A 55975-nucleotide genomic window follows, 5' to 3' on the forward strand; every position below is an offset into this window, starting at 1 on the left:
CACACGCGGTCGTGCTGGTCATGGGGTTCCACGACCGGTTGCGCTTGGCCCACGGTGGTGGGCCTGGGGCCGGTGAGGGCCTTCGGCTTGCGCCGCCGACGTGACCGTTCGCCGGCGCGGGTGTGCGTACGCGCGCTGGGTTGCGGCGGGACGGACGGCTGCCGGCCGTTCGCGGGAGCGGACGGCCTTGCCTGGAGTGTGCGCGGCGGGCGGGACGTCGGATCGTCGCGGGCGGGGCCGGGGGTGCCGTGCGCACGCGTCAGAAGCCGTAGCCGGCGAAGCCAGGCGGTGGTGGCCTCGCCGGTGGCGCCGTCCCGCGCCGTACAAGATCCACAATACCCCACGCGCGGACCCCGTGAAACGGCGGAATCCCCGCTCCAGCAAGGGTTTCGGACTCCGCGACGCCACGGTTTCGGACGGCTGCTGTCGGCGCGGCGACGATCTGCACGGTAGCCGCTCGGCGTCCGGCGTGCGGCAACGCGAAGGGGGAAGTGAGGGCGATTTGATCAGCAGTAGGTAGTTTTACCGTCGCGGAGAGTGATGAAGTGGACTTTGTGATGAGAGAAACTGCCTTTGACGTTGCTTAGGGGGCGATGACCAGCTAGTTTCCCTTCCCGTCCGAGTACATCGACAGAAATTCGAGGTGACCCGGCGTGGCTCTTCCTCCCCTGACCCCTGAGCAGCGCGCCGCAGCCCTGGAGAAGGCTGCCAAGGCCCGTAAAGAGCGTGCCGAGGTCAAGAACCGGCTCAAGCATGGCGCGGTTTCTCTGGCTGAGGTGCTCAAGGATGGGCAGACCGACGACGTCATCGGCAAGATGAAGGTGTCGGCGCTTCTGGAGTCGCTCCCTGGCGTGGGCAAGGTCCGCGCCAAGCAGCTCATGGAGCGGCTTGCCATCGCCGAGTCCCGCCGTGTGCGGGGTCTCGGCGCGAACCAGAGGGCCTCCCTCGAGCGCGAGTTCGGTGGCAACGAGAGCTAATCTCGGTTCCACACGAAAACGCGGGTTCAAACGGGGGGTAGGAAGTGACCGACAGGTCCCGGTCCGGCAGTGTTAGGGCCTACGAGGCAGTCGGGCCTGGAACAAAGGTCGGCGACTTCCTCCCCTCGAGCGAGCGACGGCTGACGGTCCTGTCCGGACCGTCAGGCGTCGGCAAGTCCACGGTCGTCGCCGAGCTCCGGCGGGCACACCCCGAGGTGTGGCTGTCGGTCTCGGTGACCACCAGGCGACCCCGGCCCGGCGAGGTGAACGGGGTCCACTACTACTTCGTAGACGGCGCCGAGTTCGACCGGCTGGTGCAGGCCGGAGAGCTGCTCGAGTGGGCGGAGTTCGCGGGCAACAGGTACGGCACGCCACGCGAGCCGGTCCAGGAGAAGCTCGCCGCGGGCGTCCCCACGCTCCTGGAGATCGACCTCGAAGGCGCCAGGCAGGTGCGGCAGACCATGCCCGACGCCCTGCTGGTGTTCCTGGCTCCCCCCAGCTGGGAGGAGCTGGAGAAGCGGCTGCGCGGACGCGGAACCGAGCCCGAGGACGTCATCGCGCGCCGTCTGGCCGCCGGGCGTGTCGAGATGGCGGCCGAGAAAGAGTTCGACCTCTCGCTGGTGAACACGAGCGTCCAAGAAGTGTGCGTCCGGCTGATAGCCTTGATGACTGACCCTCAGGGGGTCACGACAACCACCAACCGAGAGGTCTGACAATCGTGGCAGGAATCGCCCCCGCCGCAGAGGGCATCACCAACCCTTCGATCGACTCGCTGCTCGACATCGTCGACAGCAAGTACTCGCTGGTGATCATGGGTGCCAAGCGGGCCCGCCAGATCAACGCCTACTACTCCCAGCTCGGCGAGGGCCTGCTGGAGTACGTCGGGCCGCTGGTCGAGACGCACGCCCAGGAGAAGCCGCTGTCCATCGCGCTGCGCGAGGTCTCCGAGGGCCTGCTCAACGCCGAGCCCATCGAAGGCGCGGTCTGACCCCTTCGATGAAGGTCGTCCTGGGTGTCAGCGGCGGCATCGCCGCCTACAAGGCGTGTGAGCTGCTGCGCCTGTTCACCGAGTCCGGGCACGAGGTGCGGGTCGTCCCGACCCGCGACGCGCTGCGGTTCGTGGGCGAGCCCACCTGGGCCGCCCTGTCGGGCAACCCGGTGACGACCGAGGTGTGGGAGAACGTGCACGAGGTGCCCCACGTGCGCATCGGCCAGCAGGCCGAGCTCGTCGTGGTGGCGCCCGCGACGGCCGACGTCCTCGCCAGGGCCGCCCACGGGCTCGCCGGCGACCTGCTCACCAACACCTTGCTGACCGCGCGCTGCCCGGTGGTGTTCGCACCCGCGATGCACACGGAGATGTGGCAGCACGCGGCGACCCGCGCGAACGTCGCGACCCTGCGCGAGCGCGGCGCCGTCGTCCTCGACCCCGCCGTCGGCCGCCTCACCGGCGCCGACACCGGCCCCGGGCGGCTGCCCGACCCCGCCGAGATCTTCGCGGTGTGCCGGAGGGTGCTGCGAGGGAGCCCGCGCGACCTTGCCGGGCGCAGGGTGGTCGTCTCCGCAGGCGGCACCCGCGAGGCCATCGACCCGGTCCGGTTCATCGGGAACCGGTCGTCCGGGCTGCAGGGGTACGCCCTGGCTCGCACGGCCGTGGCCCGGGGGGCCGAGGTGACCCTCGTGGCCGCCAACGTCGAACTGCCCGATCCGGCCGGGGCCAAGGTGGTGCGGGTGGAGTCCACGGCGGAGCTGCGTGAGGCGGTGCTGGCCGCGTCCGCCGACGCCGATGTCGTGGTCATGGCGGCGGCCGTGGCCGACTTCCGGCCCGCGACCTCGCGCGACTCCAAGATCAAGAAGACGGATGGGGAGCCTGAGCCCATCCATCTGGCCAAGAATCCGGACATCCTCGCCGAGCTCGGCGAGCGCCGCAGGGCCGCCCGAGCCGGGGCGTCCGCGAAGGCTGAAGCGGGCCCGCGAGCCGGGGTGTCCGCGAGGGCAGAGGTGGGCGCGCAGGCCGGAGTGGACGCGGGCGCTGGGGTGCGCCCGCAGGCCGGAGCGTCCGCTGAGGGTGACGCGCTGCCGCAGGGCGAGGCGCGGGTGGCCGCCGGGCCTCGGGTCATCGTCGGGTTCGCGGCCGAGACCGACGACGTGCTCGCCAACGGCCAGGCCAAGCTCGCCCGCAAGGGGTGCGACCTGCTCGTCGTCAACCAGGTCGGGCGCGGGCTCGCGTTCGGCACGCCCGACAACGCGGCCACCGTGCTCGTCGCGGGAGGGGAGCCGGTCGAGGTGCCGCGCGGCCCCAAGGAGAACGTCGCCGACGCCGTCTGGAACCTGGTCGCCGACCGCCTCGTCTGACCGTCCTGGACGATCACTCCGACAGCTTCGTCTGATCGGCCCGGAGGATCACGCTGGTTGCCTCGTCTGGCCGCCCTGAACGCCCGTCTGCCGCGAGTCCTCCCGTCCAGGCGTGACCCTCTTGGACGGCGCTTTCAGCCTGCTGCTCCGGTTTCCAGGACGCCCATGATCGGCGCCGTCTGGGGGCTCTCCCGCTGTGAGCGAACGCGGGACACGCCGTCTGGCGGCTCACGAGCGGCCGTGCGCGGCTCTGGGCGTGTCGTGGTCACGCGGTGCCGCGCCGCGGGTCGTTCTCGTCACTCTGCGTCGGCCGATCCGCCGGATCCTGCTCCGTCCCCCGGTCGGCTGATCGTTTTGAGGTGAGTCATACCAGATCGACTGTTGCGACACGCCCGGATGCCTGCTGATACTGGGCTCGAAGGGGGACGGAATGCCGGTGAGTTCCGCTGTCAGGGATCGTTGCAGGACGCTGCTCGGGGGCCAGGGGGAGATCAGGTACGTCTTCCCCGCGGTGTCCGTGGGGCCGCCGGGGGCCGCGAACTTCCTGGTCGTGGTGACCGACAGGGCCATCTCGGTCCTCGCCACCAGGACGCTCAGGAGCGACCGCCCGGTCTCGGTGCACGTGACGTTCCCGCGCCACACCAGGCTCGGGCCGATCATGCCGGGCCCGGTCATCGAGTTGGGGGTGATGGCGTTCGAGTTCGACGAGGAGTACGCCGCCGTCGTCGCGGCCGCCGACGCGGAGATCTTCGCGCCGGAGACCCTGCCTCCCGATCCACTTCCCGATCTTTGAGAACGGATCTTTAATAAAGTCGGATAGCGGATGGTTTCGCGACTTGGCGGCCGGTAGGGCTAGACTTCGGCGAGGCCCTGGCGTGTCCTGCCCGCCCGAGCCGCACATCCGTCAGCAGCCGCTGCATGAGGAGCCACTGAGTTGTCACGTCGCCTGTTCACCTCCGAGTCGGTCACAGAAGGCCACCCGGACAAGATCGCCGACCAGATCAGTGACGCGATTCTCGACACCATGCTCAAGGACGACCCCAAGAGCCGGGTCGCCGTCGAGACGATGATCACTACCGGCCAGGTCCACGTCGCAGGCGAGGTCACGACCGAGACCTACGTCGACATCCCCGGCGTCATCCGCGAGAAGATCCTTGAGATCGGCTACGACGCCTCGCACAAGGGCTTCGACGGCGCCTCGTGCGGCGTGTCGGTGTCCATCGGCGCCCAGTCGCCCGACATCGCCCAGGGCGTCGACGACGCCTACGAGCACCGTGTCGGCGGCGACATCGACGAGCTCGACCGCCAGGGCGCCGGTGACCAGGGCCTGATGTTCGGCTACGCCTGCCGTGAGACCCCCGAGCTGATGCCGCTGCCGATCATGCTGGCCCACCGGCTGGCGCAGCGGCTGTCGGAGGTCCGCAAGTCGGGCACGGTGCCGTACCTGCGTCCCGACGGCAAGACGCAGGTCACCATCGAGTACGACGGCGACACGCCGGTCCGGCTCGACACGGTGGTGGTCTCCACCCAGCACGCGGCCGAGATCGACCTCGCCGAGATGCTGACGCCCGACATCAAGGAGCACGTGGTCGACCCGGTGCTCGCCGGCCTCGACATCGACACCGAGGGCTACCGGCTGCTGGTCAACCCGACCGGCCGGTTCGAGATCGGCGGCCCGATGGGCGACGCCGGCCTCACCGGTCGCAAGATCATCATCGACACCTACGGCGGCATGGCCCGGCACGGTGGCGGCGCCTTCTCCGGCAAGGACCCGTCCAAGGTCGACCGTTCCGCGGCCTACGCGATGCGCTGGGTGGCCAAGAACGTGGTGGCCGCGGGGCTGGCCGACCGCTGCGAGGTGCAGGTCGCCTACGCCATCGGCAAGGCGCAGCCGGTCGGGCTGTTCGTCGAGACGTTCGGCACCGAGAAGGTGCAGGTGGAGAAGATCCAGGAGGCCGTGCTCCAGGTGTTCGACCTGCGCCCGGCCGCGATCATCCGCGATCTCGACCTGCTGCGTCCGATCTACTCCGAGACCGCCGCGTACGGCCACTTCGGCCGTGAGGGCTTCTCCTGGGAGTCCACCGACCGCGCCGAGGCGCTGAGGGCCGCCGCCGGTCTGTGACGTTGACCCGTACCGATGCCGCGTCCCGTTGATGGGATGCGGCATCTGTGCTTTTCCCGGAAGTGCTTTCACCCCGAAGATCCCTATAACGTGGATCAGTCCGGGCCTATCGTCGAGGTAGGCAGACGCGTTCGAGGGACTGGGATCATGCCATGGCGTGCCACGCTGCCCACCGCGACGACCAGCTTCGTGGGACGCCGCCACGAGGTCGCGGACGTCCGGCGGATGCTCCAGCGCAGCCGGCTCGTCACCGTCACCGGCATCGCCGGGGTGGGCAAGACCCGCGTCGCCGCCCGGGCGGCGCAGCTGATGCGGCGGGCCTTCACCGACGGCGTGCACTTCGTCGAGCTGGCCGGGCACAACGACCCCGAGCAGGCCGTCGCCCAGGCCCTTGAGGTCACCGGCGACCTGGCGGGGCACCTGGCGGAACGCAGGCTGCTGCTGGTGCTCGACACCTGCGAGCATCTGACGGAGGAGTGCTCGGCGCTGGTGCAGGCGCTGCTGCCCGCCGCGCCGGGCCTGCACGTGCTGGTGACGAGCAGGCACGCACTGCGCGCCCCCGGGGAGCACTCGGTCATCGTCAGGCCGCTGGCCGTGCCGGGGGCCGAACCGTCGGCCGATCTCGCGCACGTGGAGTCCGTGGCGCTCTTCCTCGACCGGGTCACGGCCGTGGACGCGTCCTTCGAGCTGACCGAGGAGAACGCGCCGCACGTGGCGGAGCTCTGCCGCCGGCTGGAGGGCATCCCGCTGGCCATCGAGCTGGCCGCCGTGCGCGTCAGGCTGCTGCCCGTCGAGCGGCTGCTGAAGCTCATGGACGAGGGCGGCCCCCTCGGCCCGGCGGACGGGCGCAGGGGCAGGCACTCCACCATGCAGGCCGCGATCGCCTGGAGCCACGACCTGTGCACGCCCGCGGAACGCCTGCTGTGGGAGCGGCTGACCGTCTTCGCGGGCACGTTCGACCTCGCGGCGGCCGAGTCGGTCTGCTCGGACGAGGCGCTGCCCGACTCCCAGGTGTATCCCACGCTGGCGGCCCTGGTGGAGAAGTCCATCGTGAACAGGGAGCCCGACCGCGAGCGCACCCGGTACCGGATGCTCGACAGCGTCCGCGAGTTCGCCGCCGCCCGCCTTGACGGCACCGCGGAGGCGGACCGGCTGCGCGCCCGCCACCGCGACCACTACGCGGCCCTGGCCAGCACCTTCGGCAGCGACCAAGACGAACACGACAGCGACGAACACGACAGGGTGGATGAGGTCGCGCGGATCAGGGCCGACTGGCCCAACTTCAGGGCCGCACTGGAGTCCTACGCAGCCGACACGGAGGGCCGCGAGCGCGGCCTGGAGATGAGCCTGCGCCTCGGGTACCTGTGGGTGTTCGGCGGCATGGCCGGGTACGGCAGGCGTTATCTGGAACGACTGCTGCCCGTCACCCAGGGCTCCGACCGGGCGCGGCTCGGCGCCTGGCTGCAGCTGGCCCACCTGGCGCTCGCCCGGGGCGACCTGCCCGCCGCGCGCAGGGCACTGGACGAGGCCGAGGCGCCCGCGGCCCGCCTGGGGGCGCTCGGCGGGCTGCGCACGTCCAAGATGCTCGGCACGCTGAGCTTCTGCGAGGGCGACCTGGAGGGGGCGGAGCGGCACCTGCGCGAGAGCGTCGAAGGGCTGGCGCCGCGCGGCGGGCTGGTCCTGCTCACCGCCACCGTCGAACTCGGGCTCACGCTGCTGCTCGCGGGACGCACCGGCGAGGCGGACGAGGTGCTCACCCGGGCCCGCGCCCTCAGCCTGGAGGCGGGCGACGGCGGCACGGCGGCGTGGGCGGAACTGGCGCTCGCGCTGGTCCGCCGCCTGCGCGGGGAGCTGGAGCAGGCGCAGGAGATGGCGCGGTCGGCGCTGCGCACCCAGGCGTCCCTGCAGGCCACGTTCGGCCGCGCGTTCTGCGTCGAGGTGCTCGGCTGGTTGGCCGCCGACCAGGGCAACCCGTCGCGCGCGGTGCGGCTGCTCAGCGCGGCGCACCGGCTGTGGGGGTACGAGGTCAACCCGCTGTTCGGCTCGCCGTACTTCGCGGCCGAGGGCGCCCGCTACCACCGGGAGCTGCGCGCGGCGCTCGGCGCCCAGTACGCCAGGGAGACGGAGGCGGGCAGGGCCATGCCTGCGGAGGAGGCGATCGCCTACGCGCTGTCGTCCGGCCCCGACCAGGATGAGACGGCGGACGTGTCGATCTGGGCGCCCCTCACCCCCCGCGAGACGGACGTGGCCGAACTGGTCGCCGACGGGCTGACCAACCGGCTCATCGCGCAGCGCCTGGTCGTGGCCCGCCGCACGGTCGACACGCACGTGGAGAACATCCTCACCAAACTCGGCTTCTCCGGACGCAGCCAGATCGCCGCCTGGGTGATCAGGCGACGGCGGCCCGGCGCCCTCCGGAGGGAGGAAGCATGACAGGACGGGCGAAGGGCAACCTGCCCGCCGAGTACAGCAGCTTCGTCGGACGCGCGTCCGAGGTGGCCGAGGGGCTGGCCGCGCTGTCGGAGAGCAGGCTGCTCACCGTCACGGGCCCCGGAGGAGTGGGCAAGAGCAGGCTGGCGGCCGTGATCGCCAGGCAGGCCAGGCGGCGCTTCCCCGGCGGCCTCTGGTACGCGGAGCTGTCGTCCGTCACCGCGGAGCGGGCGTTGATCGGGCAGGTGGCGGGCGTGCTCGGCAGGCCGGAGGTCAGCACGTCCGAGGGGGTGGCGGCGGTGCTGCGCGGCCACCGCGCGCTGCTGGTGCTCGACACCTGCGAGCACCTTTCCGCGCCGGTGTCGCGGCTGGTCGAGACGGTGCTGCGGTGGACGCCCGACGCCCGGATCGTCGCCACCGCGCGGCGGCCCCCCGGCGTGGACGGCCAGCGCGTCCTGCACGTCAGGCCGCTCCCCGTCGGCGACGCGGTGACGCTGTTCGCCGAGCGCGCGGCGGCCGTCGACCCCGGCTTCGAACTGACCGGCCAGGTCAGGGACACGGTGGCGGAGCTCTGCCGGCGGCTCGACGGGCTGCCGCTCGCCGTCGAGCTGGCCGCCGCCTGCCTGCGCTCGCTGTCGGCCGCCGAGCTGCTCGGCAGGCTGCGCGAGCGGCGTCCGCTGCCCGCCGCGGGCACCACCAGCGCCCTGCCTCGGCAGCGCGACCTGCGCGCGCTCGTGGACTGGAGCCACGAGCTGTGCGGGGCCGAGCAGCGGGCGTTGTGGGCGGCGCTGTCGGTGCTGGAGGGCGAGTTCGAGCTGGAGGTGGCCGAGGCCGTCGGCGTGGACGCCGGGCTGCCGGAGGCGCGGGTCACGGCGGTGCTCGGCGACCTGGTGGACAGCTCGGTGCTGCTGCGCGCGCCGGGGGCGCGGGGCGTCCGGTATCGGATGCTGGAGGCGTTCAGACAGGTCGGCATGGAGCACCTGGGGGAGCGGGACCGCACGCGGCTGGCGGCCCGGTACGGCGCCGCGACGCGGCCGGGCGCGGGCCACGAGGCCCGCCCGTCCGGCGCGCCCGCGGAGCCGGTTCTCAGCGAGCGGGAGCTGGAAGTGGCGGTGCTGATCGGGCAGGGGCTGACGAACCCGCAGATCGCCGACCGGCTCGTCATCTCCAAGCGGACGGTCGACGCGCACGTCCGCAACATCCTGGCCAAGGGAGACCTCGTTTCGCGCACGCACGTCGCCGCCTGGGTGACGGCTTCGGTAAACAGATAGGCATTCCTCCCGATGCGTCGGTGGGCCCGGTACGCCTAACTGTTGACATGCCAGCGGGTGACGAATTTCCGCAGCCGGTCCATGGGAGGGGTCCTGGGCCGCATTCGCCCGACACCCGCTGGCACCAGCCGTCCCGTCCCGGCCGCTGAGGCGGCGCGGACGTCGGGGGTGCCCGCGTCTGGTAGACGTAATGCGTGACCGACTCCGACGACGCCCTCCTGCCGCTCGACGCCGTGCGGCCCGCGGAGACGGCGGCGACCGGAGGCAGAGGCGCGCCCGTGCCCGCGCCCGCCAGTCCGGTCGCCCGGGTGGCGGTCGACAACCCGCTGTCCCACCTCGACCGGCCCTTCGACTACCTGGTGCCGGAGACGATGCACGAGACGGCCCAGCCGGGGGTGCGGGTGCGGGTCCGCTTCGCGGGCAAGCTCGTCGACGGCTTCGTCCTGGAACGGGCCGAGAGCAGCGGCCACCAGGGCAGGCTGGCCCCCCTCGAACGGGTCGTCTCGCCGGAGCGCGTCCTGACGCCCGAGATCGCCTCGCTGGCCAGGGCCGTCGCCGACCGCTACGCCGGCACCCTGGCCGACGTCCTCCGCCTGGCGGTGCCGCCGCGGCACGCCAGGGCGGAGGCCGAGGCCCCGGCGGCCAAGAGCGCGGCTGAGGCCCCGGCGGCTGAGACGGCGGCTGAGGCTACGGCGGCTGAGACCGCCGCTGAGGCCCCGGCAGCTGAGGAGCTCGCGCCTGAGGAGCCCGCCGTCGCCTCCGATTCCGGCGCCCCGGCCGGTCCCGCTTCCAGTGGCGCGGTCGGTGGCGAGCCGGGGGCCTGGGCGGCGTATCCGATGGGGGCGTCGTTCCTCGACGCGCTGCGGAACGGCCGCGCGCCGCGGGCCGTGTGGTCGGCGCTGCCGGGAGCCGTCGGCTGGGCCGCGCCCGTGGCCGAGGCCGTGGCCGCCACGCTGGCCGGAGGGCGGGGTGCCGTCGTCGCGGTGCCCGACGGCAAGGACGTCGCGCTGCTCGACGCCGAGCTCTCCCGGCTGCTCGGGCCCGGCAGGCACGTGGCGCTCACCGCCGACCTGGGCCCCGCCGAACGGTATCGGCGGTGGCTGCGGGCGCTGCGCGGGCAGGTGCGGGCGGTCGTCGGCACCAGGGGCGCCGTCTTCGCTCCCGTACGTGACCTCGGGCTGACGGTCATCTGGGACGACGGCGACGACCTGCACGCCGAGCGGCTGGCCCCGTACCCGCACGCCCGAGAGGTGCTGGCGCTGCGGGCGCATCGGGCCGGGGCGGCCATGCTGATCGGCGGGTACACCCGCACCGCCGAGGCCACCCAGCTCATCGCCACCGGCTGGGCCAGGCCGCTCGTCGCCGCCCGCGAGACGATCAGGAGGCTGGCCCCGCGCGTCCGTCCGGCCGGCGAGGACGCCGAACTGGCCAAGGACCAGGCGGCCCGCCAGGCGAGGCTGCCCAGCGTGGCCTGGCGGGCGCTGCGGCAGGGGCTGGAGAGCGGCCCGGTGCTGATCCAGGTGCCCAGGCGCGGCTACCTGCCCGCGCTCGCCTGCCAGCACTGCCGCGCCCCGGCTCGCTGCGCCCTCCCGCCCACCCGGTCGGCCGCCGCCCTCCTGATCCCGGACGCGCCCGGAACCCTCGGCCTGCTCGATCCGGCCGGAGGCGACGCCGCAGGCACCCCCGAGCCTTCCAGGGGCGCTGGTGGCGTGCACCAGCCCGCCGAGGGCCGTGCCGGTCGCGTGCGCCAGCCCGCCGGGGGCGGTGCCGGAGGCGTGCGCGAGTCTTCCGCCGGCGGTCCCTCCATCAGCGGTCACTCCGTCAGTGACCCGTCCGCCGGGTCGCTCTCCGTCGGCGGGGCCGGGCCGTCCAGGGTGCTGTGTCACGGGCCGCTGGCGCTCAGGGGCGGGCACGCGGCCCCCTACTGCCGCTGGTGCGGGCGGGTGGACGCCGCCTGGCGGTGTCCGGCCTGCGGCAGCCGTAGGCTGCGGGCCGTGGTCGTCGGAGCCAGGCGCACCGCCGAGGAGCTGGGCAGAGCCTTCCCATCCATTCCCGTGCGCACGTCGGGGCGCGACGGCGTGCTGGCCACCGTTCCGTCGTCGCGGGCCCTGGTCGTCGCCACGCCGGGCGCGGAGCCCGTCGCCGAGGGCGGGTACGCGGCGGCCGTCCTGCTCGACGGGTGGGCGCTGCTCGGCCGGGCCGACCTGCGGGCCGCCGAGGAGGCGCTGCGGCGGTGGATGAACGCCGCCGCGCTGCTCCGTCCGGCCGCCGAGCTGGTCGTGCTCGCTGACGCCGTGCTGCCCGCCGTCCAGGCGCTGCTGCGGTGGGACCCGATCACGCACGCCGAGCGCGAGCTGGCCGAGCGCGCCGAGCTGGGGTTCCCGCCCGCCGTGCGGATGGCGACGCTCAGCGGCGTCGCCAGCGCCGTCAGGCAGATGCTGGACGAGCTGCGCCTGCCGCCGTCCGCGCAGGTGCTCGGGCCGGTCCCGATCGACGAGGACCGGGAACGCGCCATGATCCGGACCCCGCGCGGCGGTGGGGCGGCGCTGGCCGCCGCGCTCAAAGGGGCCAGTGGGGTGCGAGCGGCGCGTAAGGCGGCGGATGTCGTGAGGGTGTGTGTCGACCCGCTCGACCTGATTTAGACGTTTTCCCCGATTCGCTCATCTGTTGGCCAGCCGTTAGCGTCTCCCTGTGTCGATCGAATGGGTGAACCGGGCCGTCGACGACCTGCGCGCATGGGGGCGCGCGGGAAACGTCGAGGTGGACGCGGACGAGGTCCGCCTCCTCTGCGACTACGCCAGCGACTACCTGAACGTCAACGCGCCGGGCGACTTCACTCCCGAGACCTTCGACGAGCTGCTGCTCTCCATCTACCCTCGCAAGGTCATCGCGCCGCCCGAGAGCGCCGCGGAGACCGTGGCCGCCGCCGAGACCCTGGTGGCCTTCCTGCGCGACAGGTCCGAGGTCAGTGCCGAGACCGCGGCGGCGATGCGCGAGCGGCTGGCCGAGATCGCGCCCCGGATGGCCGAGGCGCTCGCCGACACGGCCAACTTCGGCATGGCCAAGAGCCTGTTCAGCTCGATCGGCCCCGAGTCGCTGGAGCAGTCGATCCAGATCCCGTCGGGGGAGGTGCCCGACCTGGGGGAGGCGCCCTGCGACTGCCCCGGCTGCACGCCGCTGCCCGCCGTGCGGCTCGCGACGCCCGACGACCTCGCCGAGGCGCTGGCGGGCGTTCCGCTGCTGGCGGAACTCGACCGCGAGCCGTACCTGAGCCTGTTCGCGGGCGTCACCGGCGGCGAGCCGCTCCAGCGATGGGCGCAGATCGTCGCCCACCTGGTCGAGCACGACACCGGCGGCGCGATCACCGGCTCCCGCGAGCTCGACGAGGAGCTCTACGACCTGTTCGACATGCTCTACCGGCTCCAGGTGCGGGCCCCCGTCTCCGTCGTCGGCGACTACCTGGAGGAGATGGGCGACGGCGCCCAGGTGTCCGTCCCCGAGGCGCTCGACCGGCTGTCGTGGTGCGGCCTGGTCCAGGTCGAGGGCGACACGGCCGGGCTCACCCCGCTGGCCGTCTGGGCGCTGCGCGAGCACTACCTGACGCTCGGCCTCGACGCCCCCCAGGCCGCCGACCTGGCCGAGGCCGACGCCGTGGCGCTCATCGAGGGCCTGCTCGACGGCGTCCCGACCGAGCTGGCGGAGGACGACATCAGCCGCTGGCTGGCCGGTCGCGGGCAGGGAACGGCCGCCGCCGAACTGCTCGCCGCCGCCTCCGGCGCGCCCGCCGTCGCCCGCGGCATCGCCGTCACCATCGTCGACCGGCTGGGCGCGGAGGCCGAGCCGGCGGTCCGCGACTGCCTGGAGGACCAGGAGCTGCGGCCGCACGCCATCCACTGGCTCGCCGCCCGCGGGCTGCCCGCGCCGTCCCTCACCCAGGACGAACTGCTCTGGGTCAGCGTCGACATGCTCGCCCTGGCCCTGCCCGCGGCCGAGGCCGACCCCGAGATGTTCGCCGAGAACATCGCCGCGTCCGGCCCGCCCGCCCATCTGATCGAGGAGATGTGGCGCGTCGACCACCCCGACGTGGTCGAGGTGCTGGAGCTGCTCGGACGCTCGCTGTCCGACGGCACGGTCGCCAAGGCGGCGCGCAAGGCGGCCTTCAAAGCCCGCTCCCGTGCGATCCGTTGAGTACGTCTCTGTTACTCCCGTGCAGTAAGTTTCCTGAGTGGCAAACAACGTCTTCGACCTCGCCGAGCTGCGCAAGCTGATCGATGAGCAGGCCGCCGTGCCGCGGCAGCCGGAGAAGGCCCCCGCCGACCACGAGGCGCTCACCTTCCCGCCCGTGGTGCTGGCGGCCGACGCCGAGCTGGCGCGGATGGTGCCCACGGTGCCGCTGGTCGCCGACGCCGTCAGGCTCGCCAACTGGACCGGCACCCGCCCGGTCACCGCTGAGGGGCTGCTGCCCGCGGCCGACGCCGAGGCCGCCGTCAAGGAGCTGAGCGTGCCCGCGTCCCGGCTCAGGCTCGTCTGGATCGTCGCCGTCAACACCGGCCTGCTGCAGATCCTGCGCGGGAGCGCGTCGCGGGGTCCGCTCCCGGCCCAGCTCACCGTCGAGGCCACGCTGGAGTTCTGGGACGGCGTCGTCATGGACGTCCTCGACCGCGCCGACGAGGGCCTGACCGGCTCCGCCGTCGTCGACGGCCACCTGGCGGAGATGCTGGCCACGATCTACTCGGTGCGCTCGGGGGTGGCGATCGCCAACCTGGCCCGGGGCATCCTGCAGTCCCACGAGGTGGCCTGCGCGCCGGGAACGCCGATGATGCGCAGGCTCGCCGCCTCGCTGCCGTCCGAACTGCTCGAGGCGCTGTCGCTGCTGACGTACTGCGGGCTGGTCGAGCAGACCGCGTCCGGGCGTACCGCGCTCACCCCGCTCGGCGTCTGGGCCATCCGCAGAGACCTGCTGCGGGAGGGCCACGACGCGCCCACGGCGGCCGAGGTTCAGGTCTTCGCCGACCTCTCGGCGGCCGAGCTGGTGGAGGCCCTGGTCAGGGGCACGGCGACGCAGAGCGCCGTCGCCGGGTGGCTGGAGCGCCGCGCGCCCGAGGAGGCCGCCGCCGACCTGGTCGGGATCGCCGCGTCCGGCACGGCCGGTCAGCGCGGCGCGGTCGGGGCGATCCTGGAGGAGCTGGGGCCCGAGGCCGAGGCTCCCGTACGGGAGGCGCTCGACCTGCCGCTGATGCGCCGCTACGCCGCGTCCTGGCTGCACATCCGCGACCTCGAAGCCCCCACCCTCAGCCCCGACGACCACACCTGGATCGCCGTCGACTCGCTGGCCGCGCTGATGTACCTGTCGGGCCCGCTCGACACCGCCGAACCGCCGGAAGACCTGATCAAGCTCGTCGACGAGATGCCCGCCGTCGGGCACCCCGACACCGTCGCCGTCCTCGACATGCTCGCCAACGCGCACGACGACCAGGCCGTGATCAAGGCGGCCCGCAAGGCGGCGATGAAGGCCCGGTCCCTGGCGCACACTAAACTGGGCTGATCCACCCGAGAAACGGAGTTGCCCCTTGTCCATCCAGTCGATCCGGCTGTTCGGAGACCCCGTGCTGCGCACCCCGGCGGCTCCCGTCGTCGACTTCGACAAGGAGCTCCGCAAACTGGTCAAAGACCTCACCGACACGATGATGGACGCGCCGGGCGCCGGCCTGGCCGCCCCGCAGATCGGCGTCGGCCTGCGCGTGTTCACGTACTACGTCGACGAGCGGCTCGGCCACCTGATCAACCCCGACCTCGACCTGTCCGACGACAAGGACGAAGAGGGCGAGGAGGGCTGTCTGTCGTTCCCCGGCCTGTCCTTCCCCACGCCGCGCGCCATCCGCGCCGTCGCCAAGGGCTTCGACATGCACGGCGAGCCCGTCACGCTCGAGGGCACCGACCTGATGGCCCGCTGCTTCCAGCACGAGACCGACCACCTCGACGGCATCCTGTTCATCGACCGGATGGACGCCAAGCAGCGCAAGCTCGCCATGAAGGCCATCCGCGAGGCCGAGTGGAGCGGCCTGGCCGCCCCCGTCGTGAAGTACTCCCCGCACGCCACCGGCGGAAAGGCCCTCTGACGATGCGCCTGGTCTTCGCGGGCACGCCCGAGACGGCGCTGCCGTCACTCCGCGCCCTGATCGACTCGCCCCGCCACGAGGTGGTCGCGGTCGTCACCCGCCCTGACGCCCAGTCGGGCCGTGGCCGCAAGGTCCACCCCTCGCCCGTGGCCGAGCTGGCCGAAGAGGCGGGCATCGAGGTGCTGCGTCCCGCGAAGGCAGGCGACCCCGCGTTCCTCGACCGGTTGCGCGCCCTCGAGCCCGACTGCTGCCCCGTCGTCGCCTACGGCGCGCTGCTGCCGCAGTCAGCCCTCGACGTGCCCCGCCTCGGCTGGATCAACCTGCACTTCTCGCTGCTGCCCGCCTGGCGGGGCGCCGCACCGGTGCAGCACGCGATCCTGCACGGCGACGAGATCACCGGCGCCTCGACGTTCCAGATCGTCAAGGAACTCGACGCGGGCCCCGTCTACGGCGTGGTCACCGAGGAGATCCGTCCCGACGACACCAGCGGCACCCTGCTCGACCGGCTCGCGGTCGCGGGCGCGGGCCTGCTCGCCGCCACCCTCGACGGCGTCGAGGACGGCAAGCTGGAAGCCCGGCCCCAGCCCGCCGACGGCGTCAGCGTCGCCCCCAAGATCAACGTGACCGACGCCAGGGTCGACTGGTCGGCGCCCGCCATGCGCGTCGACCGGCTCGTCCGCGCCTGCGCCCCCAACCCGGGCGCGTGGAGCGAGTTCCGCGGCCACCGGCTGAAGCTCGGCCCGGTCAGCCCCGTCCCCTCGGCCGACGCGCTCGCCCCCGGCGAGATCGCGGCCACCAAGAACGAGGTGCTGGTCGGCACCGCCACCCACCCCGTGCTGCTGGGCGAGGTCCAGCCGCAGGGCAAGCGGCTGATGAGCGCCGGCGAGTGGGCGCGCGGCGTGCGGCCCGACACGAAGGACAGGTTCGCTTGAGCGAGAGTCGGCCCCGCAGGCCGGGCGGCCAGGCCCGCAGGGGCGGGCCGCCGCGGCGACCGCCACGCGACCAGGCGCGCAACGCGGCCTTCGACGTCCTGCGCGCCGTCGACGAGCGCGACGCGTACGCGAACCTGCTCATGCCGAGGCTGCTGCGCGAGCGCGGGCTCAAGGGGCGCGACGCCGCGCTGGCGACCGAGCTGGCGTACGGGGCGCTGCGCGGGCTCGGCACCTACGACGCGATCATCGAGATGTGCTCCGACCGGAGGCCCGACCCCGACGTGCGCGACGCGCTGCGGCTGGGCGCGCACCAGCTGCTCAGGATGCGGGTCCCGCCGCACGCCGCCGTCGGCACCACGGTCGACCTGGTGCGGCTGCGCATCGGGTCGGGCGCCGCCAAGTTCGTCAACGCCGTCCTGCGCAAGATCGCGTCCCGGACTGTGGACGAGTGGCTGCCGATCGTCGCCCCCGACGCCGCCGACGACCCGTCCGGGCACCTCGCGGTCGTGCACAGCCATCCCCGGTGGATCGTCAGCGCGTTCCGCGACGCCCTCGGCGGCAGCGCCGAGGAGACCGCCGAGCTGCTCGCAGCCGACAACGCGCGCCCGCTGGTCACCCTGGTCGCCCGGCCCGGCCGCAGCACCGTCGAGGAGCTCGCCAAGTCGGGCGCCGATCCCGGCCGTTACTCGCCGTACGCCGCCTACCTGGCGGAGGGCGACCCCGGCCAGATCCCCGCGGTCGCCGAGACCCGCGCCGCCGTCCAGGACGAAGCCAGCCAGCTGGTGGCGCTCGCCCTGGCCAGGGTGCCGCTCGACGGGCGCGAGGACGAGCTCTGGCTCGACATGTGCGCGGGCCCCGGCGGCAAGGCCGGGCTCCTCGACGCCATCGCCACCCACGGCGACCTCGCCGGCCTGCACGCGGAGTCCAGCGGCGACGCCGGCTTCCGCGGGGAGTCAGGTGCGGGTGCTGCCGGGCTCGGGGCGGAGTCGATGGGCGGAGGGCTGGCCTTTCCCGGCGGGGCGCGGCTGCTCGCCGCCGACGTGCAGTACCACCGGGCGCGGCTGGTCTGGCAGACGACCAGAGACGCCGCGGTGATCACCGCCGACGGCCTCGAGCCCGCGTGGCGGCCCGGCGTGTTCGACCGCGTCATGCTCGACGCGCCCTGCACCGGCCTCGGCGCGCTGCGCCGCCGTCCGGAGGCCCGCTGGCGCCGCGACCCGGCGGACGTCGCCGAACTGGGCAGGCTCCAGCGCCGCCTGCTGGCGACCGCGCTCGACGCCCTGCGCCCCGGCGGGGTCGTCGCGTACGTCACCTGCTCCCCGCACCTGGCGGAGACCCGCGTCGTGGTGGGGGACGTCATCGGCCGCAGGAACGACGTGGACCAGCTCGACGCCCGCGCCTACCTGCCCGAGGTCGGCGGCCTGGGAGACGGCCCGCACGCCCAGTTCTGGCCCCACCGCCACGGCACGGACGCGATGTTCCTGGCCCTGCTGCGCAGGCGTCCGTAACGGGGTCGGCGCCGCGCAGGGTGCTAGGGTGTTGATCGTTCGTGTCGGATCGAGGGATGAGAGGGAGGTGAGGTTTGATGACCGCGGTGCAGACCGCTGCCCAGTGCGGCGCCCGGACAATCCTCACGTCCCGGGCCCCGGTCTGACCCACTTCTTCCCCTCGCCCTGAGCCGTCCGGTGGCCGAGTAGGCCGCGGTTCGGGTCGATGACGGCCATGTCGATGGCGGTTCACAGGGCGGGGGTGGCGTCTGCGTCCTGCCGGGGCCCCTTCCCGCAAGGTGCATCACATTGCCATCCCACTTCACGGATCCTTCCGACGTCGGCCTGTCCCGGCACGGACCGACGCTGGACGTCGGCCTGTCCCGGCACGGGCCGACGCTCGACGACGCCTTCGGAGAACACCGCGGGGCCGGTCTCGTACCGGCCCGGATCGTGCCCGTGGATCGCGGTCCTCGCGATGCCGTCACCGATGCCTGCCCGGCGCGGGGCACGCCGCCGGCCGAACGCGCTGACGCGGCCGGCCTGGCCGTGGCAGGGATGCCAGAGGCGGTCACGGCCATCCTGCGAGAGATCACCATGCGCCGTGAGCGCGGCGCGGACTACCGCCACACCGACCACGTCCTGCGCCCGCAGGCGGACACAGAATCGGACTCGAACGCCATGAACTGGATCACCCGCCCCGAGACCGCCGCCGACGTCGCCCAGATCCGCGAGGTCAACCTCGCCGCCTTCCCCACCTCCCACGAGGCCGAGTTGGTGGAGGCGCTGCGAGCCGACCCGGAGGCGTGGATCCCCGGCCTGTCCTGGGTCGCCCAGGCGCCCGGCGGTGGGATCGCCGGCTTCGCGCTGCTCACCCGCTGCCATGTCGGCGACTCCCCGGCGCTCGCCCTGGGTCCGTGCGCCGTCAGGCCCGAGCGCCAGCGGCAGGGCGCCGGTTCGGCGGCCATTCACGCCGCCCTGCGGGCCGCCCGCGAGCAGGGGGAGAACCTCGTGCTCGTGCTCGGCCACGCCGAGTACTACCCGCGCTTCGGCTTCGCCCCGGCCTCCGGCTACGCCATCCGACCGTCCTTCGAGGTCGAGGACCGGTACATGATGGCGCTCGCCTTCGATCCCGCCCTCCCGGTACCCGCGGGCACCATCCGCTACCCGGCGGCCTTCGGGGTCTAGCGGCCGGTCCGTGCGCAGGCGCGACGGGGCCTGCGCACGGACCGTCGGGGTTCAGCGGCCGGGCGGTCTGCGCGGGGCGCGACGCGGCCCCCGCACGGACCGTCGGCCGTGCCCTGCCCCCGTCCGGGGTCCGCCCGGACGGGGGATCGGGTCAGCCGGTGGTGCGCTTGGCGATGCTGCCGCAGTAGGCGTTGACGACGCCTTCGATGGCGCCGTTGCCCACCTGGCCCGAGAAGTTGATGCACTTGCCCTTGCCGTACACGCTGACCGGGCCCGCGTAGTACTTGAACGTGCCGACCTGCTTGGTGCTGCCGCCGCCGTTGGCGCTGAGCCACACGCCGATGTGCTGGCTCGTGCCGGGCTTGTTGGTGTACGTGAGCGCGCAGTTCCTGCCGGTCGAGGAGTCGTAGTACACCGAGATGTAGCCGCCGGTGATCGGCCAGTTGTCGAGGTGCTTCCCGGCGCAGCCGGCGGCCATGGCGGGGCTGGAGGCTCCCACGAGCAGACCGGCGCCGAGCGCCACCGAGCCGGCGAGTGCGAGCAGCTTGCGCTTCATCACAATCCTCCTAGATCACATAGAGCAAACGATGGAGGACTATACAGATCTTTGTCATGACTTCCCGCATGGGAGGTAAGGGCCGTTCGGGGATGCGCGGTGCTCGTGCTCCTGAGGTGGGGGCGGGAGGGCCGGGACCGCCGCGAGGCCCATCCCCGGATGTGCTCCTGGGCTTGGGGGGCCGGGCTTCCGTGAGGCGCATTCCCGAGTGTGCGGTGCTCATGCTCGGGGACGGGGACCGGGATCACCCGCTGTCGGCTGGGGGCGGCGGCGCGAGTAGGGAGGCGTTCAATAGACTCGGGCCATCATGGCCGTACAGATCTCGCCCAGCATCCTCTCCGCCGACTTCGCCAGGCTCGCCGACGAAGCCGCCGCGGTGCCGACCGCCGACTGGCTGCACGTGGACGTCATGGACAACCACTTCGTGCCCAACCTGACCCTCGGGCTGCCCGTCGTCGAGGCGCTGCGCAAGGCGACCTCGCTCCCGCTCGACTGCCACCTCATGATCGAGAACCCCGACCGCTGGGCGCCTCCGTACGCCGAGGCCGGGGCGGGCAGCGTCACGATCCACGCCGAGGCGGCCGGCGCGCCGGTGCGCACGCTGCGCCAGATCCGCTCTCTCGGCGCCAGAGCCGGTCTCGCGCTCAACCCGGCCACCGCCGTCGAGCCGTACGAGGACCTGCTCGGCGAGGTCGACATGCTGCTGCTGATGACGGTCGAGCCGGGCTTCGGCGGCCAGAAGTTCCTGGACCTGGTCCTGCCCAAGATCCGCCGCGCCCGCGACCTCATCGAGCGGCACGGCGGCGAGATCTGGCTGCAGGTCGACGGCGGCGTCACGTCCGGCACCATCGAGCGCTGCGCGGAGGCGGGCGCCGACGTGTTCGTGGCGGGCAGCGCGGTCTATGGCGCCGGGGACCCCTCGGCCGCCGTCGAGGCCCTGCGCGCCCAGGCGACGGCCGCCGCCCACCTCTCCGGCGGTCACCGCGACCGGCGCTGAGCGCCCGGCGGCGGGCGGTCACCACGACCGGCGCTGAGCACCCGACGGCGTGGAAGGGCCTGAGACGCGACACGACAGGTCTGGGCGGTGGGTCACCGCCCAGGCGTGCGGGGCTGGGCTGATCGCCCGTCACCGCCCAGGCAGGCGGGGCCGGGTTGATCGACCGTCACCGCTCCGATGTGCGGGGCCGGGCTGATCGCCACGATCACCGGCCCCGGGAGCTGACTCCGCCGCGGTCGCGGGTCAGGACTGCAGGGCCGGGTCCAGGACCACGTCGTCGCCGTGGACGCTGGGCGCCTCCGGGAAGTGGCAGGCGGTCAGGTGGCCGTCGTGGTTGCCCGACAGCTGGACGAGCGGCGGCTCCTCGACCGCGCACTTCTCCTGCGCCTTCCAGCACCGGGTGCGGAAGCGGCAGCCCGACGGCGGGTTGATGGGCGACGGGACGTCCCCCGCCAGGCGGATGCGCTCCCGGGACGGAGCCTCGAGGTCCGCCTCGGGCACGGCCGACAGGAGCGCGTGCGTGTACGGGTGACGCGGACGCTCGTACAGCGACTCCCTGTCACCGATCTCGACGATCTTCCCCAGGTACATGACCGCGACCCGCTGCGAGAAGTGCCTGACCACCGCGAGGTCGTGCGCGATGAACAGGAACGCGATCCCCAGCTCCCGCTGGAGCTGCTGGAGCAGGTTGATCACCTGGGCCTGGATCGACACGTCCAGCGCGGAGACCGGCTCGTCGGCGACGATCAGCCGGGGCTCCAGCGCGAGCGCCCGCGCCACGCCGATGCGCTGCCGCTGGCCGCCGGAGAACTCGTGCGGGAAGCGGTTGTAGTGCTCGGGGTTGAGCCCGACGATCTCCAGGAGCTCCCTGACGCGGGCCTCCCTGCCACCGGGCGGGTTGATGTCGTTGATGTCCATCGGGCCGCGGATGATCGAGCCGACCGTGTGCCGGGGGTTCAGCGACGAGTACGGGTCCTGGAAGATCATCTGGATCTGCGGCCTGATGGGCTTCAGCCGGCGGCGGTCGGCGTGGCTGATGTCCTGCCCGGCGTAGGTGATGCTGCCCGCGGTGGGTTCGAGCAGGCGCGCGGCCAGCCGTCCGGTGGTGGACTTGCCGCAGCCGGACTCTCCGACCAGGCCCAGCGTCTCGCCCGCGTGCACGGTCAGATCCACGCCGTCCACCGCGTGCACGGCGCCGATCTGGTGCTTGAACAGGAAGCCGCCCCTGACGGGGAAGTGCTTGACGACGCCGGACAGCTCCAGCAGCTTGTCCGTCACTGCTTCTCCTCACCGGAGCGTGTACGCAGCTCCGTCTTCTGCGCGATGGACAGGTAGCAGGCGTCCCCGTGGCCGCGGTGCGGCGACAGCTCGGGCCGCTCGCCGGTGCACACCTGCGCCCCCAGCAGCTCCTTGTAGTCGCAGCGCGGGTGGAACGGGCAGCCGCGCGGGACGTTGATCAGGCTGGGCGGGGTGCCGCGCACCGGTTCGAGCGGCAGGTCCACCGACCGGTGCAGGCTCGGCATCGAGCCGAGCAGCCCCCAGGTGTAGGGATGGCGCGGTCCGCGCAGCACCTCGCGCATCGTCCCGCGCTCCACGGCCCGGCCCGCGTACATGACCAGGACGTTGTGCGCGGTGTTGGCCACCACGCCCAGGTCGTGGGTGATCAGGATGATCGCGGTGCCGGACTGCTCCTGCAGCTCGCGCAGCAGGTCGAGGATCTGGGCCTGGACGGTGACGTCCAGCGCGGTGGTCGGCTCGTCGGCGATGAGCAGGCCGGGGTCGCAGACCAGGGCCATGGCGATCATCGCGCGCTGCCGCATGCCGCCGGAGAACTGGTGCGGGAACTCGTCGACGCGGACCTTGGGCTGCGGGATGCCGACCCGGTCCAGCATCTCGATCGCCCGGTCCCTGGCGGTCGACTTGGACACGCCCCGGTGCTTGCGGTAGACCTCGGCGATCTGCGCCCCGACCGTGTGGAACGGCGAGAGGGACGTCAGCGGGTCCTGGAAGATCATCGCGATCTTGTTGCCGCGCAGCTTCTCCATGGTGGACCTGGACGAGCCCAGCAGTTCCTGGCCGTCGAAGGTGATGCTGCCGGAGATGCGGGAGGTCTCCGGGTTGTGCAGGCCGAGGATGGCCAGGTTCGTCACCGACTTGCCGGAGCCGGACTCGCCCACGATGCCGAGGGTGGTGCCGCGTTCCACCTCGAAGGACAGGCCGTCGACCGCCTTGACGACGCCGTCCTCGGTGTGGAAGTCGACGGTGAGCTCGTTGACTTCTAGGAACATCAGCTCAGCCTCACGCGGGGGTCGATGACGGCGTACAGGGCGTCCACGACGACGTTCATCAGCACGATCGCGCTCGCGGCGACCAGCACGGTGGCCATCAGCGTGGGCAGGTCGGAGTAGTCGACCGCGCGGACGGACAGGCGCCCGAGGCCCTGCAGGCCGAACGTGGTCTCGGTGATGATCGCGCCGCCGATGAGCGTGCCGAGGTCCACGCCGAAGATGGTCACGATGGGGGTCAGGGTGCCGCGCAGGGCGAACCGCAGGACCACGCTCCGGCCGGACATGCCCTTGGCCCTGGCCGTGCGGACGTAGTCCTCGCTGAGGTTCTCCACCATCGTGGAGCGGGTCATCCTGGTGTAGTTGGCGGTGAAGATCAACGCCAGCACCAGCCAGGGCAGCAGCAGCCCGTTGAACCAGCCGATCGGGTCGTCGGTGAACGGGACGTACTTGGGCTGCGAGAACAGGTGTATCTGGTACACGAAGAAGTACATGGCCAGGGTGCCGACGAAGTAGATCTGCACCGAGGCGCCGACGAGCGACGAGACGCTGGCGACCTTGTCGAGCGCCTTGCCCTGCTTCAGGGCGGCGATGACGCCGGTGGCCACGCCGAAGACCAGGAAGATCACGGCGGCGCCGATGGTCAGCGCGACCGTCACGGGCAGCCGGTCCATGATGGTCTCGAACACCGGGGCCCGGTTGACGAACGAGAAGCCGAGGCACGGGGCGGCGCAGTGGCCGAGGCCCTCGTAGTCGCGTCCGACGAAGATGCCCGCGAGCCACGAGGTGAACTGCACCATGAGCGGCTGGTCGATGCCGAGGTTGTGCCTGGCCTGCTCCAGCGTCGCGGGCGGGCAGACCTTGCCGCACGCCAGCCGCGCGGGATCGGCAGGAATCGCGTAGAACAGGAAGAACGTCACGGCCGAGATGATCACCAGGATCACCAGAGCCCCCAGCACGCGGCGGGTGAGGAATCGAAGCACGAGATCTCCAAAAGGATGCTCCGGGCGCCGCTGGGCGCCCGGAGCGGTGCGCTACTGCTTCACGAAGATGGTGTTCGGCGAGACGATCCACTGCTGCGGATCGATCTCGGCGCCGCCCACCTTGGAGCCGTGCAGCATGGTGGAGATGGTGTTCTCGGCCACGACCAGCGGCGTGATGGTCTCCTGGATCTTCTTGTCCAGGTCCATCCAGGCCGCGTTGGCCGCGTCGATGTCCGACATCTCGGTGATCTTCTTCATCTCGGCGCTGACCGTCGGGTCGTTCAGGTGGGACATGTTCTGCCCGCCGTCGGAGACCGGGCCGAAGATGACCGGCATGACCGTGGAGCCGGAGGGCCAGTCAGCGCCCCAGCCGCCCCAGTACAGGTCGAACTCGTTCTTGGTCTGGCTGATCGAGTCGTAGTAGGTCTTGCGGTCCAGCGGCTTGGCGACGACCTTGATGCCCGCCTTCTCCAGGGCGTTCTTGATCACCACGGTGACCTGCTCCTGGTTGGGCGTCTGGTTGTAGGCGTAGACGATGGTCGGGTTGGGGGTGCCCGACTCGGCCAGCAGCTGCTTGGCCTTCTCGATGTCGCCCTCGGGCTTGGTCGTCTTCTCGAACAGGTCGTACGGCTTGTAGCCGACCGTGGTGTTCTCGTTCAGGATCGTCGTCGGCAGCGCCGCGGCGGCGGGGCCGCCCACCGTCTGCTGGATCTGCTTGGCCGGCCACGCGTAGTTGATCGCCTGGCGGACCTTCTGGTTCTTCACCCGGTCGAGGTTGAAGTAGTAGTAGTTGCCGTACGGCGACGGGCTGATCATCCGGCGGTCGGCCAGGCTCGAGTTGTTCAGCACCTGCTGCAGCCGCTCCGGGGGGATCCTGGCGTAGAAGGTGAACGCCGTCTGGTCGGGCCCGGAGTCGGCCTCGAGCCGGTCGGAGATCTGCAGGGCCTCCTGGCCGAACTCCATCTTCCACACGTCCGGGTAGGCGCCGCGGATCGGGTCGCTGGCCGGGTCCCAGTTGGGGTTGCGGGCCAGCTCGATGGACTTGTCCACCACGTGCGACTTGATGAGGTACGGGCCGGAGGCGACAGGCTCCTTGTCGTACTTCTCCTTGGTGTCCTTGGCCTTGGGCACGATGCTGTAGCCCGCCATGGCGAAGGCGTAGTTGGCGTCGGCGTGCGGCGTCTTGAACTTGAAGACGACCGTCTTGTCGTCAGGGGTCTCGATGTTGTCGAGCTCCTTGCCGCCGTACGGGCCGGGGTAGGCCTTCTTGTAATCCACATCAGTGAGCCACGCCTGCACGTACTGCGGGCCGAACGTGATGAACGGGGCGAACATCCGCTCGATCGTCCACTTGACGTCAGCGGACGTGATCGGGTTGCCGTCCTGCCACTTCACCCCGTCCTTCAGCTTGAAGGTCCAGGTCTTGCCGCCGTCGGAGACCTGGCCGGCGTCCGTCGCCAGGTCGCCCACCAGCTTGTACTCGCCCTTGCCGACGCGCTTGTAACCCGTCAGGCCACGGTTGATGAGCAGGCCCATGTTGGCCTCGGTGTTGACGTAGATCTGGGCCGGGTCGAGGTGGGCGAAGTCGTCCCGGTCGATCATGGTGACCGTGCCGCCCTTGACCATGCCTTCCGGCGGGATCGCGGGGCCCTTGGAGTCCTCGGGGGTGCCGAGCGAGATCTGCGCCGGCTTGTAGGCCGCGGCCGCGGGGGCGGACGAGGCGCCCGCGCTGGCCGGGGCGCCCGACGGAGCGCCCTGGTTCCCTGCCGCACAGGCGCTGACCAGCGCCAGTGAGGCGGCGGCCAGGAGCGCGGAAGCCGACCGTTTGGGGTATGTCATTGTTCTCCTCTAGCGCTTGATCTTGGGGTCGAAGGCGTCGCGGACCGAGTCGCCCAGCAGGTTGAAGGCGATCACGAAGACGAGCAGGGCGACGCCCGGGAAGATCAGATACGTGATGTCGTTCTGGTAGACCTGGGTGGCGCGCAGGAACATCCGGCCCCAGTCGGGCACCTGCTCGCCCATCCCGACTCCCAGGAACGACAGCGCCGCCTCGGAGGTGACCAGCGCGGGCAGCAGCAGCGTCGACTGGATGAGGATCGGCGTCCACAGGTTCGGCAGCAGCTCCTTGAAGACGATCCTGGCCGGCGACGCGCCGGTGACCTTGGCGGCCTCCACGAACTCGCGCTCGCGCATCGACAGCACCTGCCCGCGCAGCAGCCGGGCCAGCCCGGCCCAGCCGAACAGGGTGAGCATGATCGTGAGCGTGACCGCGCGCAGCCACACCGGGGTCTCCTCGTTGGACGGCACCAGCAGGCTGTCCACGACGGGGGTGAACGCGATGATGAAGATCACCTGCGGGAACGACAGCGTCAGGTCGATCAGCCGGCCGACGAAGTAGTCGGTCTTGCCTCCGGCGTACCCGGCGACGATGCCTACGACGATGCCGATGATCGTGGTGAGGACCGCGGCCACCACGGCGATCAGCAGCGAGGTGCGGATGCCGTAGATGAGCTGCGTGAACACGTCACGGCCGAGGCTGGGCTCGATGCCGAACCAGTACTCCGAGCTGATGCCGCCGTTCGGCAGTACCGGATAGCCGTAGTCGTTCAGCAGTCCCGGGGTGTCCTGCCCGTAAAGGACGTACGGGTCTTTTCCGTACAAAGCAGAAATAACGGGCGCAAGGATGGCGACCAGGAAGAAGAAGATCACGATCACGGCCGAGATGATCCCGGTGCGGTCCCGCCGGAACCTGAGCCACATGAGCTGGCCTGGAGACCGGCCGACAGCTTCCGGGATTTCTGCCACGGACGTCGCGTCGATCGTGGCGGTGGACGTCGGTGTCGTCATCGGGTCGGGGCCCCCAAAGCAATGTGACAGAAAGAGGGTGATTCAGGCCTCATTGCACATTTACAGAGGCCATCATCCTCAGGCAATGCTTTCGGGGGCTTTCGCGATTTCGTTGTAGAAAGTCGATACGGTCGTGCCTCATCATCCGTTGACCTGCGATGGAGAGGGGTGTCAGGATGCTCCCTGGTGTTGCCTGCTTTTATCACGGAATCGCGAAATAAACAGGACATCGTCATGACATGGAAGGGCCGCTGCCGGGGTACGGCCGACATGTGAGGGACGATGGGCTGTTCGGGCCCGGCTCGGTGACCTGGCGGGTGATGGGCGAACCGATCCTGCTGGTAGGCGGCCTCCGTGCCCTGCTGGTGCAGGGGCTGCACCCCAGGGCGATGCGCGGGGTGCTGCAGAACTCCGCGCTGATGAACCCGGAAGAGGCGTGGTCGCGCTTCGTGCGCACCACCGAGTTCGTCCGCGTCCGAACCTACGGCACGCGGGCCGAGGTCGAGCGGGCCGGACGCCGGGTCCGCAAGATCCACGCCACGCTGACCGCGTACGACCCCGACACCGGCGAGCGCTACCGCCTCGACGAGCCCGGCGCGCTGCGCTGGGTGCACGTCGGCGAGGTCGACTCGTACCTGTCGGTGGCCCGTCGCGCCGGGGTCGGCCTGTCCGACGAGGAGGCCGACCGGTTCGTGGCCGAGTGGCGCGACGCCGCCGAGGTGGTCGGGCTGAACCGCGACTCCGTCCCCGGCACCGTCGCCGAGCTGCGCGACTACATCGACGCCGAGCGGCCGGGCCTGCGCTTCGTCCCCGAGGCGGCGCATCCGCTGCGCCTGTCGCTCAACGCGCCGCTGCCGCTGCTGCTCACCCCGCTCAAACCGGCGCTGCCGGCCGTGACGCTGCTCGCCTTCGCCACGCTGCCGCGCTGGGCCAGGAGGCTCTACGGCCTCCCGGCGACCCCGGTGGGCGACCTATGGGCCACGGCCACCCTCAGAACCCTCCACACGGGCCTCCACCTGGTGCCCGAGCAGGTGCGCTACAGCCCGGCCGCCCGCCGTGCCCGCCGCCTGTCGGCCGCCTGACATTCGAAGCCGGGGGTGGTCGCGCGCACGATTTGGGGCGTGGCAGACTGATACGTGAACAAGAGCTAGCGTGCTCCGGGGTCGGTGAAAGTCCGAACCGGCGGTGACAGTCCGCGACCCGGCCGATGCCATCGGCCGGTTGACCCGGTGGAATTCCGGGACCGACGGTTAAAGTCCGGATGGGAGGAAGCGCGCGGGCGTCCGGTGTCGAGCCGGATGCCCTCTGTGGTGCGTACCCGCACCGCGGGACCCCCGGGGCCCGCCGTGGCTTGCAGCTACCGGCGAGTAGGAGGCCCCGGGTGGAGTCACCCGACCGCGACCCTGCGCATGACCCAGCGCGTGACCCAGCGCACATGGCGCGGGCCGTCGAGCTCGCCGCGCGCGGTCACGGCAGCACCAGCCCCAACCCGGTCGTCGGCTGCGTCGTCCTCGACGCCGCGGGGAACGTCGCGGGCGAGGGTCACCACGCCTACGCGGGCGGCCCGCACGCCGAGGTCGTCGCGCTGCGCCAGGCGGGCGAGCGGGCCCGCGGCGGCACCGCGTACGTGACGCTCGAACCCTGCGACCACACCGGCCGCACCGGGCCGTGCAGCCGGGCGCTGCTCGACGCGGGCGTCGCCCGGGTGGTCGTCGCCGTCCCCGACCCCACCTCCAAGGCCGCGGGCGGCGCGGCGCGGCTGCGCGCGAACGGGGTCGAGGTGGCATCGGGGGTGCTCGCCGCCGAGGCCGAGCGGGTCAACGCCGCCTGGCTGACCTTCGCCCGGCTCGGCAGGCCGTACGTGACCTGGAAGTTCGCCGCCACGCTCGACGGCCGCTCGGCCGCCGCCGACGGCACCAGCCAGTGGATCACCTCGCCGGAGGCCAGGGCGGACGTCCACCGGCTGCGTGCCGCCTCCGACGCGATCATCGCGGGCGTCGGCACGGTCCTCGCCGACGACCCCCACCTGACCGCCCGCCCGGCGGCCCAACCGCCCAGCAGTCATCCGGCGAGGCCGCTGGTGCGCGTCGTGGTCGACTCCGATGGGCGCACCCCGCCCGCGGCCCGCGTCCTCGACGGAGCGGCGCCCACGCTCGTCGCGGTCGCCGACGACGCCGAGACCGCCCTCCAGGCCGACCTGTTGCGCGTTCCCCGGCGCGACGGCGGCCTCGACCTGCACGCCCTGCTCAAGGAGCTGGCGCGGCGCGACCTCGTGACGGTTCTCCTGGAGGGCGGCCCCGCGCTGGCGGGCTCGTTCCTGCGGGAGGGCCTCATCGACCGCGTCGTCGCCTACCTCGCCCCGGCGCTGCTGGGCTCCGGCCCCGCCGCGCTCGGCGACGCGGGCGTGCCGACCATCACCGACACCCACCGGCTGGCCTTCGACGAGATCACCCCCATCGGGCCGGACCTCCGGCTGACCGCCCGGCCCGTACCCCACACCCTCAGGGAGAGCTGAATGTTCACCGGAATCATCGAGGAAAAGGGCGAGGTCATCGCCGTCCGCCCGGACGGCGACTCGGCCAGGCTGTCCGTACGCGGCAAGGTCGTCACCTCCGACGCGGGGCACGGCGACTCGATCGCGGTCAACGGCGTCTGCCTCACCGTGGTGGATGTCGAGGACGACGTGTTCACCGTGGACGTGATCAAGGAATCGCTCGACCGCAGCTCCCTGGGCGCCCTGTCCGAGGGGTCGGCGGTGAACCTGGAGCGGGCCGTCCGGGCCGACCAGCGGCTCGGCGGGCACATCGTGCAGGGCCACGTCGACGGCACCGCCGTCCTGCTGTCCAGGGACCCCGGCGAGAACTGGGACAACCTGCGCTTCTCCCTCCCCGCCACGCTGAGCCGCTACGTCGCGGAGAAGGGCTCGATCGCCATTGACGGAATCAGCCTCACGGTCACCACGGTTGACGACGAAAGCTTCGGCGTGAGTCTCATCCCGACCACGCTCGAGGTCACCACGATGGGCGAGCGCCAGGTGGGCGACGTCGTCAACATCGAGGTCGACGTGATCGCGAAGTACGTGGAAAGGCTGGTGACCGGGCAGTGAGCTGGGCTGATGCCGGATTCGAGATGTTCGGCGCGTTCGTACGGTGGACCGACCTGATCGGCAACCTCGCCGCGCTGTCCACGGTGCTGCTGGCCATGCGCAAGTCGCTCTGGACGTGGCCGGTGCAGTTCACCGGGGCGGTGCTGCTGTTCATCGCGTCCCTCAGCGTCCACATCACCGGGAACGCGCTCAAGCAGGCGCTGTTCGGGGTGCTGGCGATCTACGGCTGGTGGGCCTGGCGGCGCGGCACGCAGGGCGGCGCGCGGCTGGCCGTCCGCCCGGCCACGTTCCGGGAGCGGACCGGCTACATCGCGGCCATGCTGCTGGGCACGGCCCTGGTGGGCGTGCTGTTCTACGCGGCCGACCTGTCATGGGGCGCGAAGGTGCCGCTGCCCAAGGGCGCGTTCCTGGTGGCCGCCGACGCCTACATCTTCGTCGGCAGCGCCGTCGCCACCTGGGCGCAGGGCCGGGCGCTGGTCGACTTCTGGATCATCTGGGTGGCCGTCGACCTGGTCGGCGTGCCGCTGGCGTTCAGCTCGGGGCTGGTGGTCTCCGGCGCCGTCTACGGAGTGTTCTTCCTGCTCGTCGTGATCGGATTCGTGAAATGGCTGAAGGAATACAGGACAACGCGGGAGACGTCCCCGCAGCTGGCGGTGGCGTCGTGAACCCGATCACGCTCGACCAGGTCGAGCGCGCCATCAGCGACATCCGCGAGGGCAAGCCCGTCGTGGTGGTCGACGACGAGAACAGGGAGAACGAGGGCGACATCATCTTCGCCGCCGCCAAGGCCACCCCCGACCTGCTGACCTTCACGATCAGGCACACCAGCGGCGTGATCTGCGTGCCCATGGAGGGCGCGGAGCTCGACCGGCTCGGGCTGCCGCTGATGGTCTTCCAGAACAGGGAGCGGATGCGCACGGCGTACACGATCAGCGTCGACGCCCGCGACGGCGTGTCCACCGGCATCTCCGCCGCCGACCGCGCCAAGACCATCCGCACGCTGGCCGACTCCGCCACGGAACCGTACGAGCTGGTACGTCCGGGGCACATCTTCCCGCTGCGCTACCACGAAGGCGGCGTCCTGGCCAGGCGCGGCCACACCGAGGCGGCCGTCGACCTGGCCAGACTCGCCGGGCTGAGCCCCGCCGGAGTGCTCGCCGAGGTCGTCAACGACGACGGCACCATGGCCAGGCTGCCCGAGCTGCGCGCCTTCGCCGACGAGCACGACCTGGCGCTCATCTCGATCGAGCAGCTCGTCGACTACCGGCGGCGCACCGAGAGCATGGTCACCAGGGTCGCCGAGACCGCGCTGCCCAACAGGTACGGCATGTGGCGGACCTACGGCTACGCCAGCGCGCTCGACGGCGGCGAGCACATCGCGCTCGTCTACGGCGACCTCGGCGACGGTGAGAACGTCCTGGTCCGCGCCCACTCCGAATGCCTGACCGGCGACGTGTTCGGCTCGCTGCGCTGCGACTGCGGCGTGCAGCTCGACCACGCGATGGCGGCGATCGCCGAGGAGGGCCGCGGCGTCGTCGTCTACCTGCGCGGGCACGAGGGACGCGGGATCGGCCTGCTGGCCAAGCTCAAGGCGTACAGCCTCCAGGACAACGGCAGCGACACCGTCGACGCCAACGTCGAGCTGGGCCTGCCCGTCGACGCACGGGAGTTCTCCAACGCCGGGCAGATGCTCGCCGACCTCGGCGTGCGGTCGGTGCGGCTGCTCACCAACAACCCGGCCAAGCTCAAGGGCATGGACGGCTACGGCATCAAGGTGCTCGGCCGCGAGCCGATGCCGGTGGCGATGAACCCGCACAACGAGCGGTACCTCAAGGCCAAGCGCGACCGGCTCGGCCACGACATCTCGGAGGCGTCATGAGCGGGGCGGGACGGCCCCAGGTCGCGGTCGTGGAGGCCGCGGGCCTGACGGTCGGCGTGGTGGCCGCGAGCTGGCACGCCAAGATCACCGACCAGCTGGTGGCGCGGGCTCTGCAGGCCTGCGCCGACAGCGGCGCGGAGGCCACCGTGGTGCGGGTGCCGGGGTCGCTGGAGATCCCGGTGATCGCCCAGGCGCTGGCCCGCCGGTACGACACGGTGGTGGCGCTCGGCGCGGTCATCAAGGGCGAGACAGCGCATTTCGACTACGTCTGCGACGCGGTGACGGCCGGGCTCACCCGGGTCTCGCTCGACGAGGAGACCCCCGTCGGCAACGGCGTCCTCACCTGCGAGACGCTCGACCAGGCGCTCGACCGGGCCGGCCTGCCCGGCAGCAAGGAGGACAAAGGCTATGAGTCGACCATGGCCGCGCTGGAGACCGCCCTCCTGCTGAGGAACCTCACCTGACCTGCGATAGGTTCTTGATCTGTGTCAGAGCCCGTGAAACCGCCATCCTTGCCCGTCACCTGGCGTCCGCGCCGGGGGCGCATCGTCGCGTACGGCTTCGCCGCGCTGGTCGTGCTGGGCGCCATCGTGATGGCGGTCTTCATCGCCGACCCGTTCAAGCTGCCGGACCGGATCGGGCTGGTGGTGTTCGGCTGCTTGGTGGCGTTCGTCCTGCACCTGCTCGGGCGGGTGCGGGTCGAGGCCGACGAGGAGGGCATCACCATCGTCAACGCGATCCGCACCCACCGCTACACCTGGCCGGAGGTCCTCGACGTCACCCTGCTCGTCGGCGACCCCTGGCCCAGGATCGACTTCTCCGACGGCCGCACCATCGGCGCCATGGGCATCCAGGGCTCGGAGAAGGCCCGCGCCCGCCAGGCCACGGCCGAACTCGAGGCTCTCATCCACGAGCGCGGCGAAGCCCGCGACGTGTGACGCCCGCGCCGCCCGGTTCGGGCTTTCTGCGGTGCGGCGACGGCCGCCCGGCGACCGGCCGTCGACACCGTCGATCTGGCGCGCCGGGTGCTGACGCTTTTGGCGGATGTGCTGATTTTCGTGCGCGCGTGCTGAATCTTTCTGTGGGTGTGGTGAATATCGCCATCGCGCGGGGGCGCGTAGCCTGAAAGCGTGCTGGGGCGGACAATCAGGGCAACGGACATCGAGTCGCCGGCGAAGCTCATCGAGCTGCTCGACCGGCACGCCTACCTGGCCGACGAAGGGCTGGCCACGGCCGCCTTCCTGGCCCTGCGGATGGGGCGGCCGCTGTTCCTCGAGGGGGAGGCGGGCGTCGGCAAGACGGAGTTGGCCAAGACGCTCGCCGAGCTGCTGGACGCGCCGCTGATCCGGCTGCAGTGCTACGAGGGGCTCGACGCGGCCCAGGCGCTGTACGACTGGGACTTCGCGCGGCAGCTGCTGCACCTGAAGGCCGCCGAGGCGGCCGGCATCACCGACGTCGGCAGGCTCGAAGGGGAGATCTACGACCGCAGGTTCCTCATCGCCAGGCCGCTGCTGAAGGCGATCGAGACGCAGCCCAGCGTGCTGCTCGTGGACGAGATCGACCGGGCTGACGACGAGTTCGAGGCGTTCCTGCTGGAGGTGCTCTCCGACTTCACGATCTCCATCCCCGAGCTGGGCACCGTCAAGGCCGGCACGCCGCCCGTCGTGGTGGTGACGTCCAACAGGACGCGCGAGGTGCACGACGCGCTCAAGCGGCGCTGCCTCTACCACTGGCTGGAGCATCCCGGTTTCGACAGGGAGGTGGCGATCCTGCTGCGCCGCCTGCCCGGCTGCAGCGAGGCGCTGGCCGCGCAGGTCGCCACGGCGGCCGGGCGGCTGCGGCAGGCCGACCTGGTCAAGCCGCCCGGCGTGGCCGAGACGCTCGACTGGACCGAGGCGCTGCTGACGCTGGGCGCCGAGGAGCTCGACCCGGACCGCGCCGCCGCCACGCTGGGCGCGGCGCTGAAGTACCGCGAGGACGTCCAGACCGTCCTCGGCAACGGGCTGCTGCGGCATGGCTGAGCCGGCCGCGCCCCTGACCGGGACCCTGACCGGTTTCGCCAGGACGCTCCGCGCGGCCGGCGTCGGCGCCGACCACGAGCGCACCCAGAACCTGCTGCGGGCCCTGCGCCACCTGGACGTGACGGAGCCCGGCGACGTCTACTGGGCCGGACGGCTCACCCTCTGCGCCACCCCCGACGACCTGCCCCGGTACGACCGGTGCTTCGCCGCGTACTTCGGTGGCGGGAAGGCGGGCCGGCAACGGGCGGGCACCACGGCCGTCACCAGGCACACCGCGGCGGGCGGCGACGGCGAGGAGGGCGATGAGTCGCCGGTCGCGCCCGCCGCGGCCAGCCGCGCGGAGGTCCTGCGGCACCGGGACGTCGCCGGCCTCACCGAGGCCGAGCGGGCCGAGGTGCACCGGATGCTGTCGATGCTGCGCACCGGGCGGGCCCGGCGCAGGTCCCGGCGCTTCGAGAGCGCCCACCGCGGCGCGATGGACCAGCGGCGCACCATCAGGGAGGCGCTGCGCAAGGGCGACGTCGCCAGGCTGCGGCACCGGACGCACACCACCCGGCCGCGGCAGGTCGTCCTGTTCGTGGACGTCAGCGGCTCGATGGCCCCGTACGCCGAGACGCTGCTGCGGTTCGCGCACGCGCTGGTCAGGAGCGAGCCGAGGGCCACCAGGGTGTACGCGGTCGGCACCAGGCTGACCTCGGTCACCGCCGAGCTGCGGCACCGCGACCCGGGCACCGCGCTGAACGAGGTGTCCAGGGCCATCCCCGACTGGAGCGGCGGCACCAGGCTGGGGGAGGAGCTCAGGGAGTTCCTCACCAGGTACAGCGCCAGGGGTGCGATCGCGGTGATCGCCTCCGACGGGTGGGAGCGGGGCGACCCGGCGCTGCTGGGCACGCAGATGGCCCGGCTGTCCCGGCAGGCGTACCGGGTGATCTGGGTCAACCCGCACAAGGGGTATGAGGACTTCCAGCCGCTCACCGGAGGCATGCGGGCGGCCCTGCCGTACCTGGACGACCTGGTGGCCGGGCACAGTCTGGCCGCGTACGAGGAACTCAGCGAAAGGCTCGCACATGCGTGACGTGCTGCCCGAGATCATGCGGTGGTGGAGGTCGGGGCTCAAGTTCGGACTCGCGACCGTGGTGAGCACGTTCAGCAGCGCGCCCAGACCGCCGGGCGCGGCCATGGCGGTGCGCGGCGACGAGGTGGTGGGCAGCGTGTCGGGCGGCTGCGTGGAGGGCGCGGTGTTCGAGCTGGCCGCCGAGATCGACACGCCGGTCCTGCAGCGGTACGGGGTGAGCGACGACGACGCGTTCGCCGTGGGCCTGACCTGCGGCGGCATCATCGACATCCTGGTCGAACCCATCTCCATCGAGACATTTCCCGAACTGGGGGAGGTCGCCGCGTCCGTCGAGGCGCACGAGCCCGTCGCCGTCGCCACCATCGTCTCCGGCCCCGGCGAGGTCGGCGCGCGCCGCGTCATCTGGCCCGACCGCTCCTCCGGCAGCCTCGGCACGGACCGGCTCGACGAGGCGGCCGACGACGACGTCCGCGGCATGCTCGCCCAGGGCCTGACCGGCATCAGGCGCTACGGCGGCCACGGCGAGCGGCGGCTGGACGACCTGTCGGTGTTCGTCCAGTCCTTCGCCCCGCCACCCCGGATGCTGGTGTTCGGCGCGATCGACTTCGCCGCCGCCGTGGCCAGGGTCGGCAAGTTCCTCGGCTACCACGTGACGGTCTGCGACGCCCGGCCCGTCTTCGCCACCCACAAGCGCTTCCCCGACGCCGACGAGGTCGTGGTCAAGTGGCCGCACGACTACCTGGCGTCGGTGCAGGTCGACCAGCGGACGGTGATCTGCGTCCTGACCCACGACCCCAAGTTCGACGTCCCGCTGCTGGAGGTGGCGCTGCGCACCGACGCGGGCTACGTCGGCGCGATGGGCTCCCGCCGCACCCACGAGGACCGGCTCGTACGGCTGCGCGAGGCGGGCGTGAGCGACCCCGAACTGGCCCGCCTGAGATCGCCCATCGGCCTGGACCTGGGCGCCCGCACCCCCGAGGAGACCGCGATCTCGATCGCCGCCGAGCTGATCCAGCTCCGCTGGGGCGGCTCGGGACATCCCCTCACGCAGACGGCGGGCCGTATTCACCACGAGATCCACCACGAGGCGCCGTGAAGGGCACGCGGGCGGCGGGGCTGCTGCTGGCGGCCGGGCGGGGCGCCAGGCTGGGCAGGCCCAAGGCGCTGATCGAGTACGGCGGCGAGCGGCTGGTCGACCGCGGGGTGCGGCTGCTGGAGGAGGGCGGCTGCCATCCGGTCGTGGTGGTGCTCGGCGCGGCGACGGTCCAGGTGCGCGGAGCCGTGACCGTCCGCAACCCGGACTGGGAGTCCGGCATGGGCTCCTCGCTGCGGGCCGGGCTGGCCGCGCTGCCGCCGGACGCCGAGTCGGTGGTGGTCGCCCTGGTGGACCAGCCGTTCGTGCAGCCGGAGGCGGTGCGCGCCCTGATCGCCAGCGGCGCCGAGCTGGCCGTGGCGACCTACGACGGGCGCCGCAGGAACCCCGTGCTGATCGCCCGCCGCCACTTCGCCGAGGTGGCCGAGCTGGCCGTCGGGGACGTGGGCGCCAGGCCCTTCATCCGCGCCCACCCGGACCTGGTCACCGAGGTGCCCTGCCCCGGCGATCCGGCCGACATCGACACGCCCGAGGACCTGCGCAGGCTAGAGGCGCAGTGAGGCGACCGCCGCCCGGTGGTCGCTGCCCGTCGCGGGGGCCACGCCCGCCCGGGTGGCCGTCATCCCCTTGAACAGGATGTGGTCGGGACGGGTGATCGGGAAGCCGGACGGCCAGGTGAAGCCGAACCCGTCGCCCGCCTCGGTCTGGGCGTCGGTCAGCGGGGGAGTCAGGCCCTGCATGCCCCGGTCGGTGGTGGCGGTGTTGAGGTCGCCGAGCAGCAGGATGCGGGTGCTCGCGTCGGCGTCGACGAGCCGGCGCGCGTGCGCCAGCGAGGCATCACGCGAGGCCGTCATGCCGGGACGCGCCGAGGCCAGGTGCATCACGTACACCGTCACCTTGCCCTTGGGGGTGGACACCACCGCCCGCAGCGCCCGCGGCCAGCCCAGCCCGACGTCGAGCGGCTTGGTCTGGCTGATCGGATAGCGGCTCCACAGGCCGACCGTGCTGACCTGGTAGTGGTACTTGAACATCTTGTTGAGTTCCTTGGCCGCCGGGCCGCCGGGGGTGAGTTCCTGGGCGGCCAGCAGGTCGAGGTTGTCGGCGATGACGCGCACCGCCTCGCCCGAGGCGCTGTTGCGGACGCCCACGTTCACCGTCGCCACGGCCAGGTCGCTGGGGCCGCCGGGCGCGGAGCGCACCAGCGCCGAGCCGAACATCGCCGCCCACACCACCCCCGGCACCAGCGCGGCGGCCGTCGCCCCCTTCGATCTGGCGACCACGGCCGCGACGAGCAGCATCGGGACGAGCCAGCCGATCCAGGGCAGGACACTCTCCATGACCGGGGTGAAACCGCCCAGTGCCGGGACGAGCTGGTGCCCCGCCAGAGTCACGGCGACAACGGCGGACACGGCGACGACAACGCGCTTCAGCATCCGGACCAGGCTAGCCGCTCGCAGCCCGACACGCCGACGCGCTAGCCTGTTGGCGTCCCAAAACGGAATATCGTTCGGTTCATCGGGAGCCCGGCATGCGCATCGGTATGGCACTCAACTACTCGGGCGGCTTCAAGGAGTCGGTCGCCGAACTGGCCGACTACGAGAAGGCGGGCCTGGACATCGTCTTCGTGGCCGAGGCGTACAGCTTCGACGCGGTCAGCCAGATGGGCTACATCGCCGCCAAGACCGAACGCCTGGAGATCGCCTCGGGCATCCTGCCGATCTACTCGCGGACGCCGACGCTGCTGGCGATGACCGCCGCCGGGATGGACTACGTCTCCGACGGCCGGTTCACGCTGGGCCTGGGCGCCTCCGGGCCGCAGGTGATCGAGGGGTTCCACGGCGTGCCGTACACCGCGCCGCTGGGGCGCACCCGCGAGGTCATCGAGATCTGCCGCAAGGTGTGGCGGCGTGAGCGGCTCAGCCACGCGGGCCGCCACTACACGCTGCCACTGCCGCCCGACCAGGGCACCGGGCTCGGCAAGCCGCTCAAGCTCATCAACCATCCGGTGCGGCCGCGCATCCCGATCGTGGTGGCGGCCATCGGGCCGAAGAACGTCGAGCTGACCGCCGAGCTGGCCGAGGGCTGGGAGCCGATCTTCTACGTCCCCGAGAAGGCCGCCGACGTGTGGGGCCCCTCCCTGGCGGCCGGGAAGGCCCGCCGCGACCCCGAGCTGGGCGAGCTGGACGTCATCGCGCAGGCGCCGCTGGCGATCGGCGACGACGTGTCCGGGCTGCTGGAGTTCGGACGCCCGGCGGCGGCGCTGTACATCGGCGGCATGGGCGCCAAGGGTAGGAACTTCTACAACGACCTGGCCAGGCGGTACGGCTACGAGAAGGAGGCCGAGCGCATCCAGGACCTCTACCTCGAGGGGAAGAAGGAGGAGGCGGCCGCGCTGGTGCCGGCCGAGCTGCTGGAGCGGATGTCGCTGATCGGCAGCGAGGGGTTCGTGCGCGACCGGATCCAGGCGATGCGCGACTCCGGGGTGACCACGCTGAACGTCACGCCGCTGGGCGCGACCCACGAGGAGCGGGTCAGGCTGCTGGAGAAGGTCAGGGCGCTGGCGTCCTGAAAGTGACGTAGGTCACATCTTTTTACGGGAATACCCCCTGGTTTGTGGGGTGTTGGCAAGGCTCGTGAGGTTTTACCCAACGATCGTGTGGCTCGTTGAGCGGCTGCACATCGATCTGTGCCGGTTGCACGGTTCTCTCTGTCGCTGACCGCCGTCCCCCCACCGCCAACTCCTCACCCCCGCATGCCGTGGCTTCGGCGTGCCGTACTTCCGGAGCTTCCTCCCGTGAAGAGATTCACCTTCTCCCTGCAGTTGCTGCTGGGCCTCGTGCTCGGCGTCGCGCTCGGCTTCGTCGCCAAGGTCTGGGACGTCACCTGGCTCGCCGACACGCTGACCCAGGTCGGCAAGATCTTCGTCCAGTTGCTCAAGCTCGCCGTGCCGCCGCTGGTGTTCACGGCCGTCCTCGTCAGCGTCGCCAACCTGCGCAACGTCAACGGCGCGGCCAGGCTCGCCACCAAGACCCTGCTCTGGTTCCTCGCGACCGCCTTCATCGCCGTGGCCTTCGCCATCGGCCTGGGCCTGGTCATCAACCCCGGCCAGGGCGTCACGCTCGACACCTCCGCCGCCAAGCCCGTCGACACCGAGGGCGCCGGAACCTGGCTGGACTTCGTGACCGGCATCCTGCCGACCAACATCGTCACGTCGTTCACCGAGGTCAACGTCCTGCAGATCGTGTTTCTCGGGATCGTCCTCGGCGCGGCGGCGCTGGCGGTCGGCGAGAAGGCCGAGCCGTTCCTCAACCTCAGCCGCTCCGTCCTCGAACTGGTCCAGAAGGCCCTGTGGTGGGTCATCCGCCTGGCCCCTCTCGGCACCGCCGGGCTGATCGGCAAGGCCGTCTCCACCTACGGGTGGGAGCTGCTGGCCCCGCTCGCCAAGTTCAGCGTCGGCGTCTACGTCGGCTGCTTCATCGTCCTGCTGGCCGTCTACCCGACGCTGCTCGCCGTCTTCGGCAAGGTCAACCCCGTCACCTTCTTCCGCAACGCCTGGCCCGCCATCGAGCTGGCGTTCGTCTCGCGCTCCTCGGTCGGCACCCTGCCGCTGACGCAGCGCGTCACGATCGAGCGCAACGGCGTCGACCGCGACTACGCCTCCTTCGCCGTGCCGTTCGGCGCGACCACCAAGATGGACGGCTGCGCCTCCGTCTACCCGGCGCTGGCGGCCATCTTCGTCGCCCAGGTCTTCAACGTCCCGCTGAGCGTGGGCGACTACCTGCTGATCGCCTTCGTCTCCGTGGTGGGCTCGGCCGCGACGGCCGGCCTCACCGGGGCGATCGTCATGCTCACCCTGACGCTGAGCACCCTGGGCCTGCCCCTGGAGGGCGTCGGCCTCCTGCTGGCCATCGACCCCATCCTCGACATGATCAGGACCGCGACCAACGTCGCCGGCCAGATGGTCGTCCCGGTGCTGGTGGCGCGCTCGGAGGGCCGTCTCGACGAGGCGGTCTTCAACGCCCCGCCGCAGCCGCTGGACGACGCGCCGTCCGGCAACACGCTGCGCGCGCCGGAACCGGCCACGGCCTGACGCGTGCGAAAGGAGGGCGGGCGGCTCACGGGCCGCCCGCCCTCTCGCATGCGGGCCCCCGGGCGGGCGGGTGACCTGCAAAGCGGGACGGGTGGGGTGATTGTGGCCCTAAGGTTGTCGGAAAGTGCCGTCTTTCTGGAGATTTTGGCGGGGATATGTCCGACGCGACGCCGTCGCTGGTCGCCGGCCGGTACCGGCTTGATGAGCTCATCGGCAGCGGGCCGATGGGCGAGGTGTGGCGCGGCTACGACACGCGGGCCGACTGGACCGTGGCCGTGCAGGTGCTCGGCGCCAAGGCCGCCGGCGGGGCCACGCGCGAGGTGCTCAGACAGCACGCCCAGGCCGTGGCCAAGGTGATCCACCCGAACGTGGCCATGGTGCTGGACGTCGGTGACCACGAGGGCGCGCCGTACCTCGTCATGGAGTTCCTCACCGGGCTGAGCCTGGGCGAGGAGGTCGCGGCCCGCGGGCCGCTGAAGGTCGTCGAGGCGTGCGACCTCGTGGGGCAGGCCGCCGCCGGGCTCGACGCGGCCCACCGGGCCGGCGTGGTGCACGGGAAGATCGGGCCCCACAGCTTCCGCCGCGCCGGGAGCGGGGTGCTGAAGGTCGTCGGGTTCGGGCTGGCGGGCCAGTCCGGGGGAGACGTCCGTTACCAGGCGCCCGAGCGGGCCGAAGGGGACGGCGGGCAGGCCGCCGACCTGTACGCGCTGGGCTGCGTCCTGTACGAGGTGCTCTGCGGACGTCCGCCCTTCGAGGGGACGGACGACGAGGTCCGCGAGCGGCACGCGCAGGCCGAGCCCGCGCCGCCCAGCCGGCACCAGGCCGGCGTGCCCGGTGAGCTGGACCGGCTGGTCCTCGCCCTGCTGGCCAAGGCGCCCGCGGGCCGTCCCGCCAGCGGCGAGGCGGTGCGCCGGGCGCTGGCCGCCATCGCCAGGCCGGGGTCCGCCCCCGTGCCCGACCCCGGCGACGGGACGCAGCCGTCGCCCGTTCCCGTCACCGGGGCGCAGGCGATGCCCGCCCCCGGACGCCCGGCGCAGCCGACGCCCGTCGGGGCGCGCTCCGGCGACACCGCGATCTACGAGGGGCCGCCCCTTGGCGGCGGCGCGGGCAACGGGCCGGATGGATCGTCCAACCGGAAGCTGTTCATCCAGCTCGGCGCGGCTGTCGCGGTGATCGCGCTGGTCACCGTGGGGATGATCGTGTGGACGGGAGCCAAGAACGACGTCGCCGCGCCCACGCCGTCCCCTGAGCCGACCATGGTGCAGACCTTCGACAGCGAGCCGCCGCCGACGCCGGAACCCACGCCCACCCTCAGCGACACCGGCGCGCCGCCGACCGCCCTGCACGAGACCGTCGTACCCACCCCCAAGGGGACCATCGGCTCCGCCGTCCCGCCGGGTGGCTGGCAGCACTGGATGCGGATGTTCGACGACGCGATCCGCAGCCAGGAGATCATCGGCGACGTCGACCCGCGGGTGGCGGCGAAGGCGCACGACAAGATCAGGAAGGCGGCCAGGAAGTACCAGGAGGGGCACCAGAACGCGGCGCGCGACCAGGTCGCGGGCGTGCTCCGCGATCTGGCCAAGGGCAGGGAGAAGGGCGAGGTTCCCAGCAGCGGGCCGCTGGCCGACTTCCTCGACAACTGGCGCGTCCGCTGAGCCGGCAGCTGGGTTCCCCGGCCGCCGGCGCGTCTCCTCAACCGCCTCCGGGGGCGGGAGCTGCCCGCCCCGGCGCAGGGGTTCAGTCGCGTGACATCAGCGTCAGCGCGTAGACGGCGACGGCGGCGAAGTCGTCCGCCGGTTCCGACGCCTGCCACGACCGCACGTCGTCCACGAACCTGCTGCCCCTGCCCGTGAAGCGGGCGTAGGCGTCCACGCCGTCCGCCGGGCAGGGGGACATGCCGTCGAGGTGGTCGCCGAGGCCCTCGTCGAACAGCGACGCGCTGTTCGGCCCGTTGACCACGGCGCCCCTCGCGGGCCTGCCCGTCAGGTTGGAGATCTGGTAGTGCGGGCAGCGGATCGACCGCTCTCCCACCTCCGCCACGAACGACACGCCCCACGGGTTGGCCCCGAACACCCAGCCGCGCTGCTGCGTCCCGAACGTGTCGTAGGACCTGTCGCCGCTCACCGACCGGTATAGCCGCGAGGTGGCCGCCAGGCCGAACGCGTGCGGAACCGCGTCGAACGCGTCGTAGGCCGCGCCCGCGCGGAACGGGTCCTTGGCCGCCCTGGCCGCCCCGATCGAGAGCTGTGCCTTCAGGTCGTCCACCAGCTGGGTCTCGGTGACCGCCAGCATGGACGCGTCGGCCGCCCGCATCGCCCTGACCAGGTCGGTGTGGGCGAGCGCGCTCACGTCGTACAGATTGAAGGTGTCGCCGCCCGCCTCGTGCGTCAGATACTGGCGTGCCCAGTGCGCCGACCGCTCCAGCCAGCCGCCCCACCGCGGATCGCCCAGCCGCAGGCCGGCCAGCGCCAGCTCGGCCCCGCCCAGCTCCATGTCGTCGCGCCAGGCGCTCTCCGGGTAGAAGGCGTGCGGCAGGGACGTGACGAGCTGCCCCACGTTCTCCGTCCTGGCCATCGCGTAGACGTCGGCGGCCTTGTCCAGCAGCTCCCTGGCTTTGTCGCGCGACGGCTCCAGCTGCGCGGCCAGCGCGAAGGCGGCCGCCGTCCGGCCCGCGAGGTTGGGGCTGATCGGCTCGCCGGGAGGGGCCGCGCGGAAGACCGGGCGGTGGCGCAGGAAGGGGTGCTCGGAGGTGTCGTCGGTCTCGGGGAGCCGCCAGACGTCGTGGTCGCCGGAGAACGTGCCCTCCTTGTTGCCCGCGCCGATGCCGACCTGGATGTAGAGGGTCTTGGTCGTCCCGTCCCACATCTTGTCGAGATACTTGGTCCCGTGGGCGGCCTCACGGCGCAGGCGGAGGTCGCCGGGGGCGCCGTCGCGGGCCGAGGCCCACAGCAGCGTGTCCACGTACGCCAGGATGTGGGTGAACTTGAGGTAGTCGCCCGCGTCGAACCAGCCGCCCTCCACGTCCACCGGTCCGCCGATCTTCGTCAGCTCGCCCTTGATCTCGTCCGTGTCGGGCCCGGTGAAGGCGGGCCACTCGTAGACGGTGGCCGCCCGGTCGTTGCGGTGCCGCCGCCCGCCGTCCCGCTGCCCGTTGAAGAAGGCGAGGATGCTGTCCGCCGGCGAGGCGGGGGCGACCTGGAACGACGGGGACGTCAGCGCGCCCGACCTGATCCGGTACCTGCCCGGCGCGCGCAGCCGCGACAGGTCCAGGTCGTAGACGTGCCCGTAGGAGGCGTTCCACGAGCCGAGGTCGCGGCCCGCCGTCCCCTTCAGCACCTCGCGCCCGTCGCGGTCCACGACGCTGAACCGCGCGCCCGGCGACGGCGCGCGGCTCATCAGGTACGCGTGCTTGGCCTCGGCGGGTCCGAACCCCACCTGGTCGACGCGGATGTGTCCGGACGGCTCAGCCTGGGCCATGGCGGGCCCTCCCGTGGTACTGGCCACCGTGCTTCCCACGGTGAGGACGGTCAACGCGATCGCTAGGGCGTGCCTCATCAAACGCTCCCATGGAAGTTAGGAAACCTTCCTAACCGGTTTGGGTGACGGTAGCCGGGCGGACAGGCGTGGTCAATACGCGTACATTGGCGAAATGACCGTCAACTACCCGGAGCGCCGGGCGCGGCTGGCCGCGCTGCTGCCCGCCTGCGAGGTGGACGCCGTCCTCGTCACCTCGCTCGTCAACGTCCGCTACCTCACCGGGCTCGACAGCTCGAACGCGGCCGTCCTGGTCGGGGCCGACGGCTCGGCGCTGCTCGCGACCGACAACCGCTACATCGGCAAGACGCGCGGGCTGGACGTGGAGACGGTCGAGGCGGCCGACGTGGCGGCCAGGCTGGCCGCGCCGGGTGTCGGGATCGAGGCCGCGCACATGAGCGTGGCCACCTTCATCCGCCTGGGCGAGGGCCTCGTCCCCCTGGAGCCGCTCGTGGAAGGGCTCAGAGCGGTCAAGGACGACGACGAGCTGGAACTGCTCCGCACCGCCTGCGCCATCAGCGACCAGGCGTTCGCCGACGTCTCGGCGCGCATCGGGCCGGGCCTGACCGAGCGGGAGGTGGCCCGCCTCCTCGAGGCCCGCATGGTCGAACTGGGCGCCGACAAGCCCGCCTTCGAGTCCGTCGTCGCCTCGGGCGAGAACGGCGCGATCCCGCACCACGACCCGACCGACAGGCGGCTGCGCGCCGGCGACCTGGTCACCATCGACTTCGGCGCCCGCTACCAGGGCTACCACGCCGACATGACCCGCACGCTCTCGATCGGCGAGCCCGCCGCCTGGCAGCGCGAGCTCTACGACCTGGTGGCCGCCGCCCAGCGGGCCGGCCGCGAGGCCCTGGCCCCCGGCGCCGCCGCCCGCGACGTGGACGCGGCCGCCCGCTCCGTCATCGAGGCCGCGGGCCACGGCGGGCACTTCCGGCACGGTCTCGGCCACGGCGTCGGGCTGGAGATCCACGAGGAGCCGTTCCTGGGCCCTGCGCGTACCGGTAGACTAGAGGATCGAGTTCCGATCACCGTCGAGCCTGGGGTCTATCTCCCGGGCCGGGGCGGCGTTCGTATCGAAGACACGCTCGTGACGCGTGAAGGCGGGCCGGAACTTTTCACTAAGACGACCAAGGAGCTGCTCGTCCTTTAGAGCGGCCGCACGCGGGAGAAACGAGTGGCGACGACCAACGACCTCAAGAACGGCATGGTGCTGAAGCTCGACGGCGGTGAGCTCTGGGCCGTTGTGGAGTTCCAGCACGTGAAGCCGGGCAAGGGCGGCGCGTTCGTGCGCACCAAACTCAAGAACGTGCTGTCCGGCAAGGTTGTCGACAAGACCTTCAACGCCGGCGTGAAGGTCGACGTGGCCAACGTCGACAAGCGCGAGATGCAGTACTCCTACCGTGACGGCGACGACTTCGTCTTCATGGACACCGAGACCTACGACATGGTCAACGTCGGCAGCGGCACGGTGGGTGACGCCGCCAACTACATGCTGGAGAACACCCTGGCCACGGTGGCCTTCAACGAGGGTGCCGCGCTCTACGTCGACCTGCCCGCCGCGGTCGAGCTGACCATCGCCAACACCGAGCCCGGCCTGCAGGGCGACCGCTCCACCGGCGGCACCAAGCCCGCCACGCTCGAGACGGGCGCCGAGATCAAGGTCCCGCTCTTCATCACCACCGGTGAGCGGGTCAAGGTCGACACCCGCAGCGGCGAGTACCTCGGCCGGGCCTGAGTGTCCGCCCGAGGCAAGGCACGCAGGCGCGCGCTCGACATCCTCTTCGAGGCCGAACTGCGCAGCGAGGATCCGCTGAAGATCCTCGCCGAGCGCGTTGACCGGCAGGAGCCCCCGGTGAACGAGTACACCTCGGCCATCGTCGAGGGCGTCGCCAGGCACCGGGCCCGCATCGACGAGCTGATCACCACGTACGCGGAGGGCTGGACCCTCGACCGCATGCCCGCGGTCGACCGCAACCTGCTGCGCGGTGGCACGTACGAGCTGCTGTGGATGCCTGACGTGCCGGAGGGCGTGGTCATCAGCGAGTGGGTGCACCTGGCCGGGGAACTGTCCACCGATGAGTCCCCGCAGTTCGTCAACGGCCTGCTGGCCCGCTTCAAGCAGCTCAAGGCCAGCATCACGCTGTAACCCCGACGGCGGCCCACCCGCGGGGATCGGGATGGCGGGCGGGGCGTCGCCCGCGTCCCGGCCGCGGGGAAGCGGGTGGGGCGGGGAGCGCGTAGGGTGGGCGTGTTCGTCGTGGAGAGGGAGTTGAGGCGACGTTGCGTGCTGAAGGCGTCACGAGGGCCCCGGCGGTGCGTACCGCCGTCGTCTGGGACGCGTTGCGGGCGGTGCTGGCCGAACGGGCCGAGGCCACCGGGCGCGGGGGGCTCGACATCGTCGACGCCGGCGGCGGAACCGGAGGGTTCGCCGTGCCGCTGGCCGAGCTCGGCCACACCGTGACGGTCGTCGACCCGAGCCCCGACTCGCTGGCCGCGCTGGAGCGCCGGGCCAAGGAGAAGGGCGTGGCGGTCAGGGGCCTCCAGGGGGACGCCGCCGACCTGGGCGAGCTCCTCAGTCGCGACAGCGCCGACCTGGTGCTCTGCCACAGCGTCCTCGAGTACGTCGAGGACCCGCTCAGCGCGCTGAGCGCCGTGGCCGGGGTGCTGCGTGTGGGCGGCGCGGTGAGCGTGCTGGCCGCCAACCCGGTCGGCAGTGCCATCCACCGCGCTCTGGCGGGCCAGTTCGACGAGGCCAGGGCGGTGCTCGATGACCCGAGCGGAAGCTGGGGCGACCGCGATCCCACGCCGCGCCGCTACAGCGCCGCCGCCCTCGCCGAGTTGTTCGCCGCCACCGGGTTCACGGTGGGCGCGGTGCACGGGGTGCGGGTCTTCGCCGACCTGGTGCCCAGCAGGCTCGTCGACGGGGAGCCCGGCGCGGCCGAGTCGCTGGTGGCGCTGGAGCAGGCCGCCGCGACCCATCCGGTGCTGCGCGACATCGCCACCCAGCTCCACGTCCTCGGGCACCGGAGCTGACGATGCCGAAGCGATACAGGTCATAGAACGCGTGTTCGGATAGACTCGGCAGCGTGTCTCGCAAGCAGATCACGGGCATCGGCCCCGCTCCACAGACCGGGGCCGACGACAGCGGCTGCCCTGTCCTGCACGTCGACATGGACGCCTTCTTCGCCAGCGTCGAACTGCTCGACCGTCCCGAGCTGAGGGGGCGGCCGGTGATCGTGGGCTCGCCCGCCGGGCGCGGGGTGGTGCTCAGCGCCACCTACGAGGCCCGCGCGTACGGCGTGCACTCCGCGATGCCGATGAGCCGGGCCCGCCGCCTGTGCCCGCAGGCCACCGTCATCCCGCCCAGCCGCGACAAGTACTCCGAGGTCTCCAAGGGGGTCATGGAGATCTTCCACGCGATCACCCCGCTGGTCGAGCCGATCGCGTCCGACGAGGCGTTCCTCGACGTCGGCGGCGCCAGGCGCAGGCTGGGCTCGTCCGGCGCGATCGCCGCGATGATCAGGGCCCAGGTCCTGGAGCGGTACGGCATCACCTGTTCGGTCGGCGTCGCCAGCAGCAAGTTCGTCGCAAAACTCGCCTCAAAGCAGTGCAAGCCCGACGGCCTGTTGGTGGTGCCCGCCGACGAGGTGGTCGACTTCCTCCATCCGCTGCCCGTCTCGGCGCTGTGGGGCGTCGGCGAGCGCACCGAGCAGGCCCTGGTGCGGCTCGGCATCCGCACCGTGGGCGACCTGGCCAGGGTGCCCCCCAACACGCTGCGGCGCGAGCTGGGCCAGGCCGCGGGCGGCCATCTCGCCGCGCTGGCCTGGGGGCGCGACGAGCGTCCTGTCACCGCGCACGTGCCCGACAAGAGCATCGGCAACGAGGAGACGTTCGCGGCCGACGTCGACGACCCCGAGGTGATCAAGCGGGAGCTGCTGCGGCTGTCGGAGCGGGTGGCCGCCCGGATGCGTAGGAGCGGGCACGTGGGCAGAACGGTGAGTGTGAAGCTGCGCCGGGCCGATTTCTCCACGATCACCAGGTCTCGCACCCTGCGGGAGCCGACCGACGTCGCCCAGGAGATCTACGCCACGGCCTGCGAGCTGTTCGAGGCGGCCGGGCTGGAACGGGTGCGCCTGCGGCTGGTGGGGGTCAGGATGGAGAACCTGCGTCCCGCCGATTCGGCCACCCGCCAGCTCAGCCTGGGCGAGCGCGAGACGGGCTGGCGCGAGGCGGAGCAGGCGATGGACCAGGCAATCCGAAGATTCGGGCCAGATGCGGTGCTCCCGGCATCGCTTGTTCGGGGCAGACTTGATGAAATGGAGGAATGACGTCGATGTCGCGACTTCGGGGGAGGGGGCACAGATGGTCCACAATGGAGCTATGACGTCACCTCCGGTTTGGTCTGCGTTGGACGTTTGCTTTCGCGTACGTCTACAGCCTCGTATTCTGGGGATAACCGACCGCGAGGTCCGGACACCCCGTGTCGTCCGTTGCCGTCTTCCCCGTCCTGGGGCCGTCCTTGGGAGGCGCCGTGCCGCTCTCTGAGCACGAGCAGCGCTTGCTCGACCAGATCGAGCAGGCCCTCTACGCCGAGGACCCGAAGTGGGCCAACACCGTAAGGATCAGTGACCCGCGCAGCCACTACAAACGTCGCCTGATCAGGGCCTCCATCGGCTTTGCTCTCGGCGTCGTCCTGTTGATGGTGGGCGTGGTGATCAACCTGATCCCCCTCGGCGTCGGCGGTTTCGTGGTCATGCTCGCCGCGTGTCTGTGGGGCCTGTCGAGCTGGAAACGTATGAACGGGTTCGGCGACTCCGCCCCGTCCTCCGGCACGGCGGCCCAGGGCAAGGGCCCCCGCAGGGGCAGTCGCGCAACCTTCATGGAACGCATGGAAGAGCGCTGGCGCCGGCGCCACGACGAACATTAGAAGCCCCGAGACGATCGTGCGGCCGTCCTCCGCGGGAGGGGACGACCGCACGATCGCTCTGTGAGTCAGGAACCCTTCTGGGCCGCCGTCCGGCGCAACCTGATGTTCTCCAGCCGGTCGAACCCGTCGAGCAGCCGCTCGCCCATCAGGCGCAGTCGGCGCAACGTCGAGGGCGGCAGCAGCACCGCCCGCAGCCGCCGCCCGCGTGACACGGTCGCCGCCAGCGCCAGGCGCACCCGGCGCAGGTCCTTCTTGAGCGGCCCGATCTCGCCGGGATTCCTGGCGAACAGCGCCCGCTCCACCACCGACGCGATCGCCGCCATCGACGCGGCCGACTCGGAGTCGAACTCGTACTGCTCGGTCAGCCGCCGGGCGAGCGCCCGGGGCGTCTCGCTGGGCTGGCGGGCCATCCCGTAGTCGTAGAGCGCGTCGTCCAGTTCCGCCCACGCCGCCGCCACCGACGGATGGCTGCCCGCCACCACGCGGGCCGTCACCTCGTCCGACGGCTCCGACACCTTCCACGCCAGCGCGCGCAGCCGCCTGTTCCTGGTGACCAGCCGTATCCCCGCCGGGATCAGCAGGATCAGCAGCAGCCCGGCCGCGCCGATTCCGATCTTCCCGATCAGCGGCATCGAGTCGTCGGCAGGCAGCCCGGCGGGCGCGAGCCCCGCCTCGCGGTCGAGCTCACGCGGGTTGCGCCGGTTCTGCGGGCCGAGCGGCTCGTCCTCCGCGGAGCTGGTCGAGCCCGGGGTCGGCGTCGAGGCGTCGCCCGTGGAGGGGGCCGGCGGCTGCGTGTAGGCCGGGACGCGGGCGCTGCCCTGGCCGAGCGAACCGGTCGGAGTGGGCTCGAACGGCAGCCAGCCGACGCCCTCGAAGTACAGCTCGGGCCAGGAGTGCGAGTCGTTTGTGCCGACCTGCCACCGGTCGCCCAGCTTGGTGCCGCCCGTGTAGCCGATCGCCACCCTGGCGGGGATGCCGACCAGCCTGGCCAGCAGCGCCATCGAGGCGGCGAACTGCTCGCAGTACCCGGCCCTGCTGCGCAGCAGGAAGTCCTTCAGCGCGGAGTTGCTGTGGCCCTGCGTCCTGAGGCTGTAGGTGAACTTGCCGGTCCTGGTGAAGAACTCCTGCAGTTTCACCGCCGCGTCGTAGTTGGACTTCGCGCCGTTCGTCACCCTGAGCGCCAGGTCCCTGATCTCCGGCGGGAGGTTGTCGGGCACCTTCAGGTAGCGCACGTCGGCCGCCGGCTTCGGCTGCGGCAGCGACCGCAGCAGCTCAGGGGTCGGCGCGGGCTCGCTGGTGGCCACCTCGTAGTCGATCCCGGCGGCCTCGTCCCTGGTGGAGAAGACCATCAGGGTCTTGACGTCAGCCCGCCAGTCGCCGTCGATGTTGATCTGCGTCGGCGGGTACGGAAGCGGCAGGAACGACAGCTTGGCGATCTCGTCGCTGATGCTGATCCTGGTCACCACGTCGGTGATCTTCGTCGACCGGTCCAGGCCGGGCGGCGCGGGCAGCGGGCCGTTGTCCGTCCTGTTGTCCGGTGCGCCGTTCGGCTCCGACATGCCGAACTGCTCGCCGTCGAAGGTGTCGAGCGAGTAGATCCGCAGGTAGCGGGGCGTGTCGTCGCTGTTGGTGTAGGTGAGGACGGTCCGCCGTTCCGGCAGTTCGAGCTGGCCCTTCAGGTTCGCGATCGGGTTCGGGATGCTGATCGAGTTGCCCTTGCCCGAGCCCCTGCCGCCCACGCCGAAGGTGAAGAACGAGACCGGCTCCATCGGCGGCATCGCCCAGCCGAGCAGCACGGCCAGCGCGATCGCGGCGAACCCGATGCGTTTGCCCGACAGCCGCAGGCCGCTCGTGTCGGCCGTCTCGCGCGGCGTGTCCGGCGACAGGGCGGCGGATGCGCGGGTCCGGCGCACCAGCACCGCCCTGCCCCAGTGCCCCACCCGCTCACGCCCGTCGGCGATCAGCAGGCTGGTGAAACCGAGAGCGGCGAGGATGAACGCGGGCCAGCTGATCGGGTCCGGCAGGATCGTGGCCGGGACGGTCGCCAGCGCCAGGATCGGCAGCCCCGCCAGCGCCGCCCGCCGCAGCCGCGTGGCGAACAGGTCCACGGTGATCGCGATCAGCCCCACGCCGCCGGTCGTCAGCAGCGCGATGCCCGCGTTGGCGGGCACCGGGGCGGCGAAGCGCTGGATGTCGGCCCAGCCGGTGGCCAGCAGCCTGCCCAGCTCCAGCACCGAGCCCTTGGTCGGCACCACCACCGCCCACGCCTCATGGGAGACGTACGTCGCGGTCAGGTAGATCCACAACGCGGCCACGCTCAGGAACGGCGCCGACCACGGGGGCAGCGACAGGCGTCCGCTCAGCAGGCTGGCGGCCATCACCACGAGCACCGCGCCCATGGAACTCCAGAACCAGGCCCCGCCCTGGAAGAGCGGGTAGAGCAGGATGGCGGCGGTGAACGTCGCCACCGCCGAGGCGATCGACAGCCTCATGCCGCACCTCCCGACAGCGCGTACCTGCCGCGGTTGGCGGCGTCCTGCCACACCGACGCGATCGAGGCCCCCGCGGGCAGCCTGACGATGCGCCAGCCGTTGCCCGCGAGCACGCCCTGGACGGCCTGGTAGTTCCCCGCCGCGTCCGGCTCGCCGCCGTCCCAGGTGTCGACGTCGAGCAGCACCGCGACCGCGGTGACGCCGCTGTGCCTGAGCCTGGCCAGCTCCCTGGCCTCCTCGGGGTCGAGCGCGCCGAGGACGGCCACGATCAGGCCGTCGCCGCCGCCCTGGCGCAGCGCGCTGATGCCGAGCTCCAGCGAGCGGGCGGCGCTGTGCCGCACCACCGCGAGCGTGTCGAGCAGGGACCAGCTCAGCCCGGAGTCGGTCAGGTGCTCCGCGCCCTGGTCGGTGACCAGGCGCAGGCCGAGGCCCTCGTGGGCGAGGTGCACGCCGATCGAGGCCGCCGCCGAGACCGCCACCTCGAAGGACGAGCGCGGGCCCTCACCGCGGTGGGCGTACCTGCGGGCGTCGAGCAGGAGGGCGCCGCGGCTCTGCCACTGCTGCTCCTCGCGCCGCACCATCAGCTCGCCGTGCCTGGCGGTGGAACGCCAGTGGACCCGCCGCAGGTCGTCGCCCTGCCGGTACTCGCGCGGCGCCACGTCGTCGTCGCCGGCCGCCGCCACGCTCCTGGTGCGGCTGTCGCCGCCGCCCGTCCACTCGCCTGACAGCCGCACGTGGGGCAGCGCCACCACCTGCGGCGTCACCACCAGCGTGTCGCTGATCGTGAACGAGCGGGTCAGCTCCACCAGCCCGAACGGGTCGGCGATGCGCACCGACAGCGGCCCGATCGTGTAGCGGCCGCGCAGGTCGGAGCGGACCCGGTAGTCGACCTCGCGGACGCCCCGCGACTCCACCTTGTCCAGCACGAACCTGGGCCGCACCCCCAGCGCGTAGGGGACGGTGTCCTCGATCAGCAGCAGCCCCGTCGGCAGCCGGGTGACGTTCTCCAGCCGCAGCGTCACCGTGGCCTCGCCGCCCGCCTCCGCCCGCGGCGGGTCCAGCCGCCTGGCGCAGCTCAGCCGGTACCTCGTCCGCGCGACCACCATCGCGGCCAGCAGCGGCAGCGCCGTCACCAGCACCCCGATGCGGAACAGGTCGTTCTCGCCGAGCAGCACGGCCATCAGCAGCGCGGCCAGGCCCGAGGCGAGGAACGACCGGCCCCGCGAGGTGAGCGCGCGCAGTCCGGCTCTCACGACGCTCGCGTCTCCGGCACGGGCACGCGCCTGACCAGCTCGGTCACCACCTGCTCGGGCAGGCGGCGCTGGCCCTGGGCCTCCACGCTGGGCAGCAGCCGGTGCGCCAGCACCGGGACGGCCAGCTCCTGCAGGTCGTCGGGGATGACGTAGTCGCGCCCCGCCAGCGCGGCGTGCGCCCTGGCGGCCCTGACCAGCTGCAGCGTCGAGCGGGGTGAGGCGCCCAGGCGCAGGTCGGGGGAGTGGCGGGTGGCCACCACCAGGTCGATGGCGTACTTCTTGACCGGCTGCGAGACGTACACGCCGCGCACCGCCTCGATCAGGGCGCGCACCTCGGCCGTGGTGGCCACCGGCTCCAGCTTGTCGAGCGGGGAGGTGCCGCCGTGCACGTCCAGCATCTCCAGCTCGGCCGTGGGCTCGGGGTAGCCCATCGCGACGCGCGCGGTGAAGCGGTCGCGCTGCGCCTCGGGCAGCGGGTAGGTGCCCTCCATCTCGATGGGGTTCTGCGTGGCGATCACCATGAACGGCGCGTCGAGCTGGTACGTCACGCCGTCGACGGTGACCTGGCGCTCTTCCATGCACTCCAGGAGCGCCGACTGCGTCTTGGGGGAGGCGCGGTTGATCTCGTCGCCCACCACGATGTTGGCGAAGACGGGGCCCGGCTTGAACTCGAACTCGCGCGTCTGCTGGTTGTAGGCGCTGACACCGGTGATGTCGCTCGGCAGCAGGTCGGGCGTGAACTGGACGCGGCGCACCGGGCAGTCGATGGACCGCGCCAACGCCTTGGCCAGCATGGTCTTGCCGACCCCTGGCACGTCCTCGATGAGCAGGTGCCCCTCGGCGAGCAGCACGGTGAGCGTGAGCCGGACGGCGTCGCTCTTGCCCTCGATCACCCCTTCGATGGCCTGCCGGATCCGGTGGGCAGTGGAAACCAGCTCCTCGAGCTGGTGAGGGACGTCATGGGTTACTGCCACCGGGCCTCCATGAGAAGTGCGGCCGTCCCGCGGGAGGATGCCATTGCGGGAGCCATGCCATTCCTTTTCCATTGTCTGTACGACCCTACGACGCTGCGGGTTCTTGAGCGACATTTGCTGATATTCCACCGAACCTGCGAAGTGTCTGCGTTCTAGGTGCACAGCCGTACGAATCCTGTGACACTGCGCGCCCGCGATCGCCCCACTTTCCTCCACGCGGACCGGCCCGAAGCGTGGGAAGCCCGAATTCCGCGGGCTTCCCAACCCTCGACACGCCCATGAGGGTTCGCCCGCCCCCCACCGCCCCCCACCCGGCCCCATCGCTCTGACCTGCGGTAACGCGAAGCAAACCGGCAGCGAACAGGGTTGGAATCAGTTGACGGTGGAGAGAAGTGGAGTATGGTGGTGCGCAGTGGAGGGCCCGGTGCGCCAGCGTCGAGCGCTTCACTAGGCACGGGAGGTGGGGCCGATGTTCCTCGGCACCCATCAGCCGCGTCTCGACGACAAGGGACGGCTGTTCCTGCCGGCTAAGTACCGTGAGGAGCTGGCGGAGGGTCTTGTGATCACCAAAGGCCAGGAGCGATGCCTCTACGTCTTTCCCGTGGAGGAGTTCCAGCGCATAACCGAGGCTCTCAGCACCGCCCCGGTCACCGCCAAGGCGGTACGTGACTACAGCCGCGTCTTCTTCGCCAGCGCGTCCGACGAGAAACCAGACAAGCAGGGGCGCGTCACGATCCCGCAGGGCCTGCGCCAGTACGCGGGCCTGGAACGTGACTGCGTGGTCATCGGGGCCAACACCCGGCTGGAGATCTGGGACGCGCAAGCCTGGGACACCTATCTCAACGCGCAGGAGCAGGCGTTCGCCGATCTGTCGGAGGAGGTGCTGCCAGGGATCTTGTAGGAGCCACGGTCGATCCGTCGGTGATGTCGTTCGGCGAGGTCTCCACCCGCAACCACTGCCGGCCAGCTGATGCACCTTCCCCGGTGTCAGATGGCGGGCGTCCACGAAGAGGGTGCGGATGGGGACCTGGCCGGGCGGCACCGGGGTGGGGCCCAGGAAATCCGATTGGTCACCGGACGCGTCATCCGCGAGTCTGGACGCGAGAGGGGGGTTTGGAGATGCACGACACCGCTGGCACCGGCGGTCACGTTCCGGTCATGCTCGACCGCGTAATGGAGCTGATGGCTCCGGCGCTATCAGGACCGGAGCCGGTCGTCGTCGACGCCAACCTCGGCCTCGGTGGCCACTCGGAGGCCCTGCTCGCCGCGCACCCGTCACTTCACGTGATCGGCATCGACCGTGACCCGTTCGCGATCGACTTCTCCACGCGCAGGCTCGCGCCCTTCGCCGGCCGCACCACACTCGTCCACGCCTCGTCCGACGAACTGGCCGCCGTGCTCGCCCGCGCGGGCCGCACCACCGTCGACGGCGTGCTGTTCGACCTGGGCGTCTCCTCGCCGCAGCTCGACGAGGCCGAGCGCGGCTTCGCCTACTCCTACGACGCGCCTCTCGACATGCGGATGGACACCGAGCAGGAACTCACCGCGGAGAAGGTGGTCAATTCCTACTCCGCTGCGGACCTAACCCGCATCCTCCGCGATTACGGCGAGGAACGGTTCGCACCGCGTGTCGCGGCCCTAATCATCAAGGAAAGGGCCAAGGAGGCCATAACGTCGACTAAGCGGCTCGCGGAGATCGTCCGGCAGGCGATTCCCGCCGCGACGCGGCGCACCGGGGGCAACCCCGCCAAGAGGACTTTCCAGGCGCTGCGCATCGAGGTGAACGCGGAGCTCGCCGCCCTGGAGGCGGCGCTTCCAGCGGCACTCGACGCGCTGGCGCTCGGTGGGCGAGTGGTCGTGCTCTCCTACCACTCCCTTGAGGACCGGCTCACCAAGCAGGTCCTTGCGGCGCGAACCAGGGACACCAGCCCGCCCGGGCTGCCCGTCCCGCTGCCGGCTCACCAGCCGCGGTTCCGCCTGGTGACGAGGGGAGCCGAGCTCCCAAGCGAAGAAGAGCTGGCCCGCAACCCGCGGGCGGCCTCGGCCCGGCTACGGGCGGCAGAGAGGATCCGTGTTGACGACCAGGACTGAGCAGGAGACCAGGCGGGGTACGCCCGTCCGCGGCGACGTGCCCAAGACCGGCCAGCGCAGGCCCGGAGTGCCACACCAGTCCAAGCCCATCCCGCGGCCACGCCCGTCGACCGAGGGGCCGAAGCCCGGCACGGCACGTCCTGCCGCCGCGCGTCCCGCCCCGGCGGCCGTCAGGCGGCGTCCGGTGGTGCGGCGGCGCCAGCGCGCGCCGTTCGTGCTGCTCGTCGTCGGGCTGCTCTGCGGCGGCCTGGTGAGCCTGTTGCTGCTCAACACCGTCCTGGCCCAGGACTCGATCACCGCGAAGAACCTGCGCGACGAGATCGCGGACGCCCGCCAGCAGAACGAGGCGGCCTGGCAGCAGAACCAGATCGACACCCAGCCGGGCGCCGTCGCGGAGAAGGCCGAGAACCAGGGCCTGCACCCCGACGACACCATCCACGTCATCAGCCCCGGTGCGAACAACCAGGTGGACCAGGGCCGGTGAGGGAATCGGGCGGCAGGGGGCAGGGCCCCGGCCGCGGCTCAGGCGGCGCCGGCTCTCAGGGAGGGCCCGGCGCCGCTCGGCGTACGCCGGGAGGTCCCGGACGCCAAGGGCGGCAGGGCGGCTCGGCCCGTTCGGAGGGGGCGGGCCGGCCGCCGTCGCCCGACAACCCGCCGCGTGACGCCGGGAAGCGTCCCGACCCCCTGGACCTCCCCTTCGGCCGCGACCAGGGCGACACGCCCCGCAACCGCCCCCCGCAGGACCCCACCGGCCGCCCACGCCCCCGTTCCCGCCAGGAGGAGGGCGAGGCCCCGCGCGGCCGCCCCCGCGACGAAGGCGGCGCCGCGCGCGGCCGCCCCGGTGATGGTGACGGCCCGCGTGCGCGCGCCCCGCAGGACGGGCGCGAC

General features: G+C 71.9%; 51 protein-coding genes and 1 riboswitch. Of the genes, 39 read left to right on the forward strand and 12 right to left on the reverse strand.

The window, feature by feature from the left end; translation table 11 throughout:
* The first annotated feature begins 653 nt into the window (after nucleotides 1-653).
* The 15 genes from mihF to ABT294_RS16975 all read left to right on the forward strand — a co-directional run bounded on the left by mihF (nucleotide 654) and on the right by ABT294_RS16975 (nucleotide 18878).
* Complete coding sequence (gene mihF, locus ABT294_RS16905; RefSeq protein ID WP_020541698.1) at nucleotides 654-977, forward strand: integration host factor, actinobacterial type; 324 nt, start codon at nucleotides 654-656, stop codon at nucleotides 975-977.
* Nucleotides 978-1117: 140 nt separating this feature from the next.
* Complete coding sequence (gene gmk / locus ABT294_RS16910) at nucleotides 1118-1690, forward strand: guanylate kinase (RefSeq protein ID WP_350806671.1); 573 nt, start codon at nucleotides 1118-1120, stop codon at nucleotides 1688-1690.
* Between the two features lie 5 nt (nucleotides 1691-1695).
* A complete protein-coding gene (gene rpoZ, locus ABT294_RS16915; RefSeq protein ID WP_214327606.1) occupies nucleotides 1696-1965 on the forward strand; it encodes a DNA-directed RNA polymerase subunit omega in 270 nt (89 codons plus the stop codon).
* Nucleotides 1966-1973: 8 nt separating this feature from the next.
* Nucleotides 1974-3329, forward strand: a complete 1356-nt coding sequence (gene coaBC / locus ABT294_RS16920; protein WP_350806595.1) for a bifunctional phosphopantothenoylcysteine decarboxylase/phosphopantothenate--cysteine ligase CoaBC — start codon at nucleotides 1974-1976, stop codon at nucleotides 3327-3329.
* Between the two features lie 430 nt (nucleotides 3330-3759).
* Entirely contained in the window at nucleotides 3760-4122 is a 363-nt protein-coding gene (locus ABT294_RS16925; RefSeq protein WP_350806596.1) for a hypothetical protein, read from the forward strand.
* Nucleotides 4123-4263: 141 nt separating this feature from the next.
* Nucleotides 4264-5451, forward strand: a complete 1188-nt coding sequence (gene metK, locus ABT294_RS16930) for a methionine adenosyltransferase (protein WP_350806597.1) — start codon at nucleotides 4264-4266, stop codon at nucleotides 5449-5451.
* Nucleotides 5452-5598: 147 nt separating this feature from the next.
* On the forward strand, nucleotides 5599-7884 hold the full coding sequence (locus ABT294_RS16935; protein WP_350806599.1) for an ATP-binding protein: 2286 nt from the start codon (nucleotides 5599-5601) through the stop codon (nucleotides 7882-7884).
* Nucleotides 7881-9152: a helix-turn-helix transcriptional regulator gene (locus tag ABT294_RS16940; RefSeq protein ID WP_350806600.1), complete on the forward strand. Its 1272-nt coding sequence runs from the start codon at nucleotides 7881-7883 to the stop codon at nucleotides 9150-9152. Before ABT294_RS16935 ends, ABT294_RS16940 begins: the two co-directional genes overlap by 4 nt.
* A 194-nt stretch (nucleotides 9153-9346) precedes the next feature.
* A complete protein-coding gene (locus tag ABT294_RS16945; RefSeq protein ID WP_350806603.1) occupies nucleotides 9347-11794 on the forward strand; it encodes a primosomal protein N' in 2448 nt (815 codons plus the stop codon).
* Between the two features lie 49 nt (nucleotides 11795-11843).
* Nucleotides 11844-13340 (forward strand): hypothetical protein, encoded by a 1497-nt coding sequence (locus ABT294_RS16950; protein ID WP_350806604.1) that lies wholly within the window; start codon nucleotides 11844-11846, stop codon nucleotides 13338-13340.
* 37 nt (nucleotides 13341-13377) lie between these two features.
* On the forward strand, nucleotides 13378-14697 hold the full coding sequence (locus ABT294_RS16955) for a hypothetical protein (protein WP_350806605.1): 1320 nt from the start codon (nucleotides 13378-13380) through the stop codon (nucleotides 14695-14697).
* A 25-nt stretch (nucleotides 14698-14722) separates the two neighbouring features.
* A complete protein-coding gene (gene def / locus ABT294_RS16960; protein ID WP_350806607.1) occupies nucleotides 14723-15271 on the forward strand; it encodes a peptide deformylase in 549 nt (182 codons plus the stop codon).
* 2 nt (nucleotides 15272-15273) lie between these two features.
* Nucleotides 15274-16203, forward strand: a complete 930-nt coding sequence (fmt, locus tag ABT294_RS16965) for a methionyl-tRNA formyltransferase (protein WP_350806608.1) — start codon at nucleotides 15274-15276, stop codon at nucleotides 16201-16203.
* The gene (locus tag ABT294_RS16970; RefSeq protein WP_350806609.1) at nucleotides 16200-17711 is read left to right on the forward strand and encodes an RsmB/NOP family class I SAM-dependent RNA methyltransferase; all 1512 of its coding nucleotides are present in this window, start codon (nucleotides 16200-16202) and stop codon (nucleotides 17709-17711) included. The genes fmt and ABT294_RS16970 overlap by 4 nt, the downstream gene beginning before the upstream one ends.
* A 660-nt stretch (nucleotides 17712-18371) precedes the next feature.
* The gene (locus ABT294_RS16975; protein WP_350806672.1) at nucleotides 18372-18878 is read left to right on the forward strand and encodes a GNAT family N-acetyltransferase; all 507 of its coding nucleotides are present in this window, start codon (nucleotides 18372-18374) and stop codon (nucleotides 18876-18878) included.
* A gap of 151 nt (nucleotides 18879-19029) precedes the next feature.
* Here the strand turns inward: ABT294_RS16975 and ABT294_RS16980 are convergent, their stop codons facing one another.
* Nucleotides 19030-19434, reverse strand: a complete 405-nt coding sequence (locus ABT294_RS16980; RefSeq protein WP_350806611.1) for a hypothetical protein — start codon at nucleotides 19432-19434, stop codon at nucleotides 19030-19032.
* A gap of 307 nt (nucleotides 19435-19741) precedes the next feature.
* Between ABT294_RS16980 and rpe the strand changes: the two genes are divergently transcribed.
* Nucleotides 19742-20431: a ribulose-phosphate 3-epimerase gene (rpe, locus tag ABT294_RS16985; RefSeq protein WP_350806612.1), complete on the forward strand. Its 690-nt coding sequence runs from the start codon at nucleotides 19742-19744 to the stop codon at nucleotides 20429-20431.
* Nucleotides 20432-20674: 243 nt separating this feature from the next.
* On the opposite strand, the gene ABT294_RS16990 is transcribed toward rpe, so the two are convergent.
* Genes ABT294_RS16990 through ABT294_RS17010 form a run of 5 tightly spaced genes read right to left on the reverse strand, consistent with a single transcriptional unit; the run spans nucleotide 20675 to nucleotide 26546 of the window.
* Nucleotides 20675-21709: an ABC transporter ATP-binding protein gene (locus tag ABT294_RS16990; RefSeq protein ID WP_350806613.1), complete on the reverse strand. Its 1035-nt coding sequence runs from the start codon at nucleotides 21707-21709 to the stop codon at nucleotides 20675-20677.
* The gene (locus tag ABT294_RS16995) at nucleotides 21706-22719 is read right to left on the reverse strand and encodes an ABC transporter ATP-binding protein (protein ID WP_350806614.1); all 1014 of its coding nucleotides are present in this window, start codon (nucleotides 22717-22719) and stop codon (nucleotides 21706-21708) included. Before ABT294_RS16995 ends, ABT294_RS16990 begins: the two co-directional genes overlap by 4 nt.
* Nucleotides 22719-23699, reverse strand: a complete 981-nt coding sequence (locus ABT294_RS17000; RefSeq protein ID WP_350806615.1) for an ABC transporter permease — start codon at nucleotides 23697-23699, stop codon at nucleotides 22719-22721. Before ABT294_RS17000 ends, ABT294_RS16995 begins: the two co-directional genes overlap by 1 nt.
* 51 nt (nucleotides 23700-23750) lie before the next feature.
* Nucleotides 23751-25538: an ABC transporter substrate-binding protein gene (locus ABT294_RS17005; RefSeq protein ID WP_350806616.1), complete on the reverse strand. Its 1788-nt coding sequence runs from the start codon at nucleotides 25536-25538 to the stop codon at nucleotides 23751-23753.
* A gap of 9 nt (nucleotides 25539-25547) precedes the next feature.
* The gene (locus tag ABT294_RS17010; RefSeq protein ID WP_350806617.1) at nucleotides 25548-26546 is read right to left on the reverse strand and encodes an ABC transporter permease; all 999 of its coding nucleotides are present in this window, start codon (nucleotides 26544-26546) and stop codon (nucleotides 25548-25550) included.
* Nucleotides 26547-26785: 239 nt separating this feature from the next.
* Between ABT294_RS17010 and ABT294_RS17015 the strand changes: the two genes are divergently transcribed.
* The 11 genes from ABT294_RS17015 (at nucleotide 26786) to ABT294_RS17065 (ending at nucleotide 36280) form a co-directional block, all read left to right on the forward strand.
* Nucleotides 26786-27628, forward strand: coding sequence for an oxygenase MpaB family protein (locus tag ABT294_RS17015; protein ID WP_350806619.1), 843 nt, complete (start codon nucleotides 26786-26788; stop codon nucleotides 27626-27628).
* Nucleotides 27629-27694: 66 nt separating this feature from the next.
* Nucleotides 27695-27825, forward strand: a riboswitch (FMN riboswitch).
* A 156-nt stretch (nucleotides 27826-27981) separates the two neighbouring features.
* Entirely contained in the window at nucleotides 27982-29061 is a 1080-nt protein-coding gene (gene ribD, locus ABT294_RS17020) for a bifunctional diaminohydroxyphosphoribosylaminopyrimidine deaminase/5-amino-6-(5-phosphoribosylamino)uracil reductase RibD (protein ID WP_350806620.1), read from the forward strand.
* On the forward strand, nucleotides 29062-29652 hold the full coding sequence (locus tag ABT294_RS17025) for a riboflavin synthase (protein WP_350806621.1): 591 nt from the start codon (nucleotides 29062-29064) through the stop codon (nucleotides 29650-29652). It abuts the gene before it with no gap.
* Nucleotides 29649-30317, forward strand: coding sequence for a nicotinamide mononucleotide transporter family protein (locus ABT294_RS17030; protein ID WP_350806622.1), 669 nt, complete (start codon nucleotides 29649-29651; stop codon nucleotides 30315-30317). Before ABT294_RS17025 ends, ABT294_RS17030 begins: the two co-directional genes overlap by 4 nt.
* Nucleotides 30314-31531: a bifunctional 3,4-dihydroxy-2-butanone-4-phosphate synthase/GTP cyclohydrolase II gene (locus ABT294_RS17035; protein ID WP_350806624.1), complete on the forward strand. Its 1218-nt coding sequence runs from the start codon at nucleotides 30314-30316 to the stop codon at nucleotides 31529-31531. The genes ABT294_RS17030 and ABT294_RS17035 overlap by 4 nt, the downstream gene beginning before the upstream one ends.
* A complete protein-coding gene (gene ribH, locus ABT294_RS17040; protein ID WP_350806626.1) occupies nucleotides 31528-31995 on the forward strand; it encodes a 6,7-dimethyl-8-ribityllumazine synthase in 468 nt (155 codons plus the stop codon). The genes ABT294_RS17035 and ribH overlap by 4 nt, the downstream gene beginning before the upstream one ends.
* A 21-nt stretch (nucleotides 31996-32016) precedes the next feature.
* Nucleotides 32017-32469, forward strand: a complete 453-nt coding sequence (locus ABT294_RS17045) for a PH domain-containing protein (protein ID WP_350806627.1) — start codon at nucleotides 32017-32019, stop codon at nucleotides 32467-32469.
* 192 nt (nucleotides 32470-32661) lie between these two features.
* A complete protein-coding gene (locus ABT294_RS17050; protein WP_350806628.1) occupies nucleotides 32662-33552 on the forward strand; it encodes an AAA family ATPase in 891 nt (296 codons plus the stop codon).
* Nucleotides 33545-34627 carry a vWA domain-containing protein gene (locus ABT294_RS17055; protein ID WP_350806629.1) on the forward strand — a complete coding sequence of 361 codons (1083 nt, stop codon included), beginning with the start codon at nucleotides 33545-33547 and terminating at the stop codon, nucleotides 34625-34627. Before ABT294_RS17050 ends, ABT294_RS17055 begins: the two co-directional genes overlap by 8 nt.
* Complete coding sequence (locus ABT294_RS17060; RefSeq protein WP_350806631.1) at nucleotides 34620-35723, forward strand: XdhC family protein; 1104 nt, start codon at nucleotides 34620-34622, stop codon at nucleotides 35721-35723. Before ABT294_RS17055 ends, ABT294_RS17060 begins: the two co-directional genes overlap by 8 nt.
* On the forward strand, nucleotides 35720-36280 hold the full coding sequence (locus tag ABT294_RS17065; RefSeq protein WP_350806633.1) for a nucleotidyltransferase family protein: 561 nt from the start codon (nucleotides 35720-35722) through the stop codon (nucleotides 36278-36280). The genes ABT294_RS17060 and ABT294_RS17065 overlap by 4 nt, the downstream gene beginning before the upstream one ends.
* On the opposite strand, the gene ABT294_RS17070 is transcribed toward ABT294_RS17065, so the two are convergent.
* Nucleotides 36266-37153 carry an endonuclease/exonuclease/phosphatase family protein gene (locus ABT294_RS17070; RefSeq protein ID WP_350806634.1) on the reverse strand — a complete coding sequence of 296 codons (888 nt, stop codon included), beginning with the start codon at nucleotides 37151-37153 and terminating at the stop codon, nucleotides 36266-36268. The genes ABT294_RS17065 and ABT294_RS17070 overlap by 15 nt on opposite strands.
* A gap of 95 nt (nucleotides 37154-37248) precedes the next feature.
* Between ABT294_RS17070 and ABT294_RS17075 the strand changes: the two genes are divergently transcribed.
* The 3 genes from ABT294_RS17075 (at nucleotide 37249) to ABT294_RS17085 (ending at nucleotide 41468) form a co-directional block, all read left to right on the forward strand.
* The gene (locus tag ABT294_RS17075) at nucleotides 37249-38289 is read left to right on the forward strand and encodes an LLM class F420-dependent oxidoreductase (protein WP_350806636.1); all 1041 of its coding nucleotides are present in this window, start codon (nucleotides 37249-37251) and stop codon (nucleotides 38287-38289) included.
* Nucleotides 38290-38514: 225 nt separating this feature from the next.
* A complete protein-coding gene (locus ABT294_RS17080) occupies nucleotides 38515-39810 on the forward strand; it encodes a dicarboxylate/amino acid:cation symporter (RefSeq protein WP_350806637.1) in 1296 nt (431 codons plus the stop codon).
* 155 nt (nucleotides 39811-39965) lie between these two features.
* Nucleotides 39966-41468 carry a protein kinase domain-containing protein gene (locus ABT294_RS17085; RefSeq protein ID WP_350806639.1) on the forward strand — a complete coding sequence of 501 codons (1503 nt, stop codon included), beginning with the start codon at nucleotides 39966-39968 and terminating at the stop codon, nucleotides 41466-41468.
* A gap of 82 nt (nucleotides 41469-41550) precedes the next feature.
* On the opposite strand, the gene ABT294_RS17090 is transcribed toward ABT294_RS17085, so the two are convergent.
* Nucleotides 41551-43368: a glycoside hydrolase family 9 protein gene (locus ABT294_RS17090; protein ID WP_350806640.1), complete on the reverse strand. Its 1818-nt coding sequence runs from the start codon at nucleotides 43366-43368 to the stop codon at nucleotides 41551-41553.
* A 94-nt stretch (nucleotides 43369-43462) separates the two neighbouring features.
* On the opposite strand from ABT294_RS17090, the gene ABT294_RS17095 reads away from it, so the two are divergent.
* The 6 genes from ABT294_RS17095 (at nucleotide 43463) to ABT294_RS17120 (ending at nucleotide 48277) form a co-directional block, all read left to right on the forward strand.
* Nucleotides 43463-44500 (forward strand): M24 family metallopeptidase, encoded by a 1038-nt coding sequence (locus ABT294_RS17095; RefSeq protein WP_350806641.1) that lies wholly within the window; start codon nucleotides 43463-43465, stop codon nucleotides 44498-44500.
* Between the two features lie 24 nt (nucleotides 44501-44524).
* A complete protein-coding gene (efp, locus tag ABT294_RS17100) occupies nucleotides 44525-45085 on the forward strand; it encodes an elongation factor P (protein WP_350806642.1) in 561 nt (186 codons plus the stop codon).
* Nucleotides 45086-45496: a transcription antitermination factor NusB gene (gene nusB / locus ABT294_RS17105; RefSeq protein ID WP_350806643.1), complete on the forward strand. Its 411-nt coding sequence runs from the start codon at nucleotides 45086-45088 to the stop codon at nucleotides 45494-45496. It begins immediately after the preceding gene.
* A gap of 167 nt (nucleotides 45497-45663) precedes the next feature.
* Entirely contained in the window at nucleotides 45664-46383 is a 720-nt protein-coding gene (locus ABT294_RS17110) for a methyltransferase domain-containing protein (protein WP_350806645.1), read from the forward strand.
* A 53-nt stretch (nucleotides 46384-46436) separates the two neighbouring features.
* The gene (locus tag ABT294_RS17115) at nucleotides 46437-47678 is read left to right on the forward strand and encodes a DNA polymerase IV (RefSeq protein ID WP_350806646.1); all 1242 of its coding nucleotides are present in this window, start codon (nucleotides 46437-46439) and stop codon (nucleotides 47676-47678) included.
* 203 nt (nucleotides 47679-47881) lie between these two features.
* Nucleotides 47882-48277 carry an SCO2097 family morphological protein gene (locus ABT294_RS17120; protein ID WP_350806647.1) on the forward strand — a complete coding sequence of 132 codons (396 nt, stop codon included), beginning with the start codon at nucleotides 47882-47884 and terminating at the stop codon, nucleotides 48275-48277.
* Nucleotides 48278-48342: 65 nt separating this feature from the next.
* Here ABT294_RS17120 and ABT294_RS17125 read toward each other — a convergent pair whose 3' ends face one another.
* The 3 genes from ABT294_RS17125 to ABT294_RS17135 are packed head-to-tail and all read right to left on the reverse strand — an operon-like array spanning nucleotide 48343 to nucleotide 53068.
* Complete coding sequence (locus ABT294_RS17125) at nucleotides 48343-50769, reverse strand: transglutaminase TgpA family protein (protein WP_350806648.1); 2427 nt, start codon at nucleotides 50767-50769, stop codon at nucleotides 48343-48345.
* Complete coding sequence (locus ABT294_RS17130) at nucleotides 50766-52022, reverse strand: DUF58 domain-containing protein (RefSeq protein ID WP_350806649.1); 1257 nt, start codon at nucleotides 52020-52022, stop codon at nucleotides 50766-50768. The genes ABT294_RS17125 and ABT294_RS17130 overlap by 4 nt, the downstream gene beginning before the upstream one ends.
* Nucleotides 52019-53068 (reverse strand): AAA family ATPase, encoded by a 1050-nt coding sequence (locus ABT294_RS17135; protein WP_502912056.1) that lies wholly within the window; start codon nucleotides 53066-53068, stop codon nucleotides 52019-52021. The genes ABT294_RS17130 and ABT294_RS17135 overlap by 4 nt, the downstream gene beginning before the upstream one ends.
* A 397-nt stretch (nucleotides 53069-53465) precedes the next feature.
* Here ABT294_RS17135 and mraZ point away from each other — a divergent pair, with 397 nt between their 5' ends.
* From mraZ to ftsL, 3 genes are all read left to right on the forward strand, one after another.
* The gene (mraZ, locus tag ABT294_RS17140; RefSeq protein ID WP_350806652.1) at nucleotides 53466-53897 is read left to right on the forward strand and encodes a division/cell wall cluster transcriptional repressor MraZ; all 432 of its coding nucleotides are present in this window, start codon (nucleotides 53466-53468) and stop codon (nucleotides 53895-53897) included.
* Nucleotides 53898-54115: 218 nt separating this feature from the next.
* A complete protein-coding gene (rsmH, locus tag ABT294_RS17145) occupies nucleotides 54116-55087 on the forward strand; it encodes a 16S rRNA (cytosine(1402)-N(4))-methyltransferase RsmH (RefSeq protein ID WP_350806654.1) in 972 nt (323 codons plus the stop codon).
* The gene (gene ftsL / locus ABT294_RS17150; protein WP_350806656.1) at nucleotides 55071-55571 is read left to right on the forward strand and encodes a cell division protein FtsL; all 501 of its coding nucleotides are present in this window, start codon (nucleotides 55071-55073) and stop codon (nucleotides 55569-55571) included. The genes rsmH and ftsL overlap by 17 nt, the downstream gene beginning before the upstream one ends.
* 38 nt (nucleotides 55572-55609) lie before the next feature.
* Here the strand turns inward: ftsL and ABT294_RS17155 are convergent.
* Nucleotides 55610-55975: hypothetical protein (locus tag ABT294_RS17155; protein ID WP_350806657.1), on the reverse strand; the 366-nt coding region annotated here is incomplete at its 5' end.

The organism is Nonomuraea sp. NPDC000554, from assembly GCF_040300065.1.
GTDB lineage: Bacteria > Actinomycetota > Actinomycetes > Streptosporangiales > Streptosporangiaceae > Nonomuraea.

What these genes read in the sequence shown, in the direction of transcription:
- coaBC (WP_350806595.1), top strand. Translation starts at nt 1,974, where the DNA reads ATGAAGGTCGTCCTGGGTGTCAGCGGCGGCATCGCCGCCTACAAGGCG.
- ABT294_RS16925 (WP_350806596.1), top strand. Translation starts at nt 3,760, where the DNA reads ATGCCGGTGAGTTCCGCTGTCAGGGATCGTTGCAGGACGCTGCTCGGG.
- ABT294_RS16935 (WP_350806599.1), top strand. Translation starts at nt 5,599, where the DNA reads ATGCCATGGCGTGCCACGCTGCCCACCGCGACGACCAGCTTCGTGGGA.
- ABT294_RS16940 (WP_350806600.1), top strand. Translation starts at nt 7,881, where the DNA reads ATGACAGGACGGGCGAAGGGCAACCTGCCCGCCGAGTACAGCAGCTTC.
- fmt (WP_350806608.1), top strand. Translation starts at nt 15,274, where the DNA reads ATGCGCCTGGTCTTCGCGGGCACGCCCGAGACGGCGCTGCCGTCACTC.
- ABT294_RS16975 (WP_350806672.1), top strand. Translation starts at nt 18,372, where the DNA reads ATGAACTGGATCACCCGCCCCGAGACCGCCGCCGACGTCGCCCAGATC.
- ABT294_RS16980 (WP_350806611.1), bottom strand. Translation starts at nt 19,434, where the DNA reads ATGAAGCGCAAGCTGCTCGCACTCGCCGGCTCGGTGGCGCTCGGCGCC.
- rpe (WP_350806612.1), top strand. Translation starts at nt 19,742, where the DNA reads ATGGCCGTACAGATCTCGCCCAGCATCCTCTCCGCCGACTTCGCCAGG.
- ABT294_RS16995 (WP_350806614.1), bottom strand. Translation starts at nt 22,719, where the DNA reads ATGTTCCTAGAAGTCAACGAGCTCACCGTCGACTTCCACACCGAGGAC.
- ABT294_RS17005 (WP_350806616.1), bottom strand. Translation starts at nt 25,538, where the DNA reads ATGACATACCCCAAACGGTCGGCTTCCGCGCTCCTGGCCGCCGCCTCA.
- ABT294_RS17010 (WP_350806617.1), bottom strand. Translation starts at nt 26,546, where the DNA reads ATGACGACACCGACGTCCACCGCCACGATCGACGCGACGTCCGTGGCA.
- ABT294_RS17015 (WP_350806619.1), top strand. Translation starts at nt 26,786, where the DNA reads ATGGAAGGGCCGCTGCCGGGGTACGGCCGACATGTGAGGGACGATGGG.
- ribD (WP_350806620.1), top strand. Translation starts at nt 27,982, where the DNA reads ATGGCGCGGGCCGTCGAGCTCGCCGCGCGCGGTCACGGCAGCACCAGC.
- ABT294_RS17025 (WP_350806621.1), top strand. Translation starts at nt 29,062, where the DNA reads ATGTTCACCGGAATCATCGAGGAAAAGGGCGAGGTCATCGCCGTCCGC.
- ribH (WP_350806626.1), top strand. Translation starts at nt 31,528, where the DNA reads ATGAGCGGGGCGGGACGGCCCCAGGTCGCGGTCGTGGAGGCCGCGGGC.
- ABT294_RS17055 (WP_350806629.1), top strand. Translation starts at nt 33,545, where the DNA reads ATGGCTGAGCCGGCCGCGCCCCTGACCGGGACCCTGACCGGTTTCGCC.
- ABT294_RS17060 (WP_350806631.1), top strand. Translation starts at nt 34,620, where the DNA reads ATGCGTGACGTGCTGCCCGAGATCATGCGGTGGTGGAGGTCGGGGCTC.
- ABT294_RS17070 (WP_350806634.1), bottom strand. Translation starts at nt 37,153, where the DNA reads ATGCTGAAGCGCGTTGTCGTCGCCGTGTCCGCCGTTGTCGCCGTGACT.
- ABT294_RS17075 (WP_350806636.1), top strand. Translation starts at nt 37,249, where the DNA reads ATGCGCATCGGTATGGCACTCAACTACTCGGGCGGCTTCAAGGAGTCG.
- ABT294_RS17085 (WP_350806639.1), top strand. Translation starts at nt 39,966, where the DNA reads ATGTCCGACGCGACGCCGTCGCTGGTCGCCGGCCGGTACCGGCTTGAT.
- ABT294_RS17090 (WP_350806640.1), bottom strand. Translation starts at nt 43,368, where the DNA reads ATGAGGCACGCCCTAGCGATCGCGTTGACCGTCCTCACCGTGGGAAGC.
- ABT294_RS17095 (WP_350806641.1), top strand. Translation starts at nt 43,463, where the DNA reads ATGACCGTCAACTACCCGGAGCGCCGGGCGCGGCTGGCCGCGCTGCTG.
- ABT294_RS17125 (WP_350806648.1), bottom strand. Translation starts at nt 50,769, where the DNA reads ATGAGGCTGTCGATCGCCTCGGCGGTGGCGACGTTCACCGCCGCCATC.
- ABT294_RS17135 (WP_502912056.1), bottom strand. Translation starts at nt 53,068, where the DNA reads ATGGAAAAGGAATGGCATGGCTCCCGCAATGGCATCCTCCCGCGGGAC.
- mraZ (WP_350806652.1), top strand. Translation starts at nt 53,466, where the DNA reads ATGTTCCTCGGCACCCATCAGCCGCGTCTCGACGACAAGGGACGGCTG.
- rsmH (WP_350806654.1), top strand. Translation starts at nt 54,116, where the DNA reads ATGCACGACACCGCTGGCACCGGCGGTCACGTTCCGGTCATGCTCGAC.